Below are 46,574 nucleotides of genomic sequence, written 5' to 3' on the forward strand. Positions count from 1 at the left end.
CGCGGTGCATTGACGGTGTATCTCGCGTCGGGCTGGCCGATCGGCATGTTGCTGGCTTTGGGCGCCACGGTGTGGCTACTGCCGCAAGGTTGGCGCGCCATAATCTTCTTGAGTTCGCTCGGCGGGTTATGGGCGATTGCCGTAGCACGCTGGGTACCGGAATCGCCTTATTGGCTGACGTCGGTGGGTCGTCAGGAAGACGCCAGGGCAACAATCGATACATTGAGTCGAGGCACGGTGAACATACCAGCAGAATGTGAGCTGCGGGTTGATCGTACGAGTTCTGGTCGCCAGCGAGACTTGTTCCGTGGCGCCCTGCTCAAAGTCAGTTTGCTGCAAATCGCCGTCAACTTCACGTTTTCGTGGGGCTACTGGGGCTTGCAAACGTGGCTACCGACGTTGCTGCAACAGCGCGGCCTGAGCCTGCCCCAAAGCTATGGTTTTATTGCGTTATCGGCGCTATGCATGATCCCAGGGTACATGGCCGCGTCTTATTTGACGGGGCGCCTGGGGCGGAAAAAAACCATTGTGATGTTCATTGGCGCATCGGTGCTTGCCGGTTACAGCTTCGCCAACGCCCAGAGCCTGGAGATGCTCTATCTGAGCAACTTCGCCCTGGCCTTTTTCAGCCTTGGGGCATGGGGAGTATGGGGGGCCTGGATCGGCGAGCTGTACCCCACGGCCCTGCGCACAGTGGGCTACGGTTGGGCCATCTTCGCGCAACGCGTGGCGAACGTGCTGGCGCCCTCACTGATCGGTGCGCTGATCGCCTATGGCTCCTCGTTCAACCTGACCACCACCATCATCAACGGTTTTTTATTGGTCACTGTGGTGCTCGCCATATTCATCCCCGAAACGGAAGGTGAGGTGTTGCGTTGAAGCCTTCTTGTTTCACCGTCGAATCCGACTAGCCCGAAGGCACGCTGCTGGCATTCGCCGGCAGCGAACCCGGATTGAATACCTTCCAAGCCCCCTCCCGACATCAGTCGGGAGGCCTACATTCCCCTTGGAAACGGAGTTCCCATGAACCATCCCCCCTCGCCAAGCCACGTAGTTTTCCCCATGCAGCGCGGCCCCTTTCAAAACAACGGCGCGTCGCCCTGGTATTGCACGATCCTACTCGGCACGCCGGCGCAATCGCTGAAGTTTGCCATCGACTCAGGCACTAATATCAACTGGATCACGTCGACGCTCTGCCGTGACGATCAGTGTGTGCATTATGCGGGTGGCCGTTTTGACGTAGAAGCTTCCAGCACCTTCAGTTTCACCGATTGCCTGCAGCGGCCCTACAGCTTTGGCCCATGGGGCACCATGCAAGTTGAGTCTGCCTCAGACGTATTGACTACTCCTGCAGGCGCTCACCTGGACACTCAGCTGTTTTTGGCCGCTGCCTATGAAGGCGAGCAATTCAAACAGCTCGACTGGGACGGCGCACTTGGCTTGCCTTGCAGCAGTGCGTATGTGGAAGGTCGCAGTTCGTTTGTGCTCCAGACGTTGATGCGTGAGGGGCAGTTGGACCCTGCTTACCCTTTTGTGACGTTTGACTACAACAGCCGCGAGCGCAATGGCAGCTGCCAAATGGGGGCCGTCGACCCATCGAAAACCCAAGGCCCACACCTGTTTTTGCCCTGGTCCGTCTACACTTCCTTGCCTGGAGTGGAATACATCTGGTCAGCCGAACTGAAGTCTTATTCAGTCGGCTCAGAGCAACTGGCGTCCAATATAAAGTTTGCTATCGATTCCGGCTCTTCGCGGTTCAAGGGCGATGACACACTGATGCGCCAAACCCTTGCCCGTATTGCCGTGGGCGACCATCCCAAGGTTGTGCTGGGATTTGCAGACGGGGAAATCACCCTGGGTGCCGACCTGTACAACTGCCTGATCGAAGAAGGCCCGCAAAAAGGCCAAGTGCTGCCTCAGTTCAATGCTCTGGGGCTTCGCGACCTGGTACTGGTGGGGTCGGTGGTGATGGAACACTGCTATACGGTGTATGAATACCAAGTGGTGAAATGCTCTAACACGGTTTATTCCCTGGCCCCGGTGGGCATCTGGTTGTTTAATCGCCCTGACGGGCCTCAGATCATTACGCAATCGTCTTCGAAGCGCTTCATAGCCGGCGAGCGAACGGTGCTCAACGGCAGGACCACCCTGCCGAACTCTGCTGACGCAACTGTCTCAGTCGCGGGGACGTGGCAGAACGACTATGGCTCCTTGATGTCCCTGCAGGTCTCGGGCCAGCAAGTCTTCGGCACTTATCAATCTTCAACAGGTTCAACTGGGCATTACGCAATCAGCGGTTTTTCATCGAAAACAGGCGCCACGCACGCTGAAAACCAGCCGCTGTCGCTGGCTATCGAGTGGCACGACCTTGACGAAAAAACCAGCGATCCAAGTTGGAATTGGGTCTCGGGGTTAAGCGGGCAGCTGAGTACCGGCGACAAAGGCGATGTGCTAACACTCTCGCACCTGTTGATCGCGTCCAGTGATTTTCCAGACTTGGCGGGCCGTGGAACCTACATCGACAAACTGGTTTATCGTCGAGTGGCAAATCCATCACTTGCCAACCCCGGTCACACTATCGAATCAATACCTGTCGACAACGATTTGGCGGGGCGCTGGATCGCCCATGATGGAACAACCCTGACGCTGACGGTCGAGTCTGAACGTCAGTATCGCTTTGGGGTGGTTCGGGGGTATCTGACATCCAGCGCTAGCGATGCTGTCGTCGACGTATGCGGTTTTACCGATATCAATGCAGTAGCGAGCAAGCTTGCGTTTCAATCCGTGAGTTTGACCGTCAGCAATACCCCGGACGCAACGCTTGCGACACTGAGTGGCACATTGGACCTGGCACAGAGCACCTTGAGTCTACTTGTGCTAACAAGTGTTCCTGGCGTGCCGGCACAGGCGTACCTGGCAACGAAAATTTCGCCATTGAGTTTCATCCGCGCTACTTGACCAACCTTTTTTCCTTCGAGGGCCTGTAACCGAAATACGCGCTGTAGCACTTACTGAAATGGCTCGGCGAGACAAACCCGCAAGCCACCAGCACATCCACCTGGGACAGCTCGGTATGCTGCAACAGGCGCCGCGCTTCAGTCACACGCAATTCCATGTAGTAGCGTTGCGGCGTAGTTCCCAGTTGCTCCTTGAACAGGCGCTCCAGTTGGCGGCGGGAGCGACCGGCATAGACGGCGAGTTGGTCGAGTTCCAGAGGTTCTTCGAGGTTGGCGTCCATCAACTTCACCACTTCACGCAGCGGTGCGCTGACACAGACGTTTTCGGTGGGTTTGATACGGCGATAGCGCGACTCTTCGAACGCCAGGATATCTTCGATACCTTCGACCAATGCTTTGCCATGCAGGCTCTTGATCCAATCCAGCGCCATGTGGAAAGCACCGGAGGGGCTGGACGCAGTGAGGCGATCACGGTCGATCACGTAGGGCTCGCTGGTGACCTGGGCGCCTTTGGACACTTCCGCCAGCGCCGGACGGTGCTCGGGGTGAATGGCGCAGCGATAGCCCTGCAACAGGCCGGCACGACCGAGAAACCACGAGCCGTTCCACAAACCCGCCAGGCTGACACCCGCCTCGGCCGCGCTGCGTAACAGCTGGATAAACGGCTCGCTGGCCTTGAGTTCGGTGCGGAACCCCCCGCAGATAACCAGCAGATCCAGGTCCGGCAATGCCGACAGTTCCAGGCTCGCATCGGACCGGATGACCAGGCCCAGGTCACTGATGACTTCGCCTTCGCCCCAACCGAAGGTGCGTGAAGCAAACAGCTCGGGGCGCAGCAGGTTGGCGGTCACCAGTGTGTCCAGGGTCTGGGTGAAAGCGGGCAGAGAGAAGTGTTCAAGCAGCAGGAAACCGACGCGGGTGACCGGCGCCGATTGCCGGGAGGTGTCATTGAGGTAGCGCAGGTTCTTGCCTTGCATGCCACCGCTGAATTGGCGTCTTTCCATTGAGGGTGGGCCCACTCTTTTTGTTGATGCAGTGGGCGCTATCTTAGGTGCAAATGCGGTGGCTGTCTCAGGGGATGGCGCTGATCTTTATAAAAACTGTTGGCGTGAAAAGCCGCGGCTTAGGCGCTCGGGCTTAATCTGATACGGTTTTTTCTTTTCTATCTGCGCCTGTATTGAAAACGCCTACAGGCGGACAATACCCTCATCCCGACATTCCTGTCGTCCCCTTCCCTTCGGAGGCCTTATGACCAAGATGGCAATTTTCCTGTTCGGCTTTTTGGTGCTGACCATTGGTATTGGCATGCTGGCGACTATCTCGCCGGTCTAGGCGCATTTCGATTCAGGAGCGCGTTTCACAAAGCTTTCACAGACGATCGCCTATGGTGCTTACAGCTCCTGAAAACATCCCTTTTAGCCCGCCCCCCATCGCGGGCTTTTCTTTGCCTGGGATTTTTCCCTGCGCACTGGTATGACTACCCTGTCAAAAGGGTTGCACGCTTAATCGCCGGGCGTGTGGGCGCAGGTCAGAATCGAATGGATACCGACCTGCCGTGAGTGTCCTTTACTTCCCTGCCCCGGAAGCGTCCTGCTCGACCACCATATCCAGTACATAGACCTTCGAAGGCGCGTCTGCGGGAGGATTCTTCCATTGGTATTGCTTGACCCGCAGTACAGTGCGCACGCCGTCATGATGCTCGAAGCCTTCGATAGGCTGATACAGCGGATGCCATGCGTCCTGGGTCGCAAGTTGCAGGCCGGCGTCATCGTAGCGCCGCTCGCGCACCTGCAGACACTGATAATCAGGGATCATCGGGTGACTGCATTTGACGGTCTTGGCAGCTACCTCCAGGAACTTGACCTCTCCCTCGCTCCCGTAACGCGTCTGTGGCGTAGCCTCGCCCTGCAGCTTGAGCACCGAGCCGTCGGCTGTAGTCAGTTGCAGCATCGGCGCCGTGTTATCGCCGGTGATGACAGCGCGCAGATCGCCCTTGAACAGTCGGGCGACCTCTGCGTCAAGGTCCATCAGGTTCTTGTCGCAGGCCATAAGCGTTGAAGCCAGTGACTGCACCTTCAATACCCCGTCCTGATACTGATAGCCACCGAATTGACCGTTGCAGCCGCCGCTGATGCTCAGATTCCTGTCGCCGAAGGAAACGCGCAGCTTGCGCTCGATGCCTTTATTCAGAACGGCGAGCGGTTTACCCGCGGCATCATTGGCCGAGACCAGGTCCCAGTAGTAAGCGGGTAAAGCGGGCTGGGCGACAGCAGCCGAGGTAGTCGTGAGCATGGAGGGCGAGTCCTCATGGCTTGGGGAGGTGGAGGCACAGCCCTGGATCAGTGCAGCACAAACGGCTGCAAGAAGAATGTTTTGTTTCATGGTTCTCTCGCTTAGCTTTGATAAGTACGGACATAGTCCTGCGCTTGCCAACATACGCACTGAATAAGGGCGCTGGAAGCGTTGCCAAATCACAGACAATAAAAAACCCCGTAGACGTTAATCTACGGGGTTTCCAAGAGTGGAGGCCGAGGTCGGAATCGAACCGGCGTAGGCGGATTTGCAATCCCCAATAAAAGGGTTATTTTTCAATTGCTTATAGATTTTCCCATTCCGCATAATAGTATTTCCACGGGCGGCGCAGACCAATGTTCACGGGCCGAACACATTTGATTGCGGAATGGATTTACTACGCTTCGTCGGCTGAAATCGCATCACTTCTGAACCTCGATTACTGTACACGCATACAGTATACGAGGTTCACGCTATGAACGTAGACATGGACACCGATGATTGGCTCGGCTGCCCCACTCCCCTTGAGATGTACCAGCACCAATGCTCAATCTTAGTCGATGAGCTGGTGGAGACCGAGCGCATGCTGCGTCGAGCGCGGGCGAATATCGCCGGCCTGGTGCAGATGAATGACCTGCTCATGACAGGTAAGGCCGAGGCCGAAGGAAAGCTCGCCGAGGCGCTGGAAAAGATCAGTACGCTGGAACAACAGTACTCGTTTGCCTCAGTGCAAAGCGTGAAGATCATCACCGGGCAGCGCGACCATCTGCTCAGGGAAAATCAGCGACTGCTGCTCGAGCTTAGCGTTTACAAGCAGCCATTAGCCTAACTCGTCGGCATAGGCCGCGACCGCCTCCTCATTCAGCTCGCGCCACTCACCTTCGTTAATCAGCCCCTGTTGCTTGAGGTCGTCAGCCAGGGCCAGTCGCGTTTCGTAGCGCTCTTCAGGCGTGGCCGATATGAAGGCTGGATCGTTAAGCAGCGCAAACCACGCCTCCATTGCGTTCACCTGATCAACGTTGATCGCCATGACGAATACCTCGGGCCAGTGTCTACAGTGTAGAGATTGGCCGAGGACCGGCTGTTCATCGGCGCCGACGAGCGGAGATGCTTATGTGCGGAAGACTTTCACAGTATCGGGGAATTCATGACTTCGTTGCAGCGCTGAGTATGCCCAATGCGCTGGCGAACTCCGTGGGGGATCAGCCGATAGAGCGCTACAACGTGGCGCCATCAACTGCGGTTGCACTGCTGCACCTGCAGGGTGACCTGCTCCACGCCGATCCAGTGCGCTGGGGATGGCGGCCGCACTGGGCGAAAGACCGCGCAGCGCCGATCAATGCGCGGGTGGAGAAAGTGGCGCATGGTCCGTTCTTCAGGGCGATCTGGCCGCACCGGGCAATTACGCCCCTCGACAACTGGTTTGAGTGGGTGGATGAAGGCGGACCCAAGAAGCAGCCGTACCTGATCCGCAGGCGCGATGGTGCACCGATATTCTGCGCCGCCATTGGCCAGCTACCAGATGCTGACGAAGGTCCAGGCGAGCACGACGGATTCGTGATCATCACCGCCGACAGTGCCGGGGGCATGGTGGATATTCACGACCGACGGCCCGTGGTGCTGACCCCGGCCCTAGCCCGGGAATGGTTGGATCCGGCCACGCCCAAGGAGCGCGCCGAACAGATGGTGCTGCACCAGGGCGAACCGTCCGAAGTATTCGAGTGGTTCAAGGTAGACACAGCCGTGGGCAACGTGCGAAACAAAGGGCCTGAATTAATACGCGTTAAACCTTTATAGATTCACTAAAAACAGGCGTTGCTTGTAGCGACAGTGGATGATTTTCATCGTAGGAAGCACGCCTGATTTCGATAAGATGAGCGATTTCCGATTCATGCAATCTCTCTATTTCCAAGTTGCCATCGAGAATGCTCTGTCCACCTTGGAAAACCATTTCCAAATTTTCTGGTATTACGGACCTTGGATATCCTGCAAAATCACATAGATTGTCGTAAAAATCTTTGGTAAACCTTATTGCAGCAAGAACATCCAAAGTGCTCGTACCTAAAGTTATAAAATCATACTTTGGAGGTGCACACCCTTCACTCCTAACTAACACCCCTCGAGAAACAAATCCTCTAGTAACCTGTGTAAGGTGAAGACTATTAGCAGCAAGGCAGATACTCTTACACGCTTGCAAATAAGCGTCCAGTGTAGAAAATGAACTTACGCCACCTGGCACCAATACAGACTTAAGAAATTTAGCACCTGATATTATCTGCGCATTGACTGCCTCAAAAGAATCAACCTCAATCTTTGGAAGCCCATTTTCAGGCGCGCCTGAAAAGAATCGGACGTGTAATACGGGGTGCAAATGATATTTGAATATCTCGACCCCCAGATAATCTACGTCTTGGATAGCAGAGAAATAGGCCAGCATTTCCTTCCTGTGAGTATAGAAAGCATCTAAATTATTTTTGAAACTAACTACCTCAATTTGTTTAGCCGTTTGCTGCGTTGAATGAAATCGTGAAACTAATCCAGACAGAGGCAACGACAACGACATAACAGCCAATGGCAAAATACTAATATCGATAAAATTCTTAAAACCTGCTGGTGACAGTTCGAAACTATATTTAGGCCAAACCCAGAGCCCCAAAGAAATCGCCACTGCGAGGGGAGTAAAAATAGACAGCCATAACAAGCCCTGATGAATCAGACCTTTACTCGTATCAAGCTTCAAAATTGAAGTAACTCTAAAACTCCTCAAAGTCCCCTTCCCAACAAAGCACGCAACCAAAATTAAAGATATAAATACAGCCAGCACAACTGAAAACATCAAGAATATTCCGTCTATCATGACAATGCTCCAAGCCTTATTCTTAATTTCTGACGATTGATCCCATCATCGCCTAAATTCAGCCTTAGATGAAGTAATTTAAAGACCAATCAGGCCTTGGTAAGTGAGCGGGAGACTTTCATGAGATACGCTCGGCAGCCCTTGACGCTGACAATCGCCAGGGGCGTGTAGCGTGCTATCAATTCATAATTTCCTTGACGTGAGCTTGGCATGCACGCAATGCAATTATGGCGTTATCCCCTTCATCGGTAATGGCGACAATTCTTTGAGCATGCGCTGGGTCAAGTTGGGCTCGACGGGCTGCATGAACCACGCCGACGGCGCTGGGGGTGGCAGGCACGTTGCAACCACTGGCTGAATCCTCGACGAGGACTGACAGCCGGACATCAGAAGTAGCAAGCTGGTCACGCAGGCGAGCCTGGTTGCGCTGGGCATCGAATAATTCCTTTCTGTGTTGTTGGTCCTGGAGCGCGAGCTGTTGCTCCGCGGCCAGTCGCTTTTGCTGCTCGGCGCGAGCTTGGCCAGCGGCGGCGTTACTGATCGCGGCCAAATCATCCTTGTGTAGGCCGGCCTGCTCGACGAGTTTTTTGCCCATGCGCCAGTCCTGCACCTGCCAAGTAACGCCAGCGGCACAGGCCATCAGCAGCACAATCAGCGCCACCATCCCGGCCAGCTTCTGAACCGGCGTCATGCCAGAGCCCGCCGCACGCCTTCTGCGACTATCCGATCCGGATATACGTACCCTGCGTTCTCGTGGTGAATGATCGCTTTGACGAAGCCGGCCATCACCGCCGGCTGATCCAGTTCAATTTCGGCGCCAGGGCGGGTGCCGGTGCTAGATTCGATGGCACGCACGTAGGCGGCGGTGTCATTCTCTACCGATGGTGCCCACCGGCTGATGATCGCCTTCACGGTCTTCAGACCATGCTTACGCTGGTACGACAGCAGGACTCTAGCCAACGCCCGAATACCATTTTCAGGTGTATCAAAACGGGCAAATCTCTTCTCAATTGAAAAATCTGGTTTCAGCTGGCCCTGCCAGTGGTTATTTGGAGCGTATTCAATATTGCCTGGGTTGCGATTGCGAACCCCACGGGACTCTTTTACTGACATAATCACCTCTCTCAAAAATTGGAAAAACTCGAGAAACCTCAGCTAGCCATATATAGTCACAACAGAAAACCAGAACTACGGAGCGATCATGGAACAAGACTTAGAAAGAACATATTTAGAGCAAGCGCTACAAGACTGTAAGTTATGCATGATCTCCACGGTACGCTTTAACTATGCAATGGCCCACCAAGACGATTGCGACCCTTTCGACCATATAACGGCGCTTATAAATCACTCAGCCGCCGTTTCCAGAATGTTTTGGCCGCCCGGATCCCCAAACAAACTATCAAAAGCCCGTTCCAAGGCACGCGGAGACTATCTAAGAAATTCCGTAGGGGTGGAAGATGATCACAGCGTTAGGCAACGTAAGCTGAGAGACCATTTCGAACATTATGACGAAAGGTTAGATGAATGGGCCGAATCATCCTTTAACAGAAGTATCATATTGAAAATGATAGGCTCCCGCGAACTCATACAAGGCCCGTACATTGGAGATGGAGATATAATTCATCACTTCAACCCAGAAAATAGAACTTACTACTTCCGTGGTGAAGCATTTAATATACAACAGATAGTTGACGGGGTAGAAGACATAGGTCGGAAGATAGTCGATAGGTTATGTCAAATATCACCCGCGAATGAGGAGATTATTAGGAGACGAGCCTTTGACCTCAAATCAAAGGACTAGCACTGCATACCGACGGGTTACTTCACAATCGACACAGACATTGCCGAAATAAACAAGCCCGACAGTTTTGCCGGGCTTGTTGCATTGTTTACTCTACTTGAACAGCCTTGTAGAGCCTAAAGAGTCTAGCTGCGTACATGGCATGACCAAGGTCATTTGGGTGCCACCTTACGCCTTCAGACTTGCCCCAGCCGTGCGCCTCAGGGATTGCAGCGAGATCCATCACCGACATGTATTGAAGGCTCTCCTCAATGGCGACGCCGTACATTTCGCGCTGCACCGCAGCGGTCTCGTCGCTGTATTCACCATTTGCGTTCAGTGGCGCGAGAGACCATGGACCTAGTGCAATTACCTTTGGCTTGCTAGGCATGGCTCGCACCTGGCGCACCAGAGTCGCGTATTGTCGGTGAAACAAAACCGGATCTGCAGTGGCATTGTCATGCTCGCCAAGCTGCAGGACAACCAGATCTGGATTGGTATCCGATACCATCGGCAACCCGGATATACGCTCAGCTACAGACCCACTACCGCCGTAGGTGTGGTAACACTTGACAACGTATTGGTTTCGATCTTTAGCGATCATAGACACCAACTGATTCACATAGTCAGTCTTTGCGCTGGACGCGCCCATTCCTGAGGTATGAGACCAACCTAGATCGCGGATCGTATCTTTGTTGAAGCCATGTCGAGTTATGCTGTCACCGACGAAAAGAACCCGGTACGTTTTGCCCGAAGACACTGGGCATTTTACGTGCTGGTCGAGTTGAGATTGGTCGGCCAAAGCGCAGCCGGAAAGCAACAGCGCAGATAGAAAAAGCTTGCCTTGCATTGAAATAGCTCCGATTAGAAAGCGGATGATATCAGAACGCCTCCCTCGTGGACGTGTCAGAATCTCAAAACAGACTCAACGAGCTGGATTTTACCCGTCCAGTAGAACTGGATCAGTACAATCTGATCTGCGGCAATTGAGGTAACAGCGGTGGCCGCCCCCCAATTGACACCATCCCAGTTGAATACTGAATAGGCAGAAGACTTTGCCACAAGTCTCAACGTTGACCGTGTACCAGGTATAAATCCTCCGCGAACTACCAACGTATTAATGTTCCCCGTCATTTCTACATACGCAGCCTTTGATCGCCAAGACAAATCAAGATTCATGGCATATTCAAACGGAACCTCTGAATCCGGAAAAGTGCTAGGAGCCGCAATCACCCGCCACGTACCGAGTTCACCATTCCACTCCGCAGATATCGCTGAGCCTTTTCCGAAGATCGCTCTTGCACCAATCGTCAAAGTAGTCAGATCATCATCAAGTATAATATTTATCTTCTGGAAGCTATTACCTGTTACAAGCAACGAGATAGCCGTAGGCTCAGTATTCCGAACAACCAAGACATCTCGAACCATGCTGACGTTTATTGCGTTTGCGTTGCTCGACTCTACAATTTCGTAGGACAAGATTCCGGGATTAATCGCACCAAAACGAGTAACACTATAATCCACGTAAAGATCCACAACATTCGACCCAATCACGATTGGATTGACGCAACCCGAGAAGTGACCAGCCAAAACCCTAGGACGACCAGCCCAATCAAAGCGCCAACCAAACAATGGCGAGTTCTGGAAGTTTCCTCCACCAACTGTTACCTCGTTATTGAAAATCGGAACAAAGTTATAAGGGCTGCCGGGCTGCTCTGGATAATCACCGACGTGGCCTTGGCAGTTGGTCACATTGGTGTGGGAACCCGACCAATAAGTACCCGTCGATGGACTCACTGTAACTACGTGACTGGCGGGTGGAACACCATGGTAGAAATCGTGAGAATAAATGGAACAGCCAATATGACAACCATCGCCGCCACACTCTATAAACTTAGTATTTTGAGCACGACTAAAAATACCCGGGCCGTTGATATTATCGGATACAGCCACATGGGCTTGAACCGTGACGTCATAAGCGAAGCAGCGTAAGAATGTAACGTTGAGCATTTTGGAGACGAACCCATTCGGTCCATCGTAGGCATCACAGTCGACACAGAAAATATTGCCGCCGTAACGGCCAGCACTATCTGAGCCATTTTGCTCAAACAAAAAGTTATGGTCACTGGCGCGAGCAGCCACACGCTCAATCCAATGCCACTCAGTAGAATCAGACAATCCCACGATGGCATTACCTGCTGCGTATCCATCGCAATTGAAGTCATAAAGCCGGCAACCGGTCTTGCCTGTAAGATTAATTGAACCTATTAGAGTGGTTCCGCCAGACAACCACTGTTTCGTTGACCGATTAAGTCTAGTTTTTCCATAGCCAATCAAAGATGTTCCAGAAGGAGGTGCAAGCTCTCCAATATTGACTTTCCCGGCCGGGATTCTTACTCGCTTATATTTGAGCAAATACGCTATAATTTTTGCCTGTTCATTGACAACGCCAGACAAATCAAGATCATTTGGCTGGAAGTAACCAGCGTCCAGGAACGGTTGTACTTGTTGGCGGAGCGCCTGATCGCCGATAGCTGTCAACTTCAGGCGATCTGCATTCCAATTGCCTGAAAGCGTAAGTGGCAAGTCTGATTGATTCGTAACTTTATACAGCTCACCATCACGCTGCACTGCTTGTGTAGGACGCTCCACGACAACTCCAACACCATAAGGCAAGAACACTGTTTCGAAACCAGACCGCTCGAGAAGCTCATCAAATTGAGTTCTCATCACCTCTAGCGAACCATCGATCTTATTTATCGCCTTATCAATATTATCCTGAACCTGCTCTACAGCAGTCGCCGCGTCCAATGTAGAGATATCGACCAGCAGCGGCGCGACATATCCATATCGACTTATACGCATATCAATACGAGGAGCCGTTGTATAGAAAAACACCCGTGCGTTTGCATCAGAACGAACGGGATTTCCTAAAGGTGTAACACCCGGAGAGTCTGAAAACAAAACGGCTCTTTCTTGCGTGCCGTGAACAAACACGTCCACGGTCGCATCAGGCAATAGAGCGCCGTCTTCGGCTCTTGCAGCGAAGAACTGAATAGGTTGCATAATTATCTCTTTCAGGTCTGAAGGGTAATTGGTGGTGCAAAGTTAAGCTGTGAGCGAACGTTGCTCCAAGTATCAAACGCAGCAATACGTAGGTAATAAGTGGTTCCCAATGATAAGCCTTGAACCTGCCCAGATGCAGACGCACCTTCGTAACCAACGGTTCCAGAAACCGTTGGATCGAATCCTAATTGCGTTGAGTACACGAAAATGTACCCTGCGGCATCGGCCGCTTGGCTTGGATTGCAACTTACAAGGGCCGTAGCCCCGCCGACAATAGCGGTACTTCCTGTCACGGCTGGAGGAGCGGTGTTCGTCACTGTCAGGGCGGTAACAGGGGCATTACCGACTGCGTTCCGCTCGACGATTTCCACCCGGTAAGCGCGCACCAACGCCCCATCCACCAGCGCATCTGCTCGCTGATAGGTGTAAGCCGTGCTGGTTGTAGGTACTTCCCTTAGCAAGGCGTTGGTAGCGCCGTTGCGCACCCTTACCAGGCGGTCCTCTGCATGACTACCTGCAGCCCAGCTCACAGTGAAATATGGCGCTTCAAAAGTGCCGACCAACTGCAAATTAAGCGCCGGGCTTGGCGCGACTTTAACTGGTGATAGCATCACGCTATAAGCAGTGACATCTGCCAGATCCTCCAATGCTCGCCCAAACACGTTAAAGGAGCGAAATTTGACCCAGGCCCGCTTGCCGATTTGATCAACGGCGAAACTGTATTTCCAGATGGCATCATCAAGCCTTACAAAAGGGGCATCCACGGCGTGAGCAGAAACCTTAGAACTTAACCGGCCTCGACGCAGATAGCTCAGATTGTATGATCCCGGCCCCGTGAGCAAAGCATCTCGGTAGCTGATCAACTCACCGTTAACCCAACAAAGTGTTGCACCGCTATCAGCCTCACCCGTGGTGGCCGCCGTGAGTTCAGAAGGAACCGCCAATTGGACCGATAAAGCATTCTGCAGGTCAGGATCACTACCAACCTCCAAAGGCGCAGTAAGGCGTCCTATCCGAGATCGGCCATAGATACTCTCGACCATCCGATAGCTGTCACCGTCCGCACTGATCCAGACCTCACAACCGCCCCAGGAGTCGCCAGCTCCGGCGACGGCACCCCAAACCTGAAGTTCGCCCGGGAGTAGTAGACTCTCAGGAGGATTAAAAATTATTGGCGGTAGCACTGGGCCGGGCGTTGCGTTCTGATTTCCCTGATAACCGCTCTTGCTCTGCACGGGGTAATTTGACGCGCTACCAGTGCCGAGCAATGCGTCCTCTGCAACGATGGCAATTTTCCCATCCTCATCTTCCTCGACGGAGATCAGACGCACCAATCGCCGATCAAGCTTCAACCCCGGCTCGGTGACAGTAACCAGATCCATCGGCTCCAGTAGCACATGTTGCCAACCCAGGGAAAAGCGATACTCATTGCGTATATAAAGCTTGCGTTGAACCAGCAACTGGGCCGAGTGCGACGCAATGACGGGATTGCAGATTTCATACGCCTTGATTGTGTCCATAGGTCTAGAGCCGAATTGCTCAATAGCAGCTTGGTCCACTCCACGCACCACATCCGTGTTGTACTCATGATCACGATCAAGAATTTCTAACGACACTTCGTTGTAACTATCGGCCTGGCTTTTTATCTTCAGCTGTACCGGTGGCTCACCCTCTTCTGCCAAAAAATCATCATCGGTCAGATGCGCTACTGGGGAAACATTCGGATACCAGGTAACCCCATTACCGGTAACTATTTGGTCACCAAAAGGAACCACCTTCATCTTTCCTGCAGACCACACCACTTCACTGTTGGTCAGCTGTAGCCATCGCGCGATAGCTTCACTAGCGGGCGCCTGCTCGTCCAGAACCGGGCTCAGCAACAAGTTTTCTGCCAAGCAGTAGTCGCGGTAATTAGACATGTCATCAATCCACCGAGGATCGAAACCCACGCCATCCAGCGGATCCATTAATAGGCCAGGCAGAAATTCGCCGGGGTTAGCGTCCGGCAAGCCCGGCACCTGGTAGGGTCCGTCAACTTCAAAGGTGTGATTCTGAACGCCGGCGTTATCATTCAGCAGATAATGTGCCGAGTACACATAAGCAGTATCGGAGTATGCGATAGCTTCGGTCGGGTGTTTGGTTTCGAGGTAACCCCATACTGGCTGATCCGGTTGTCCAGGCATAAAGCTAAACCCGATTTGCGCGAGAGCAGACTGCGGCACGCCGTCGACCAACTTCTCATCGAATACTTCTTTATCCCGAAAAATACGCCGTACCGCGCTGAGCGGCCCGCGGCCAATCGCAAGGATGATGGCCGCGTAATAGGTATAGGTAGTGTCTTTTTGTGTAGCGCCACCGCCACCTTTGCCACCGGTCTTTGTTTTAGTTGTTTTGGCAACTGCCTCAAAGTCGGCGTAGTAGATAAGGTTGGGACTTATACGGTTTCGGCCTGCTATCCAGGCTATTGGCTTTCCACTTGCGCTACTTTGGATTTGCAAGGCGTTTATGCGTGTTGCGCTATTCGAGATACTGCTGCCACCGCCTCCCATTATCCACCCCCATATCGATTAAGCGTGTAATACCGCACCGGCCTGCTGGCTAGGCGCTCTTCGCGCATATCGGCGACTTCTACGCCTACATCGCGATACGAATGAATAACCCGGTGCTCGTCGACAACAACCGCACCATGGCTGTAAGTGCGCCCGAACTTCCAAATCGCGACGTCCCCAGGCTGAGGCGTTTCTATTTCATGACCGTACTCATCCAACCAGCCCAAATACAGTTCGCGACTGCGATGTAGGTGCCAATCTTGGGCATAAGCGCCCGGGTCGATCCAAGGCATAAGCCCAGCCGAGTGGAAAACCTCAATCAATAACCAGGCACAATCCACCCCAACACCCACCAAATGCTGCCGGTGAGCATAAGGAGTCTTTAACCACCGCCGAGCCTCCGCCAACACTGCATCACGCTGCAGCAATTCCACCCCGGTCATACAGACGTCTCCGCGACAGGAATGAACGGCATCCCGCGGTAGCGACTCCGGTTACCGAACTTATTAGTGCAGGCGTCCAGCGTGCGCGGGCATCCTGGGTAAATAAGGAACTGATCGCCGGGCTGAGGTACTGCGGGCAAGCCGAGTATCAAACTAATAACACCGCTACCCGACTGGCGACGAACCGTACGTGATACGCCGGCGTTACCCCCATTTACAAATCGAATTACACCCTGATCAAACCAGCCCTGCTCTGCAGCGACATCGGTTTGTATATTCAGGCCCGCCGACACCGATAGCACATGCCCTGCTGTTTCAAACAAAGCCCGATTCACGCCACAGTCAGCGCTATATACGGTACGTAGACACCCTGGCTGGAAAACTCCCTTAGGTACTTTTGTGTCAAGTAGCTCCATTGGCGACTTGACCGAAACAGTCGCCTGCTCTCTATTAGCAGGATCTACTTCGGCAACACGACCAATAAAACGCATTACAGTCCCAACCACCGGAGCGCCCCAGTCCGACATGAAGGCCCGGGCGAGAGTTAGTGAAGCTCCGTCGAACCCACCACGGGCTATAAAGGCCAGCACGGGCTCCCCCAGGAGAGTGTCTTGAACGCCGGCATAGAACGTGACACTCAGTGTGTCGACCTCTATGCCTCGTACCATCCGGACACCCGTACGCTTGATTAACGGACCGGACGCCGAGTAGTTCACCCCTTCAACATAGAGTTGAATACCCGCATCGGTGTAACGAAGAACCTGACCGCTTGCCAAGGCGATGGTGTAGAGATCGGCCATAACAAAGCTGCGTGCCGAGGACAGAAATTGCTTTAGTTCGGGAGTAGCCTCGATCATGGCTTGATACTCGTAAAAGAGACGTTTTTGATTTCCCAGATTCTCCCGAATGGCTGCGCGCTATTCAGCGAGTCAGATTCGTAGGCACAACGGAAGAAAAAGGCCCCTGTCCACTCCAACACAGCCCCACCAGCGGGAGGCTGGGCAAATGTGATTAGGCCCAACTCATCCACGGTGTACGCGCTCGAGGGAACTCCATTTACTGTCAGCAGTTCAATGTTGACTACGCCGTACACCGGCTCCACCCAGTCCCCAATGGATCTGGAAAGTTGAAATACCCGGGTGGCCCCGTCACCGAACCCGAAACGATGCTTCGATACCTGGTGATCGGTACGGTCAAAATATAAGAACTCACCGAACTGTCCCTTGCGTGCGTTGAAAAACTGCAACAGCCGCGTCCACTCGTCCAGCCCCGGACGCTTACGAACAGCGTTGTAATTGATCTGGAACGACCAGACAGGCGCAGCGTAATAGGCCGTGGTTCGACGTCGCCCACTTACCGACTTCTGAACGCCGGTACTCCATTCCGGTGCCTTCTTGTCGAGCAGTGTTTGCCCCGGCATATGGGGCAAAACGTCTTCGGCCATTACCCCTCGATCTGGTAAACCAGCAATCCATCTCGCTGGAAAAAACGGCCCTATAATCATGATTCGCCCCTTATGCCTTAATGGCACCATTACGCCGCAACTTCTGCACTTCCTCTGCAAACACCCGCGCATTACGTCGAATGTCAGCCGGGGTAAGGCGTCCGCTGTTGTCGTGATAGTGATAACCACCGCCGCCGCCACCCAGTTGCCCTTCGCCGCTCGCTGCCTGACGAATGACGTTCGCGTACTGCTTTGGCAGCACCATCTCCTGTTCGTGAAGTTGGGTCATGGGGTTCACACCTGCGGGGATGTCGTAACCGCCCTCAGCTGACGCCACGTTCTTGACCAAGCCGAAAACAAACGCACCGGCCGCAACAGCAGCCGCAACCCCCAGTACAGGTCCGATAAAAGGAATAGCTGACATAGCGGCGAATGCACCGGCCATCGCCTGCCATGCGCTGGCGATGATGTTGGAGATGGTCGCCGCGCCCCAGATCGCGACCGACATAGCCGCGCCGCCCGCTTCTGCAGCAGTCCGCACACCGACACCCGTGACGGTCGCACCGGTTTTCGCCGTCTCGCCAAAGATCCACGCCATCAATGGCTTGGTGACCATGTTTTCAATGAACGCGGTACCTATGCTTCCAAAGATACCTTTCAGCAACCCCTGGGTGCCCATCGTGCCGGTAAGGATTCCGTTCAACCCGCTGGACCAACTGGCCTGTAAGCTCCCTACCATTCCAGTCCAATTACTCTGTGACTCCATAGTTTGCTGCCGGCCGATTACAGCCATGCTGTTGCGATGGGTTTGTTCCAGAGCGAGAATTTGCTGCTGGACTTGCTGGAGAGCTACCGGGTTTCGATCAGGATCCTGATCCAGTAGCACCTTTCGCTGTGCAAGCGATTCAGCCTCAATTGCATACCGCTGCTTTTCAAACTCAGCTTGGGCCTGCAGCAACTGCGCCTGGGTAATCAAGTTGGCCTGCAGGTCCAACTGCGCCATCTGCTCCGCATGGGCAACATCGGTAAGCCGTGCCTGCTTATCAGCGGCATATTCCTGTTGCTTCATGTTGGTGATTTGCTGCTGCTTTTCCCTCTCAACAGCGACCACTTCCGCAGCCGCCTTGCGATACTCCTGGCTGTCCTGACCATAAAGTTGCCGGCTCCGCTCCAGCACTTGCTGCGCGATATTCAAACGCGCATCCATATTGTTGCGGTACTGCTGGGCCTGAGCCTGCACGTCGGCAAACGCTTTCCCTTCGTCCTCGCGCCGTAGTGAGTTCAAAGAGGTCAAATAATTGCGCTGCACGCTCAAGCGTTCCTTGGCTGTAAGGTCAGTACGTTTGAGAATTCCTTGCCAGTACTCTGCTTCCTGTTGCTGAGAAAACTGGAGAAAAGTGCCCTGCTCTGTCTGCTGTTGAGCGTGTGCAACCTTTTGCGCATCCAGCGCCTCAGACCACTGGCTGACTCGCGATGTTGCTTTACCTGATGGAGCGATGACGTCTTCAGTCTTTTTCGTAGGAGGCGTTGTTGACGCCTTCACTTTTTCCCGGTGCTCAATCGCTGCGGCATAACCGGCCTCAAGCTTCGTCAAGCGGGCAACCTCGATACCGTAGGCTGTTGGTGCCGTCCTGCCCTGCTGTGGGGCCTTAGTCATCGCGGTATCGCCCGTTGCTGCCATGTCAGCCACCTTTCGGCGCTGCTCTTCAATGCGCGCAACACGGGAACGCATACCAGCGTCCACCTCGTCTACCTTGTTGGAGACAAGTTGCATGTTCTCCAGCAGCAGACGCTCCTCCACCAATGCCGCTTCGAGGGGCGCCTTACTACCATTGCCACGGGGGCCTGGCTTGAAGTCCTTGAGGATTGTTTCGTAGCGAGCAACGTTCGCCGCCACTTCGTCGACTGTTGCCCCAACGCCTGTCATTCCTTTCAACAGGCTATTGAACCAGCTGGCCGTCTCAGCAAGTCGCTTGTTCAGGCTGACAAAAACAGGCTCCAAAATCGTGCCGATAGTGACCTGCAGCTCGTTGCTTTTTGAGTCGAGTTCAGCCTGGCTACCTGTCAAGCCATCAGCCGCTTTCGCGGCGTTGCCAACCTGGGCTTCAGTCTCTTTCATCACCCCGTTGTACTCAGCGGTGATCTTCTGCGAATCGGTCAACTTGTCGCGGGTGGTGCCAATGCTCTTGGCATATTCCTCCCACATTTTCGCCACGTTTTTCGTGACACCTGCGTTGTCGACCAATACCGAGTTTTCGTTCTTCAAACCTTCGGTAGCCGACACTACAGCTTCCGACAGGCTAAGATTCGCCTGCCGGTTAAAGGCAGCAGCATCTTTCAAGCGAGTGATGACACTCACCGCCTGGTCGACGTTGTAGCCCCGGCTCAACAGGTTTTGGAGCGCTTTTGCCGAATCTCCGACACTGATCAGGCCATCAGCAGCAAGCTTGTTCGCTTCATCCATGGCGCGACCAATACCGACGCCAGCGTGATTGGCAACTGCCTCCAACCCCCTATATGCCGCCTGCTGTTGAATTGCCGCATCCTTACTGTCAACAACCAGCTGCTTGACCTTAAATGCCCCAAGTGCAAAAACACCAATCAGCCCGGCCGCAACGCTGGAAAGCCCAGAGCGCATGATGGTGCTGACGCCACCCAACGCATCATTGACCGCGGGGCCAAAGCGGCTTAGTTGAGTTTGGCTACCCACCATTTCGGTATTGATCGCCCGCAGTTCGCGACTGAAAGTCGTTCGAGCGTCACGCATATTCCGCTCAATGCTTTCGATTGCGCGGTCAAAGCCTTGGGTGCCGGCAGTGAATTGGTACGCGATATTTCTATCCATGCCGAAACCTCACATTGCAGACGTAAAAACACCGCCGAAGCGGAGTCACTGGGTGATGGCGAAAAATGCCAGATAGGGGTCATGCGAGCGGAACGAATGCATCCAACGCCCCACGCAGGTGCTCAGGCAGATCCGCGCGCATATCTGCCGCCATTGCCGCCAAGTTGCTAGCCAAGTCAGGCGCATCCGTAACGCCATCAGTCGGCTTGTATCCCATGTAACCAGCCACAAGCACGTGCACGGGTGGATGATGCCGCCAGTAGTCCGTCATATGGCCCACCATCACCATGTCCCAGTCACGCCGCAGCGTGACCGGGCTTTGACCTGTACTGGCGATCAAGTGAGCGTAGAGCTGGCCCCAGTCGAAGGGGCCTGGTCTTCCCCCGGCGCAGGCTCCGTCACTTCCAACCCAGAAGCGCCCATCACGGCTTCGAGTGCGGCGCGGAAGTTGCGCAGATCAAGCAGCCCTGATACTTCCTGACGATCCATGTCAGGGTAGTTTCGACGGAGCGCGGCGTGAGTGGCATCGATCACCGTGGCAATCGCGTCCTTATCCATGTTTCCGGCCATGACACGGTTGATCCGCTCCAGCAACTGCTCCAGATCGCCCAACGCCAATGGCGGAATAATCAGCGTCTTACCAGGGAACTGGAAGTCCACACCGGGGATATTGACGGTCATTCGCTAGAACTCCAGTAAGCGACTTCGCCGAACTCATCCGCGTAGCCGGTGAATTCAAAGTCAGGGATGGTGTAGTCGTCCTGTTTAGTTGAAAGACTCAACTTGTTGCTGACGAAGTTGGGCACGCGGACGTAGATCGACTTGCCTTTGTATTTCAAGTACAGCTCACCTTGGAACACCGGCATATCACCCATCGGCAGGTTGCGCACCGAAAGGCTCTTGCCGGTGGCAACTGAATAGCGGTAGTCGATAAACACCGAGACGCCTTCGTCAGCAACAGCAAAGGCATATTCACCGGTACCGGAGTTGAAGGTGTATTCCCCCTTCGCCGGCGCCGTCAGCACACGGGCAAAGGGCACTGCACCTCCCCCACGAACGCCAAGATCACCCGCAAGAAGGCCTGCACCAGGTGCAGTGACGATAATCTTGCCACCCACGGGGATTTCCTGCGGTGTGGTTGCATGGTGCACCAGCACCTGGCCGGGCTGCAGTGTCTGACCAAACACAAGGGCATTCATCTGCGACAAACTGATCTGGGCGGCCTTGGCCTTGCCCGACAGCTTGCCTTGACCACGCGCCGCATCCACGGCGAACTGCTCGCTACCGAACAACTCCTTTGAGTCGTAGGACAGATCAACCGATGCCTCCTGCATGATGCCCAGTAGGATCGGGGTGGGTGACGCCAGGGCGTTGCCATAGGCGTCCATCAGCGGGGTGGCGTAAAACAACCCACTGCCGAATGCAATTTGCATAATTTATTCCTCAGTAAAAGGTGGGGCTGGTGGTCAAGTCGTCGGTGTTGCACAGGTAGGTAAAGCGGTAGCGGACCAGGCAGTTGCCGGCTGTGTTGTCGCCCTCGTCCTCGATCCAGTCGATGTAAAAGCGCTGTACCCGGTCCGCTTCAGGAAAGGCATCCTCGGTGGTCAGCACAGCGTGCACGGCGACCTTTACGAGGTCAGCCACCTGGTCCCAGGCGTCTCCAGTGACAGTGTCTTCCCGGGCGATGATTTCCACCGTCAGTTCGAATTGGTTGCGGTCCACGGCAAAGCTTTCTCGCTCAGTGGTTTCGAGGCTGGGCCGCAGTACGAGCGCCGGTGTCATGTCACGTGTGATCGCCTCGGTACGGCTGCGAAACACACGGTCAGCCACCGGCGTATCGGCAGCCAGGATTAGCGCCTGCGCCTTTGCGACGATGCGTTCTTGGATCGAAGGCATGGGTTAAACCTTGGTGAGTGAGGCCAGGCTGAAGGCGCCGTCATCGATCATCCGGCAGTCACGCACCCGGTAGGACACGCCACCTACGGTGATCAGCTTGGGATTTTTGATACCGAGGCGTTCAGCGTCCGAGGTAATAACAAGGATCTCGTAGCCGGTGGACTGGCTGTTGGTGCCGCCCATGCCATGGATCTCATCAGGCATGTCGCGGGCCGCTAAAAACGGCTCACCATCAACCACCCCGCCGACGTCGAAGTCCTCAAGGAAGCCCCTGAGGTCTTCGTCAAGCATCGGGGCTCACCTTCGACTTGCGTCCACCATCACCAGCCGGTGCCGGCGATGGACCGTGCACCACGACTTCCAGCTGGTGACGAAAGCGATCTGCGACATCGTCCGGCAACTCGACTACGCCACCTTGACCCACCAGGCTGTTGTCTGACCGGCGGAACGACCCTGACAGGACCGTATAGGTTTTATTCGGCATCGCTGGCCCCTCCTGCCTTGTCCACTTTCACAAGCCGCTGCTCCAGCGCCTTGTCCGGCTCACCAGGGATAACGATCACCTCCCCGACTTTGAACTGGACAGGCTCCAGAATGGTGTAGCGCCCCTTTTTCTTTTCGTCCGGCTCCAGGCAGTGCTGTCGTGCGCTGGCCTGGGCGGCTGTCAAGATCAACTCCCCGCCGTAAAGGGTGATGGTCTCTTTAACGCGGTATTTCGGCATATCAGTGTCCTCGGTGAGGTGGCAGGCCGACCGGCTTATGCCACCAGCTGGTTAAGGACGGCGTACTGCCAGCGACCAAAACCGGCGTTGCGCCAGGTGTCGACACCGTACTGGTGAGCGTCGTTGTCAAACTCGTATTCCGAGCCTTCCGCTTTCGCCTTCATGGCAACGTCGGTTTCCTGCTGACGGATGAATGCCTTTAGGCGGCCATCTGTACGCAGGGTCACGAACTTGTCCTGCCAGGCATTGAGTCGCACGTTGCCCACCACCCGAACCACAACGTTGTCGGGCATGACAATCTCGTTGATGTTGGTGCCGCGCGGAACGCTCAACGCTGACTGAGCAACGCTCAACAGGTTGAACGGCACCATCACCAGGAATTCGCGGGCCAGTTCGTTGATGGGTTCGCCCTGATCATCCTTGAGACTGGTCAATTGGGTAACGGACCGAGCAACTGCCTGCTGAAACTCCTCAACACTCGGACGAGTCGGCGTGCCATGAACAGTCGCGGCAAGTTCCGAAAGCTTGGTTGTGATTTTGTTCGACTGCACCCCGCTCTGACCTTCTTCGTGGTCGGTGTCGAAGAAATACTGGCCGTCGTAGCAGACCTGGGTTTCGCCATTGAGCAACAGTACCGAGAGTAGTCTGGCCCAGTGGGCATTCGTGCGGTCGGCCAATTCACCGAGGCGAATCCGCAGCTGCCCGGTTTTGTCTCGGCGCAGCTCCTTGACCAGAACCTCAATGGTTGCTTCAAAGTGCAGGTTTTCGATTTCGAGTTCAGCGCCGATGAAGCCCTTGGCATGACGGCCACCGATCCACTCACGCAGCGTTGGCACCATGCCAATCCACGGGTAGGTTTCTTTTGCCTGGTCAGAATCGAACAGGTTGGACACGGCGTCGATCCAGTTCGACCCCACATTCTGTTCGAGCATTTCGTAAAACATGCCGATGACGGCACGGCTGGAAAGTACTTCAGCACCCATGGGTGATTCTCCTGAAGAAGGATACGGTCAAAAAACGGGGGTGAGTGTTGCGTTAAGGCGCGACGGGTACTGGTTGGGCGGCGAACTTGACGATGCCGACGCCAGAGCGGACAAAACGGTGAACATGGCCAACCAGGCTATTCCCGGCTGCGGTCAGCAGGAACGCGCCGCTGTCGCTGGCGTAGACCTGCTTGCCGATATCGGCAAGTGCCAGGGCAGCCACAGGCAGTTCGATCTTGCCTTCTTCGCGAAGACGGACCCGCGCGGCCGCAGCGGCGCCAGTGCGGTTGTCGACGCCGCGATCAGCGAAACCGACAAACAGGTCACCCGCCGCCAAAGGGCGAGCAAGGCCACTAGCAGCGATGATGCCAACGGCCGAGCCTTCGAAGATCTGCACACCGGCGGCAACCGACAAGTCGTTGATGGTGCCGATCTCGTAAGCGCGGGGGGTATCGAGTGTAAGAGGCATGGGATTCTCCAGAGCCAGGGTTTAAGGGACGGACCAGGGGCTTACTTTTTCAGAACCTTGACCAAACCACGGTCGGTGGCCTTGCGGTAACCGTGATAGGCCTCGAAAGTGCCAAACTCGGCGCGCAGATCCTTGTCACCGTCCCAGGTCGCTTTGGCGCGCTCTTCCAGGGGCGCCTCCGGATCCTCTTCGGCGGCAACTGGTGCAACCGGTGGAGTGAGTGCGTTGGGTACCGGCGCAGGGGCCTGGCTGCGGATGTCGGCAAGAGCAGTGGCGCGCTTGGACTTTTCGGCGCCAATCACCTGTGCAGCCGCTTCAGCGCCGCTGGTTTTGCCATCAAACTTGAGACTGGCGATCAGCTCTTCATGCCCGGGCAACGCGGCCGCCTCGACTGCCTTGATGCGATCGCACTCGGCGCGAGCGCCAGCTGCATGTGCGTCATGCTCCAGGCTGGCAAGCAATTCCGCGTGATTCGCGGCCAGATATTCACGGGTGATGGCCGGCTTGTCGGTGGTTGGAGCTGATACGGTGCTGCTGTTTGGTGCGGACATGGATCGATCTCCAGAGGGACTGCCGTTGAATTCGGCGATAAGGTTTTCAAGGGTGGATTCACGGTCGGCCATGCCCAATGCCACGGCATCCGAGCCAATCCGCATGTCGCCCTGGCCGAAGTCCGCCAGGACGGTTTCAACACTGAGGCCGCGATAGTTGGCAACGTCCTCGACAAAGATGTCGGTCAATCGGTCAACGTGCGCCTGTGCAACAGCGCGGCCAGATTCGGTACCGAAGTCAGGCCGCTTTTTCGGACTCTGGCTGCTGACGATCTCGAAACTGCCGTCGTCTTCGCTTTTACGCACCGTCAACACCGTGCCAATGGAGCCAACGGCGCCGGTGCGGCCCATGACAATTTCATGTGCCGCTGCCGCCATCCAATAGCCTGCGCTGGCTGCGTTGCCGGATACGTAGGCCACCACCTGCTTGGGAGAAGCACGGATCATCTGAGCGAACTCAGCGATACCACTGGCAATGCCGCCCGGTGTATCCATCACTAGGATGATGGTGTCTGTTCGCGGATCATCGACGGCGGCGGTGAACTCTTTCGCCAGAACATCCAGTGAGGTCGCACCGGACAACGCCGTAAACAAGTTGGCATAGCGAAACACCGGGCCAGTGACGGGCAACAAGGCAACGTTGCCACGTTGAGTCACTGCACGGCTGTTCTGCAGGGGCTTGCCTTGCCGGGCTTCCAAGGCCTCGGGCCCTTCATGTTCCCGACGGGCAATGGCGGTGATGGTCTGGAGCATGTCCGGAGTGATGGCCCAGGGCTCGCGTGAGACCAGGTCGAACGCCGTCACCCGGTGCACGGGTGCATCGGTTGGGTTGTCGCTCATAGTTAGGTCCGTTCAGGTAGGTCGGGATTGGCCGGCAGCTCATTGTCCGGGCGGGCCGTCGGCGAAGCTGAAAGCCCGTCATCGCGCCGACGCTTCACTTCCAGGGCGCGCTGTTCGTGGTTTTCCTCCCAGTCACTGCCGTCGTAGAGCATGGATTCCTTCGCCAACGTACTGACACCGATATCGATCCGCTTCTCGGCGGCGTTGATATCCTTCAGCGGGTCTACGGTGCCAGGACCATCGCCTACCCACAGCGAACCGCAGTAGGCATAGCGCAGTAGCGGGTGATCGAAAAACCCGGGGGCCTCGATATCACCCTGCGCAATGGCCTCTTCAAGCCAATGCTCGTACACCGGCTGGCAGAAGTGTGAGCCCAGGAAGTCGCGGCAACCGCGAACGAATTGCCACGCCTCCATGACTGCCGCACGCGCGGCGGTGTAGCTGGCCGTGAAGTGCTTGATCAGCACCTCATAGGGCAACTCCAGGGCCATGCCGATCTGGCGCAGCATCGCCAACACGAACGGGTCAAACGCCATGTTCGGCCGACCTGGAGCCGCAGTATCAATTGACGCGCCGTCGTCCAGCTCGGCGACAATGCCGCCGCTGAGCGAACCGTCCCAGCCACCCTGCTCCCGTCCTGCTGGCCGGTCGCCGCCGACGGGCGTGTTGCCGGTAGCAGCAGATGCCAGTGGGCTTAGGCTCCCGCCTGTCCCCGGCTTGATGAATACAGCGAAGAACGCCGACACCACCGCAGCTTCCAACTCGGCATCGGTGTAGCGGTCCAATTGCTTGAGCTTTTCGATCACCGGCGCCAGGTACGGCACACCGCGTGGCTGGCCCACTCGCCGGCGGCGGTACACGTGCAACAGCACCCGACCGCCGCGCTCGTTGAAGAACGGACGCTCATCCCATTCCCGTTCTTTAACGCCCAGCGCACCAGGGTGGCTGCGCAGGATGTGAGCCTTGATCGGAGCGCCGTCGGCGTCACGTTCGATACCAGCGGTGAGGATTTCCGTATCGGCTCTGCCCGACGGGTTGCAGATTCGGTCGGCTTCAATGAGCTGGATACACGCCGAGTAGTGATGACCAGGGCGCTCCTTGTGGGTCAACAGCGGAAACACATCACCGCTACTCAGCACCGAACGCCACGTCAGATCCTGCAAACCATAGAAGTTTTGCTCGCGGGTAATGTCGCAGCAGGTCGTTTCCGCCCAGGACTTGAACAACGATTCAGTCTTGCGCTGCCACTCCCTGGCCTGATCTTCATCCCAGCCAAGGATTTGGCGGTTCACCACGGACTTAAGCGCCAAGCCAGTACCGACCGTTTTAGTCGTCACCGTGCTGATCGCGCCGCCACCGATGGGGTTGTTGCGCTCAAGGTCACGGCATCGCTCGCGAAGCGTGGGCAAGTCGGGTAGCAAGTCAGCCGCTGCACTGCCCGCGGCAGGGTTCCAGGCGCTCAACGAACGCTTGGCCTTCGATGCGCCACTGTAACCGCCCAGCGCGGTCATGGTGAGCCGGGCATGCATGCGCTTGGCACCGCGCTCAGGGCTCAACCAGGTGATGGCCTTGTCAAGCAGTGTGGGTTCTGGGGCTTTCGGTGCGCGGCTCATCGCGGCGTGATCCCACGCAGGACAATCCCCCGTGGCCGGCCGCTTTCCAGGCCATCAACTTGCTTCTGCCAGTAGTCGATCGTTTTGGTGATCTCGGCAAGGTCAGCGTACTCCAGCTGGCGGGTGCCGATCCGGTAGCTTTGCTTCTGGCTGACCTTCATGCTCGCATCGAGCCAGGCTTGGAGCTGGCCCTGCGCTTGTTCCAGGGTGATAGCCATGATTAATTCCTGCGTTGGGAGAGCACGCGCATTGCACTGCGGCGCCCAGAAACAACTCTCCCGCCAGCAGGCGGGAGATCGGGGGGTTCAACGTGTGGCGGTGGTTCCGGGGTCGCTCCCTCGGTATCGGTATCGGGATTGGGCTCGACCTCAGCCCTAACCGGGTCGGGCTGATCAAACAAACCACCCTGGCGGATCTGGGCATCGAGCGCCGCCCAGTCCTGCTCCTGCAGCAGATGAGTTTTCAGGGAGCGGGCGGCGTGCAGCGCGTAGGTTTCACAGTCGGTGCCTTCGTTCGGCTCGCCAGCCTTCTTCTGCCACACCTTGCGATAGTGGTGTCGACGGCTGGGAGCCTTCACTTCGGCGGTGATTTGTCGGAAGTAGTCCGGGCGCACCGTCTTGTAAAAGTGCATCCGACCAGGGCCATCACCCGTCAGCGGCAACCGGCCTTCAATCCACAGATCCTTGGCCCGCGACGTGCCGACGATGTAGGGACGAAGGCCGTACTTGGAGGCCTTCTGCTCTTTGTCGGTATCGACGCCCTGCCGAGGCGCGCTGAAGATCTCCCGACGCTCGTCGTCGCGGGTGTTGCCACGCTCGCTCGCGCCTTTGATCGCCATCACGCCACTACGCTGGTGCTTACGACAGAACGCATAAGCCGCGTCCTGGGTGATGGTGCCGTCAGATGTGTCGAGCGAAGTCGCCAGCACTTTCAACTTGGCGCCGCAGGCGTGAGGAATCGCCGCAAACAGCAGCTTTTCCAGATCCAACCAGACGCCCTGGTCTGGCAGCACCACTTCGCCGTAGATTTCGCCCCAGTAAAGCAACCAGGATTCCTCACCCCGGCCCCAGGCCCGCATCACCACCGCCAGGCGATCGTGCTGCACATCGACACCGGCGGTGACCACGATCCCGCCCATGGGCACGTACATCTCCGGGTAGTCCTCTGCGCGTTCGGCCAGCTTGTCAGCCTCGGGCAAATCAGATTTGTACTCGTAGGCTCGGCCTTGCTTCTGGTTGACGAACTTGATCAGCAGTGACAGGTCGCCCATCGATGCCCGGTGCTCGGCGTTGAGTTTCTCACGCACGATGTCGGCCAGGCTGGTGCCGGGCAAACAGGCATACAGTTCATTCAGCTCAATGAACCCGGCGCGCCCGGCGAAGGGCTTGGTCGGAACCCAACCGCAGTACGGGTCGCCGGCTTCGACCGCGTTGAATACCGTGTTGCGGATGTTCTCTTTGCGCTGGTAGTCGTCCCAGATCTCGCCGCAGTGCGGGCAGCCATAGCCGGCGGTATCAGGATCCGCGCGGCCGTAGATATCATGGGGGGTTGCTTCTTCCTCAATGTCGAGCCACTTGATATGAGCGAAGTCCAGCACATGCGCCTGGCCGCAGGAATGGCAGATAACCGGCAGTACCCGGCAATCGGTCTGTGCAAGGCGCGCCTCGGTCTTGCTCGCGCCCTTGATCGCCGGCGTCCCGCCTACCAGCATCTTGGAGCCGGGATAGCGCTTGCCACGCTCTTCCAGCAGGGCGATCGCATCGCCCTGCCCCTTCACGTCGTCGCTGGTATCGTCCGGTTCCTCTACCACCGACAAGCCCACGGAAGACGTGGATTTGACGTTGCCCGGGGAGTTGGACGCGACCAGTTTGAGGAACCCGCCTGGAAAGGTCTTATGGTCCCAGCGGTTGCCCGATGTGCGGCTGACGTCCACCGGCATGAGCTTCGCCACCTCGGTATTCGCGTTGACGCCGAACTTGAGCTTTTCGTCGTGGAAGTTCTTGCCGTCCTTTTCCTTGGCAAACAGGATCATGATCGGACGCGGCAGGTTGTGGATGAACTTGAACAGATAGCCGATCAGGAACCACGTCCAGCCGATCTGCGCCGCTTTCATCAGGTCAACTTCGCTCACCCGGGGGTCGTCCAAGGCGGCGGCGACACCGAGAAAGTAAGGCGTGTATTGGAAGTCGTAGAGCCCGTGCAGAACACCGCTCTCGGCGGGCAGGTAAAACTCTGTGCTCATGTAATGCGCGGTCGGGATATCACGGGGCGGGTTGAATTTCCCCGCTGCTGCCGACAAGCTCCGCGCCAAGTTTTCGCGCGTAGCCTGCAATTCGCTCGGTTGTAGGTCCAGCAACTTTGGCCACCACTGTTCGATCTACCGTGAGTTTCTGCACGTTCTCGATTTCCTGAATGATTCGTTCAAGGCCGCCCAGGTATTCCCGGTTTGCGAAGCTGGCCCAGTCGGACAGCACCCGCTCAGCCTCACTTGCCGGGATCAGTGATCTCAGTTTTTCGTGATACGCCAACCGTCCATTGGCCGACTTCTGCTGCAGGTCATCGATCCGCGCTCTGTTGAGCTGTTCAAGCTGGCTGCCCCCGCGCCCAGCGGCTTTTCCGCGCAGGTCGCGGATGTAGGCCGTCCGGATCTCATCCAGGCTTGCGGTCTGCCAGTCCAGGTCCAACGCCTTGAGCACATCGCGGGCATTTCGCTCGCTCATGTCCAGGTGATCAGCGACTTCACGTTGGGTTTGCATAATCTTGTCCTATTGCCGACATGGAAGCGGAACCCCCTATGTCAGGTTGAATCTGTGAAAAAGTCGGGGTTCGAATTACCCCGTTGGCCGCGTTGCCCGGAAGGACCCATTTATTTCGGGGCACACATGCCCCTGTCAAGCCGAAAACCTGCCAAATCATTGAAATGTCGCCACTTTTTGAGAAGAAATGCACAAATCGAGCGGGAGGTCAGCCCCTTTCCATCTCCCGAGCCAGGGCACGCCGGAACAGCGGTTCGAACTCGGCCTGGGCCACGCGGTTGGCGACCCCGTAGAAGTCAAAGCGCCGTCGATACGTTGGGCGCTTGACGAAGATCAGGATGGGCCTGGCACCACTGCCGACCCGCTGCCAGATACCGCGAGGGCCTGTGCCGTTACCAGGCCGACCCACGAAGTAGTCCGGTGCATTTCGGTTGCGCCGCTGGCTTCGTTTCGTGCGGTTAGCCATGAAGCCCGACACCCGCTCTGCTGCGCCGAGGGCGGAAAGGATCTGCACGATCTGGCCGCGACTGATGTTCCCATTGCCATCCATTCGCGCGCGCCGCCCTGGCACTGCGTACATGTCCGCTGGCATCAAGCCGTAATGGATCAGCGCTTTCTCGAATCGCTTGTGTGGACGGTTGCCACCATCCATGTGCACCGGCAAGTACTTGGATGCGGGCACACCTGAGCTGGCTTCGTCCTTGACCCATACCCGAGCATACAGCCGGGTGACCGTGGCGCTGCGCTTGAAAATGGAGTTCAGTGTCCAGCGTGTGGGGCGATCAAAAACCCGCGCTAATTCGGCCTTCTCGGCAGCCTGGACGCGCTCAGCCGTGAATGTCAGTGCCTTGGCTGCTGCCGTGGGCACCTTGGACCGGCTGATGCCGCGCATCTCTTTGACGATCTGATCGATGTTGTCACGCATCTCAAGCCGCATCATGGGAGCGATCTCCAACATACAAATTCAACCGACTCGCCACACACGAGCCAGGTTGCCCGAACTCTGACACACCGACCCAACGAACACCGCGAGCAGCACCACCAGCGGCCACGAATTACGCGGCATGATTAACTGGCCCTTGCCGATGTAAACAATCACCGCACCGGATGCCACCATCACCATCCAGGCAAGGCAGCTCATGTCGCGACGGAAGCGTGCGCCACGGCGCCGGAAGGTGAACAAGCGAACGAACAACGCCACGCACAACCAGAACGTGGCCTGGGTCAGTACTGCCTGAATCACGTGACTATCCATCCTGCCTCCCTTGCGGCTCGGCATCGAGACCGCGTCGCTTGATGATGGCGAGTGCAACCGTGACAACCAGTACCGACGCACCGAACGCAGCCGGGCCGGAGTGCTTGAACGGTCGAATGCCCCACAACTCCAGCTCGCCGAGGCTCGGGGCAAACAGATAACCCATGACAAAGGACACGAGCAGGAACACCACTCGCTTCCACACCGGCAACTCTTCAGTGGTGGTGAAGAACACCAGGGCACCAGCAAGCGCGCCTATCACGGCAAGTGCATCAATGCCGGTGAACAATCCCGTTACAGCAGCACCGGCTCCACCGGCCACGACAACTGTTGCAGCCGTGCTTGCTGGCTCGCCCATGCTGATACTCCATTGCAGACACCCATCGGGCAGAAAATAAAAACCCCGCACGAGGCGGGGTTGAGGAACCGGTCTAGGGGAACCGGGTGAAGCTGCACAGCACGTGCGAGGTCAGCGCCGAGGCGCAAATTCCATATCGTGGGGACTTTTTACCCCTTGAGTACGGAACCGAAAAGGGGGCAATTTCGGTTAATTCGCTCGACGCAACTTTGACGCAACTTTGAGAACACTTTGAGTCTGTCCGGCCCGACGAACGGCCAGTTGTTTTCGAACCTCTGCCCGACGGGTCAGCGCTTGAAGCAACCGCAGGTGCAAAGCGTGCACCTGATCGTAATACGTCTGACGGGCCGTCGATGAAAAGCCCGCCAAATGCATCTGCATAAGCCAGCTTGGTGTCGGATCACTCCCATACCGAACAACCGCCAGCCGGGCCAGCGCCTCGCCACGTTTGCCCTGCCGCTCAATTTCAGACAACCCAGCAGTGACCTCTTGAGCAATACCATCAGGGCCAGCACCAGCACCAAGGATAATGCGCGGACCAGGCGTGCCACGGGGAGCGCAGCCACCCCACTCCATGATCGTAGCCATGGGGCTTCCCATTCCACCGCCCATCCCGTTATTTAGCCATTGCTCGGCCCAGTGCTTCAACAGAGTTTCCATTTCTTCGATCATCGCCCCGCTCCCCCGCTCAAAACCCAACCGACACAAAAAACACCATACCCAACACAAACCCAACACAGCTAAAAGCCTTTAAATTCAACAGCTTTAAAACATCTGTGTTGAGTGTGTTGGGTGTGTTGGGTTTAACGGTCCTCGCATAAGAAAAAAATCGTGCTACCAGGGATTGAAATAATGTCACCCATGCGCGTGCGCGACGCCAAACCCAACACACCCAACACACAAGCCGGAAAGCCGCAAAATAGAAGGCTTGAAATTGTGTGGGGTATCGAAAACCAACCCAACACACACCCAACACACCCAACACACCCAACACACTTTTAGTCGGATTCATGCTGCCGCCGCCTTGATGTGGTCCCAGTTGTCGACGTTCCAGCCCGCCAGGCGTGCCGCTGCCCGCCAAGCAACCACCGCCTTGCCCAGGTCGGCCGACCTGAGTGATGGGGGCTGGGAAGCCTGGTCATCACGCGGGAAGAAGAACGCCCCGAACTTGCGATTGCTGCCGTCGGTCCAGGGGATGGCGCGGGTCTTATCCACCTCGGAGCTGATGAACAACGAGAACTTCGTCTGACTCATCACATGCTCTTTGTTGCGGTGGCACCACTCCAGGAACATCGCGTAAAGGTCTGTCGATAAGCAGGCGCCCCACATATCGCGCCCAAGTTCGCCGTATTGCCAGAGGAACAGGAAAGTCTGCCAACTGGCCCGACTCAACGCCACCAATCGCTCACGCGCATCAGTGCTGGGTGGCCTGGTGCGCTGGTCGAAATCGCCGAGGTCAATGGACAACAACCACGCATACAGAGCCGCTACACCGCCGTTCTCCAATTCCCGGCCTACCGCCTTTTGGCGATCTACTGGCAACGTTTCCATGGGCCAAAGTACCAGCATTCGGCGGTCGCTTGGCGCAATCGGCCACGGCATAATCTCGTTGCTCAGGAACGCGGCGTTCATGTGGTTGGCTTCTTCCCAACCGTTGATAAACTTCGATTCCATACGCACCGTCTTGCCGGTCACCAAGTGCTTGATCTTACCCACCTGGTTGTAACGTTGGTCTCGGCTGACCACTTCCTCAAACACCGCCCACAGCTTTCGGCTCTGCCAGGCGTTGAAGTTGCTTTCCAGCTGGGTCTGGCCGACCGTGGCAGCGTATTGCCCGTACAACAAGCCGAAGGCATCAGCGAACAGCAGGCTTTTACCTGAGCCCTCCATGGTGGAGTGAGCCAGCACCGCCGTATCCATTTTTGCACCAAGGTGCTGCAAGGGATACGCGAGCCACTTCACCAGCCAATCGTTCGACGACTTATCGTGGTTGCACAGGAAAGAGATCAACCACCGCAGGTTCTCGCACGCCGCGTCATCGCGGCTCGGTTCCATGGGCAGTCCGTCGAAGGTATTGATATAGACGTTCGGATCTTTGGTCATTGTCGGGTCGAACACAATGTTCTCCACGTCAACCACGCGGCGATCCGGGCTGTTCAACCACATGCCGTACATGTCGCCGAGAGCCATCTTGACCGCGCCCTCTGGAACACGGCGCTTCTTCTCTCGGTCCCAAACATCTTTGGTGCCGTCGATATAGACATAGCGCTCAATCGGCTCAAGGTTCAGCGCCCCACCCTTCTTGCCCGCCATCTTGCGGGCCTGCTCGATCTCTTTGACCTTATCGTCCGAGATCAGCTTTTTCTGGGTGTCATCCATCCACTGTTTCGCCAGGGGCTTACCGACACGGGCCTCAAACGCGGTTTTCTTCATCGCCCGCGCCTTATCGAGGTCCCACACCTGGGTGGTGCCCTCGACGAGCACGTATCGCCGGAGTACCTGCTCATATGTCAGCTCTTCCCCCGCGCCCCCGTCAGCAGCCGGAGCGGCCTCGCCATTCGGCAAGCCAGAGTCCTGCCCGACTGCATCCGCAGATGGGCCCGGGGGAAGATCGTGCGGATCTGGCCGCGTTGAATGCTGCATGCCCAACATCCGGGCGGCGTCCTTCACTGCCTTCGACTGGTCACCATCGTGGTCCAACAGACAAAACACTTCAAAAGCATCGTTTTGGTGACCGTTGGCAAGCGGATCGGCACCGTGGTGGGAGTAGACCTTGCGGTCAGTGACAGTCACACCTGGTAGCCCGGTGCTGCTGTGTGGATACAGCCATTTGTTACCGCGCTTGATGTAGTCGTGGGCGCGCAACAGCTCTTCCACATCGTGGCACCGGTTGAACTCATCAATTACCGAGGGTTTGCCATCGGCAGCTGGAGCGCGCTTGACAGGTGTCGCGGCGGGCTTCTTTGGCTTTGGCGCCCATGGACACGCCGCTTCGGCGTTGCGCTTGAAGACGTCCCAATTCTGCCAAATGTTCAGCAGCTCATTGGTTAGGACCGGCAGGCCATCCGCTGCATTCGGCGGCGTGCGCCAGGTGTACGGCTTACCGGTGCCAGGATGGATTGATGGAGGGAATACGTCCTGCACCAGGCCCGCCCGTAGCTCAAACACAGTGAACCGCTTGTATTCGTCGGCCTCGGCTTTTGCAGCCGCCTCACCAGCGGTGTCCCCCTGCTCTTTCGCCGCCTTCGCCCGAGCCAGCAGCCCCTTGTGAATCGACCCATCGGGGTCGTTCTCATTGGGCCAGGAAAGCGAGTGGCGCGTCAGCTCCATGTCATCCGGCATTTTAAACAGCACGCGGAACCGCAATGGGTTACCCACGATGGTCGGATAGACCAGCGCCATTGCATCTAAATCGAGGCCCATCTGGTCGAACAGCACAAACCGCGTCCACTGCACATCGTCAACGTCCAACGAGCAAACGCGACTTGGCCCGAGCACTACGCCCAGGTTGTGGTTGGGATTACGTTGCCAGAATGCTTCGGCGGCGGCCGGGTCGGTGATGTAACCGCCTGGCTTGTTCCACCCCATGCCCTTGGGCGCCTTTTCGCCTGGGTCAATCGGGACCAGTGCAAGGTTAAAGGTTTCGATGTAGCGGCGCGCCCAGGACGATATCGCTGTGCTGGTAGGTTGCTCACTCATCGCCGCCGCTCCCGCAACCCCTGACAACTGACGCAGGTCGCACAACCCTGGATCGTCTGCTGACGAAGTAACGGGATAGGCTCGTCGCAGTCCTCACAGAACTGGGCGCTGACGGCGCTTGTTGGGCGCTGACGGCGATCAAGGGCGACCTGTAGAAAGTACTCGGCCTGATCGTTGGCAATATCAATGATGTCAGTCATTCTGGCGGGCCTCCATTGCTTGCCTGGCCCCAGCCATAATGCCCAGCACCGCGCGGATCACATCGGCGCCGTGCTTCTCCAGGCATTCAACTTCATGCGGTTCCCAGATGTTGTCGGCAGCACCTTCATGCATGCTGGAAACAAACAGGCCCGTCCGGTGCAAAACCTTGCTGACGGCCAGCAAGGCTTCCTTGGTAGGCGCCGCGGCTTCCGGCTTGTACCAGACCATACCGGCAGGTCGCATCAGAGCATCGAGTAACAAGGGATTTGCCGTCAGCCGTATCAGCTCTTCCAGCTCATCAGGATCAAGCCAGCGCTGTTCAAAGTCATGTTTGACCTTCTTTTGTAAGCTGTCGTATTCCATCACCATATCGAGCGCCAGGGCGGTGACACCGCCGCGGTAATCATGCGCCGCACGATAGATTGCCTTGCGAAGTGAAAGAACCGGCGCAATGGCCGGTGACTGTTCTGTTCGACTCATAACCGTAAATACTCCGTTTACGGTCTAGCCATAGAAACAGGCACGCCCTATCCTACGACCACGACCGATGTGCATGTGCTGTGTATCGTCGTAGCCGGGCTAGGGGATCTTTGGTGAGAGGCCCTAGCCCGGCGCCTTTTATGCGCGTTTCAGTCGTGCAAGCTCGACTTCTTGCGTATAAAAATTCTCAATTGCCTTACCCAATTCGTATCGAACGTCCGCGCCATTGACAGCCCGGAATATGGTTGGCTGCGTGGTGCCTATCTGGACAGCAATACCTCGCTGGGTATGACCTCGACTCAGAAGCTCTTTCAGCATTTCTTGGATATTCATCGTGGCTGCCAATGCGTTTATTCGTTTCGAATCATACGCACACGTATACACCCATGCAATAGAATACGGTCGTGTATTTTTAACCAGGGTTCACACATGCTTCGCAAACGAATAGCCGACCGAATGACCGAGCTTGGCCTATCGCAAACGGAACTCGGGCGCCTTTCTGGCGTGCCACAACCGACCATTCATCGCATAATGTCGGGCGAGTCGCAGAGCCCTCGACAGCAGAACATCGAGAAGATCGCCAGAGCATTATCCGTCACCGCAACTTGGCTGTGGACCGGCAGGCAAGACTCTGCACCTGTGCCGAAAGAGGCGATTAACGTTAGCGATAATTTTCCAGCCATCGCCGCCAAACGCACGCCCAGCAAGCCCGCCAAGGTACGAACCAAGCTAGAAATAAAAGTTGTTGACGATGCAGGTACAAAAACTTTCACATCGCTTGAGCAAGAAAAGCAGCTAGCCCAAGCTATACAAGGATTCATCCAGCAATACGTTTGCGAGATCTACGACGATCAGCCAGATCTCATTGAGACGCTGAGTACCTATCGCCTCTCCGAACTGAAACTGCTGTTCATCGGCCCCCCAAAATAAGTCTTACACAATCTTTTCACCACTGGATATTAGGGTCTATCAAGGCTCCCCCCACCTTATCCGCAAAGCGCACCACCTCCCTCCTATCGAAAGAAACAACGTCCAGCCATCCCGAAACGTATATTTTATTCGCCAACGTATTGACCCAACCAAAACGTATGTATAGTCTCGCTCGTACTCCTCTCACCAAAGAGTACGACCCATGCACACAACACAGCACAGCAACACCCGCTGCCCGGTCTACCTTCACCCGGCAGTAGCAACCAGCCCCGACGCTGTAGAACGCATCCAGCGCCGCACTGGCCTTCTGGTCATTGTCAATCTGGGGCGCGCTACCATCGCTCCAGCCCCCGCAGCCGTCGCCAGCGATGACCAAGGACCATGGGGAGGCGACGCAGCATGAAGCCTCTTCTGATTGGCCTCACTGGCCGCGCCCGCTCCGGCAAGTCGACCGCCGCCGAGCACCTGGTAGGCACTTACCTGCTGGAGCACTACGCGTTCGCTGATCCGCTCCGCGATGGCCTTATGGCGATCTTCAACCTCGACCCTACCGACTTCGAAGGAGACCGCAAGGAGCAACCACTAGCTTGGCTAGACCGCTCACCGCGCCAACTGATGCAGTCGATGGGCACTGAGTGGGCACGCAACACTGTGCACCCAGATGTCTGGGTGAAGCTCGGCGAACAAAACCTCGACTACATGAACAAGGCATTGGGCGCGGTGCTGGGATTCGTCATCAGCGATGTGCGCTTCGAAAACGAAGCAGAGTTGATTCGACGCCGCGGCGGCACAGTCATCCATATATCCCGGTCCGACGCCAAAGCCGTGAACCCACACATCAGCGAGGCCGGTGTAGCCGTTCGCCAGGACGATCTGATCCTGCGTAACAACGGCACGGTGGACGAGTTCCTGCGTTCGCTGGACGCAGCGTTCCTGATGATCCGCGAGCGCCACCAACGCGCCGAACAGCTCTTAGCCTGAGGCCGCAGCCATGAACCGCACCCTGGATCAAACCGCCGCTTTGCTCGGGCTCAAGCCTCGCGCCTTCCGCACCAGGTTGCGGGAACTCGGCGTGTTGAATACATCCGGCGGCCTTGCCAGCGCCCACCGTGAGCGTGGCTACCTGTTTTCCGACCCACGCAGCCGCTGGAATCCGGCACTCCGTAACTACACCCATTATTGCGTGGTGATGGTCAAGGAAGCGGGTATTGAGTGGATCGCCAAAAAACTGGAAATCACCATCACCAAGAAGGACGCCGCAGCATGAAGCCCACCGCCATCAACTCCGCTGTAGGTGCCCTGAAATTGGTGCCGATGTACCTCAACCACCCAACAGTGATCAGCCGGTCCACGCTGATTGGCGCCTCTGCCGAAGCTGTCGCACTGCTGGAGGCATTGCCCTGCGTGTCGGTGGAACTTGCCGAAGTGTTCCGCTGCGTTGACGCCGTGATCGCCGACGGCCAAGTCGCCTACGTGACGCCGGTCAAGTGTCCGGAATACCCCTACGGCGCTGTAGTGGCCGACGCCAAGGGCAATGTTCTGGCAGCGGCCAAGGGCAAGAGCAAAGAAGGTCTTGCCGAACTGATCCGGCTCAAGCTGGTGCCCCGAAAGGAGGGGCATGGGGAGGAATCCGCGTGACCACCACCGTGGAACAACTCCGGCGCCAGTTCGCCACGCCTTGTCCAAGTTTGACCGCCGTGCGTGAGCAGTACTTCACGCACATCCGCACCGACCGCCACCTGCTGAACGAAATCAAGGCAGGCCGGATCGCGCTGGTGGTCAAGCGCCTGCACTGCTCAGTACGCGCCAAGCCTGTCGTTTATCTGCACGACCTGGCCGACTACCTCGACGCCCAAGCGACGAAGCAAGCGGCCTGATTCAAACGGTAGCCCCTGCCGCCCAGGGGCAAACAGCAACTCACCAATGAGGCACAGCACATGAAACCCACTGATACCGCAGAGTTTATTAGCGAATTGAATGCCGGCATCTTCGCCAACCAAATCGGCCACGCACTCTCAGAAGTCGCGGCGGGCGTGGTCGACAACAAGAAGGTCGGCACTGTCACGCTCACCTTCACCTTGAAACAGATCGCCGACAGCAGTCAGGTGACCGTCAATCACAAGCTCGCCTACAAGGTACCGACCAAGCGCGGCAGTCGCAGCGAAGACACCACCCTCGACACGCCTATGCACGTCGGATCTGGCGGCTGCCTCACGCTGTTCCCTGAGACACCTCACTCCGATCAATTGTTCTCCCGCGACGATGCACCGATTCACGCCAAGTCGTAACGCCTCACCATTCCATACCTCTCACCAAAACAGGAAATAGATCCAATGGAAGCCAAAGCAATTCAGATGATCCAAGACACCGCCCTGCTGGCCCACGCCAAAACGCTGGACACCTTCACGCCGGTGCTGGCCCTGCCGTCCGACGTCAAACTGCATAGCATCGAGAAGTTCCAGTCACACCGCAGCCGTTTCCGTGGCGCACTGAACACTCATTCGCTCAAAGACTTCGCCGACTACGTAGTCGCTGCAAAAGGCCCAGCTGCTGTGGGCTTTGTAGATGGCGAAGCCATGGCCTGCACGGTGTACTTCAACCTCGGTGACGCTGAAAACCCTGGGCACGGCGACTACAACGCGACACTGGGCCTGAAAAAGACTGCTGCGTTTCTCGCACTTGAACATGCCGCACAACGCCAGCACGCCCAGAAGGATCTCAGTGACTGGATCGAAGACTGGGCACCGAACCTTAAAGCCCTGGACGCCGACGACAAAGAAATCGACCTGCGCAAAGCAGCCGGAGCGATTCGCTCCATCAGCATCGAGCAAGCGCGCAAGAGCGAGCACGTAGTCGGCGACATGAGCGCGTCCCGTTCAGCTATGGATCAGATCGAGGCCAAGTCGTCCGAAGGTCTGCCGGCTGAATTCCTGTTCACCATAGCCCCTTACGAAGGGCTGATCGCACGCACCATCCGCTTGCGTGTAGCCGTGCTGACTGGAGGCGATAAGCCCGCGCTGCGCCTGCGCTGGATCGGTGAAGCCCAGCTGCGCGAAGACCTGGCGCAAGAGTTCAAAAACGTCGTTCAACAGGAAGTCGGCGGGTCCGCAACCTTGACCATCGGCTCTTTCAACCTGGGTTAACCACCTGCAACACCCCGTCGCCGTCCTCTCACCAAAACTGTCCGGCGGCGGGCTCTAACGAGGCACACAGCACATGCAAACCGAAACCACCATCATCGTCATTGGCTTGTTAATCGGCTGGCTCGCAACTGCGCTCTACCTGATCAAGGCCAGCCAGAAAGCTTATGCCCGCGGCCTTGCAAATGGCTTAAATGGCTTAAATGGCTTAAATGGCTTAAATGGCCAAAATGAACTGCATGATCAAGAGGTTCAAGCCTTGAGGCATGACCTCCGGAACCAAATCAAACTCCGCCACGCCGCTCAAGCTCGAGCTCAATCAGTCTGCACTTTTGCAGATCATGAACTGCTGACCAACGTAGGCACGACGCTGCGTCTCGCAGTGGAAACATGGCAAGCATTCCCCGGCACCGAAACAATGGTCAGCAAAGCAACCAAACAGCAGCGGGACCTCATTGCCTTCGCCGCGAAAATGTGGGTGTCAGCCTACCCAACTCAAGCAGTGGCGGAGGACGCAGCATGAAAACAATGTGCATCTACCACGGCAATTGCGCTGACGGCTTCGGCGCTGCATGGGTTGTTCGAAAGGCGCTCGGCAGCAATGTCGAATTTGTGCCAGGCGTTTACGGTCAAGAGCCACCAGACGTTACCGGGAAAGACGTTGTCATCGTCGATTTCAGTTACAAGTACGACGTGCTATCGACGCTTGCCCGCTCGGCCAACACCATCATCGTGCTCGACCACCACAAAAGCGCTGCCGATGACCTGGTGCGCTTTGAGCAATTCCACGCTGGCATTGAAGAGGATGCCTACCAGGATGGCGGCCCCCAACTGCTCGGCTGGAAAACAGCACACGAGTTTGCCCGCACGCATAATTGCCCGGCAATTGCTTGCTGTTTTGATATGAACCGCAGCGGCGCGATGCTCGCTTGGGACCACCACTTCCCCGACCAAGAGCCGCCACAACTACTGCGCCATATCGAGGACCGGGACTTGTGGCTCTTCAAGCTGGATGGTACCCGAGAGATTCAAGCAAACCTCTTTAGCTACCCGTACGACTTCGAAGTCTGGGACCAACTGATGGCTGCCGACGTCCAGTCCCTTCGCTCAGATGGCGCGGCAATCGAACGCAAACATCATAAGGATGTGGCCGAGCTGCTGGCCGTCACGAAACGTCGCCTGATGATCGCTGGTTACGACGTGCCAGCCGCAAGCTTGCCATACACACTAACAAGTGATGCCGGCGCCCTGATGGCGCAGGGCGAGCCGTTCGCCGCCTGTTATTGGGATACACCGACTGGTCGCTCGTTTAGTCTTCGTAGCACAGATGAAGGCATGGACGTATCGAAGATTGCCGGCCAGTACGGCGGCGGCGGACACCGCAATGCAGCAGGTTTTCGCGTTCCGTTTGACCATGAGCTTGCCGGAGCAAATCCCAGTGAACTGCGCGGTCAATCGGGAGGCGCACAATGACCTGGATACTCACCCACAGCGGCCAACAGTTCGACCTGCTGCGGCCAACCGCTGCGATGATCAAGCCGGCGGATATTGCCCATGCCCTGTCGCGTCTCTGCCGATTCAACGGCCACACCCGCGCGCACTACAGCGTGGCCCAGCACAGTCTGATCGTTGCAAGCTTGGTGCCGACCGAGCACCAGCTGGTGGCGCTGCTGCATGACGCGACCGAGGCATACATCGGCGACATGACACGACCACTCAAGGCAGTGATGCCTGAATATCAATACGTCGAACATGAGATCTGGCTCGCAGTGTGCGAGCGGTTCGACATCCAGCCAGATCGGCCTGGCTGCGTAAAACAGGCCGATATGGTTGCCCTTGCTACCGAGCGCCGCGACCTGATGCCAGCGCACTCCGGCGAGTGGGAGTGCCTGCGCGGCGTCCAACCGATGAAGGAGACCATCGTCCCTTTTTCAGCGGAATCCGCATCAATGATGTTCTTCTCGCAGCTAATGGCCCTGATGCAGAGCAATCACCGCCGGAGGTTATCGGCATGACCGCCTTCCAGTCGCAACTATCGCCAGATTGTGCGGGCACTACCCACCTACGCTCACGTAGATTCAAGCGAGCCATCAAGGCCGAAAGCGAAGTTTTCAACCCCACCCCGATCACCAGCGCAATCCACACTCAGTTCGGGCTCAACTTGGTGGGCGGAATTCGCGTTGATTTATTCGCCGGCGGCGGCGGCGCAACCATGGGCCAAGAGATGGCAACCGGCATGCCGGTAGATATCGCTATCAACCATGACCCCGATGCCATCAGCATGCACAAGCGCAATCACCCGAGCGCCGAGCACTACATCACCGATGTCTATGAGGTGTGCCCGCACAAGGCGACGCGGGGTCGACCTGTGCTGCACCTGCACGCCAGTCCCGAATGTACCCACCACAGTCTTGCTGCCGGCGGCCAACCTCGCAGTACTACCAGCCGCTCGCTGTCCTGGGTGGTCATCAAATGGGCGGGCCAGGTGCGACCGCAAATGATCACCATGGAGAACGTGATGCAGGTACTCCAGTGGGGGCCGCTGATCGCCAAGCGCTGCCCGACAACAGGTCGGGTCATATGCCGTGACCTGCGCGTTGCCGATGTCGGCGAACGGGTACCAGTGCAAGACCAGTACCTGGTCCCGGATCCTAAACGCAAAGGCCAAACATGGCGCCGGTTCGAATCGATACTGCGCAGCATGGGCTATGACCTGCGTCACGGAAAGTTGAAAGCCAGTGACTTCGGCGCCGGCACTCTACGCGAGCGCCTCTACCTAGTGGCTCGCTGCGACGGCAAGCCACTTCAATGGCCAGAGCCAACCCACACGAAAGCACCAGCAAAGGGTCAGAAGCCGCAGCTTACCGCCGCCAGTAGCATTGACTGGTCCATCCCCTGCCCCAGCATCTTTCTCGACAAGGAAGAAGGCCGGGCCGCGGGTGTCCGGCGGCCGCTAGTTAACAAGACCATGGAGCGCCTGCGCAAGGGTGCGAAGCGCTATGTCATTGATCACGCAGATCCGTTTATCGTGAGCGTCAACCACTCAGGCAGCGATGACTCACGCGTTCACTCGGTCGACCTTCCAACGAAAACCATCACCGGCTCCCACGGTTTCGCACTAGTCACCCCAAGGCTTGCTCCCTTCATCACCGAGCACGCAAACGGCAGCAGCCTACGCAACATGCCGGGCGACTCACCGCTGCGCGCCATATGCGCCAATGTCAAAGGCGGACACTTCGCGTTGACCGTAGCCTACCTGGCTCAACACAACGGCGGCTACAACGTCACGCCAGGGCACCACCCAACCGAGCCCATGACAGCGATCACTACCAGCGGCAGTCAACAGAATGTCGTCACCGCCCACTTATGCACGCTGCGCAAAAACTGCGTCGGCCAGCCGATGGATGGACTGGTGCCGACGATCACCGCCGGCGCAGAACATCACGCCCTCGTCGAATACACCCTCGCACCGGAATACCAGGCGGAGGCAATGCGCGTCGCAGCATTCCTGATGGGCTATTACGGCACCGACAACATCTACGATCTGCGCGATCCAACGGCGACCATCACAACCCGGGATCGCCTGGCACTCGTAACCGTCACGATCAAGGGCACCCCTTATGTGATCGTCGATATCGGCATGCGCATGCTCACCCCACGCGAGTTGTATCGCGCCCAAGGTTTCCCCGACAACTACGTCATCGACGTGGGACACGACGGTCGCAAGTTCACTAAACGCGCCCAGGTGCGCATGGTTGGTAACTCAGTGTCGCCTCAACCTATGGCCGCGCTGATTCGGGCAAACATGAGCGAGACCGTCACCGAACAATTGGAGGCAGCATGAGCAACCCGCTGAAGTCCGCCGCACTCGCCGCCGGCGGAATTGAATGGAGCTGGTGGACCAGTAACTCGATGCTGCGCCTGACCAGCAATCTAGGCCGTGGACTACGTGACGGTGACGTGCTGAGCGCCGTAAAGAGCATAGATGGCACGCCATTGCTGTCTATCGCTAAGCCCTACCGCGACTTCATTGAGGCCGCTACGCCTGCCGCCATCTTGGCCCTGATCGCCGATAACGAACGCCTACAGGGGCTAAAGCCAGATTTCCCGCCGCGCCCGCCTGAAGGTGTAGGACTTCCTCGATACGGGCTGCGGTGGAACGGCCCAGCAACACCGCTCGCCGTTCGAATGGAGGATGGCTACTGGACGCCCTGGCATCTGGCTGAACAGATCATAAATGCATCAGGATCGGAGGCATGATGATGGAATTTCAAAGCGAAACCCTGGCCGACGAAGAGTTAGCCACCATCACCGGCTATCAGATGCCCTACAAGCAAATCCAATGGTTAATCGAGAACCATTGGGAGCATGTTCTCACCGGCGCCCGGCGACCAATCGTCGGCCGGGTGTACGCCCGAATGAAGTTGGCGGGTGTCACCCCCTCCGCTGTAAATCCCGCGGCTGAGACCTGGACGCTAGACCTGGCGAATGTGAGCTGATCAATGCGCCAGAAAACCACATCAAACCGTGACTTGCCTCCGCGCATGCTCCGACGAAGCCACAAGCGTAAGAGTGGAAAAACTTGGATCAGTTACTACTACAACGGCAGGGATGCCGAGGGTAAGCGCAAGGAAATCCCACTGGGAAGTGATCTTGACCAGGCTAAATTGGAATGGGCAAGGCTGGAGCGTCGAGCGGCACCGAAGCCCAGCCACTTGCTGGGCTATTTGTTTGACAGATATGTGAAAGAGATCATCCCGACCAAGGGTTTACGCACCCAGGACGACAACATGAAGGAACTCAAACAGCTCAGGAAGGCATTTGAGCAAGCCCCCATTGATTCAATCACGCCCCAGGTAGTCGCGCAGTATCGGGACGCCAGGACCGCAAAGGTCAGGGCCAACCGGGAAATCGCGCTGCTGTCGCACATGTTCACAATTGCCCGCGAGTGGGGCCTGACCAACAACGCAAACCCTTGCTTCGGTGTGCGCCGCAACAAGGAGACCCCACGGGATTATTACGCGGGCGATATCGTATGGAATGCCGTGTACGACTCAGCCGTTCAGGAACTCAAGGACGCTATGAAACTGGCCTACTTGACGGGACAGCGCCCCGCCGACGTCTTGAAAGTGGCAACCACTGATTTGGTCGACGGGTTCCTGATGGTCAAACAGGGGAAGACAGCCAAGAAGCTACGCCTGCGGCTGGAAGACGAAGGTGTTCAATCGGGGTTGTGCGCGTTTATCAATGACCTACAGGAACGCCGGGCCCTCAACGGCATCAAAACATCGAGGCTGATCACCAACACATCCGGCCTTCGGATGAGCCAACAGATGCTGCGCAATCGCTGGGATGAAGCCCGCGAGAAAGCGGCCATCAAGGCCGGCGCTGACGGCGACTCGGCATTGGCAGTGCTGATCCGCCAGTTTCAGTTCAAGGACATTCGCCCCAAAGCGGCCAGCGAGATCGAGCTGGCACACGCTAGCCGGTTGCTTGGACACTCCACCGAAGAGATGACCAAAAGAGTCTATCGACGTGTGGGCGAGATTGTAAAACCCACGAAATAACCCGCCATTACCCCACGCCATCAGACGAAATCCGCCCCCCCAAACACGCGCCAAAACGCCGGGGGTTGCGGAACGCATGTCAAAAGTTGCGGAACGGTTACTAAATCGCAGGCATTAAAAAACCCCGTAGACCATTGATCTACGGGGCTTTAAGAGTGGAGGCCGAGGTCGGAATCGAACCGGCGTAGGCGGATTTGCAATCCGCTGCATAACCATTTTGCTACTCGGCCTCAAACGATCAATGCCCTTGCCGCTGACATTCACCGCATACAAACTTGAGTGGGCTACGTTAAGCCGCCTCTACTCTAACTCATTGAATACATTGAAGTTTTTAATGCTTCATTGCGTTCGATGGGCGCCATTATGTACTCATTTGCCTATGCCTGCAACCCCTTGATTTCAAAAAATATTCTGCCCTGGCATCAAGGGGTGCGGGCCTGCCCTATTCCTTGAGAGTGTGGAGCTGGTAGTTCGGATCGGCCTTGATCTGGGCGTCGGTGAATGGCAACGGGCGTAGTTTTTTCTCGGAGAAGGCTTGGGTCTGGTCCTTTGAGTGCTCGGACGCCGGGTTAGTGGATTCGGAAAACGCCAGTAAGCCGACGGCGTTGGGGCCGTTGTTGTCGAAGGTGACGATTTGCAGGTAGCTGGTGCCGCTGACGACCTCGCGCTTGCCATCGGCACGGGGCACGGTTTGCATGGCGTTGTAGATACCCAGTTCTTGCGGGCCGCCGTGGATGGGGGTCTGGCCGCTGACCTGGATGTCCCCCCAACGACTCACGCCGAGTTTGTTGACGTCTGCGCTGGAGGCCACCATGGCTTCACGCAGGGCGGCGGCCACCGGCGCGCGATCGATGGCGAGGCCGCGGGGGGTGGTCAGGGGG

General features: G+C 56.8%; 52 protein-coding genes and 1 tRNA gene (1 of these 53 running past the window's edge). 18 read left to right on the forward strand and 35 right to left on the reverse strand.

The genetic code is table 11. The features are described 5' to 3' along the window. A protein-coding gene (locus JFT63_RS12070; RefSeq protein WP_198844020.1) for an MFS transporter crosses the window boundary here: on the forward strand, positions 1–879 show its 3' portion. It extends 480 nt beyond the left edge of the window; only the last 879 of its 1,359 coding nucleotides appear in the window; its start codon lies off the left edge, out of view; the stop codon is at positions 877–879. 144 nt (positions 880–1,023) lie between these two features. Next, positions 1,024–2,958: a pepsin-like aspartic protease gene (locus JFT63_RS12075; RefSeq protein ID WP_198844021.1), complete on the forward strand. Its 1,935-nt coding sequence runs from the start codon at positions 1,024–1,026 to the stop codon at positions 2,956–2,958. Here the strand turns inward: JFT63_RS12075 and JFT63_RS12080 are convergent. Both JFT63_RS12080 and JFT63_RS12085 read right to left on the reverse strand, forming a co-directional pair. Next, complete coding sequence (locus tag JFT63_RS12080; protein WP_198844059.1) at positions 2,951–3,934, reverse strand: GlxA family transcriptional regulator; 984 nt, start codon at positions 3,932–3,934, stop codon at positions 2,951–2,953. The genes JFT63_RS12075 and JFT63_RS12080 overlap by 8 nt on opposite strands. 589 nt (positions 3,935–4,523) lie before the next feature. Further along, on the reverse strand, positions 4,524–5,249 hold the full coding sequence (locus JFT63_RS12085) for a DUF4377 domain-containing protein (RefSeq protein WP_233102290.1): 726 nt from the start codon (positions 5,247–5,249) through the stop codon (positions 4,524–4,526). Between the two features lie 475 nt (positions 5,250–5,724). On the opposite strand from JFT63_RS12085, the gene JFT63_RS12090 reads away from it, so the two are divergent. Beyond that, complete coding sequence (locus JFT63_RS12090; protein WP_198844023.1) at positions 5,725–6,078, forward strand: hypothetical protein; 354 nt, start codon at positions 5,725–5,727, stop codon at positions 6,076–6,078. Here JFT63_RS12090 and JFT63_RS12095 read toward each other — a convergent pair. Beyond that, a complete protein-coding gene (locus JFT63_RS12095; protein WP_198844024.1) occupies positions 6,070–6,279 on the reverse strand; it encodes a hypothetical protein in 210 nt (69 codons plus the stop codon). The genes JFT63_RS12090 and JFT63_RS12095 overlap by 9 nt on opposite strands. Before the next feature lie 83 nt (positions 6,280–6,362). On the opposite strand from JFT63_RS12095, the gene JFT63_RS12100 reads away from it, so the two are divergent. Next, the gene (locus JFT63_RS12100) at positions 6,363–7,046 is read left to right on the forward strand and encodes an SOS response-associated peptidase family protein (RefSeq protein ID WP_198844025.1); all 684 of its coding nucleotides are present in this window, start codon (positions 6,363–6,365) and stop codon (positions 7,044–7,046) included. Here the strand turns inward: JFT63_RS12100 and JFT63_RS12105 are convergent. From JFT63_RS12105 to JFT63_RS12250, 30 genes are all read right to left on the reverse strand, one after another. After that, on the reverse strand, positions 7,033–8,106 hold the full coding sequence (locus JFT63_RS12105; protein ID WP_198844026.1) for a hypothetical protein: 1,074 nt from the start codon (positions 8,104–8,106) through the stop codon (positions 7,033–7,035). The two genes, JFT63_RS12100 and JFT63_RS12105, sit on opposite strands and share 14 nt — an antisense overlap. A 178-nt stretch (positions 8,107–8,284) precedes the next feature. Beyond that, positions 8,285–8,797 carry a lysis system i-spanin subunit Rz gene (locus tag JFT63_RS12110; protein ID WP_198844027.1) on the reverse strand — a complete coding sequence of 171 codons (513 nt, stop codon included), beginning with the start codon at positions 8,795–8,797 and terminating at the stop codon, positions 8,285–8,287. Further along, positions 8,794–9,219 carry a structural protein gene (locus JFT63_RS12115; RefSeq protein WP_198844028.1) on the reverse strand — a complete coding sequence of 142 codons (426 nt, stop codon included), beginning with the start codon at positions 9,217–9,219 and terminating at the stop codon, positions 8,794–8,796. Before JFT63_RS12115 ends, JFT63_RS12110 begins: the two co-directional genes overlap by 4 nt. A 776-nt stretch (positions 9,220–9,995) precedes the next feature. Beyond that, a complete protein-coding gene (locus JFT63_RS12120) occupies positions 9,996–10,736 on the reverse strand; it encodes an SGNH/GDSL hydrolase family protein (protein WP_198844029.1) in 741 nt (246 codons plus the stop codon). A gap of 56 nt (positions 10,737–10,792) precedes the next feature. After that, entirely contained in the window at positions 10,793–12,952 is a 2,160-nt protein-coding gene (locus tag JFT63_RS12125; protein WP_198844030.1) for a hypothetical protein, read from the reverse strand. Between the two features lie 11 nt (positions 12,953–12,963). Beyond that, complete coding sequence (locus JFT63_RS12130; protein WP_198844031.1) at positions 12,964–15,450, reverse strand: phage tail protein; 2,487 nt, start codon at positions 15,448–15,450, stop codon at positions 12,964–12,966. A 50-nt stretch (positions 15,451–15,500) separates the two neighbouring features. Continuing rightward, a complete protein-coding gene (locus tag JFT63_RS12135; RefSeq protein WP_057023982.1) occupies positions 15,501–15,944 on the reverse strand; it encodes a CHAP domain-containing protein in 444 nt (147 codons plus the stop codon). Beyond that, positions 15,941–16,801, reverse strand: a complete 861-nt coding sequence (locus JFT63_RS12140; RefSeq protein WP_198844032.1) for a DUF2163 domain-containing protein — start codon at positions 16,799–16,801, stop codon at positions 15,941–15,943. The genes JFT63_RS12135 and JFT63_RS12140 overlap by 4 nt, the downstream gene beginning before the upstream one ends. Then, positions 16,798–17,388: a DUF2460 domain-containing protein gene (locus JFT63_RS12145; RefSeq protein WP_198844033.1), complete on the reverse strand. Its 591-nt coding sequence runs from the start codon at positions 17,386–17,388 to the stop codon at positions 16,798–16,800. Before JFT63_RS12145 ends, JFT63_RS12140 begins: the two co-directional genes overlap by 4 nt. 70 nt (positions 17,389–17,458) lie before the next feature. Continuing rightward, positions 17,459–20,233: a hypothetical protein gene (locus tag JFT63_RS12150; protein WP_198844034.1), complete on the reverse strand. Its 2,775-nt coding sequence runs from the start codon at positions 20,231–20,233 to the stop codon at positions 17,459–17,461. Between the two features lie 336 nt (positions 20,234–20,569). Further along, positions 20,570–20,914, reverse strand: coding sequence for a hypothetical protein (locus tag JFT63_RS12155; protein WP_198844035.1), 345 nt, complete (start codon positions 20,912–20,914; stop codon positions 20,570–20,572). Next, positions 20,911–21,666: a hypothetical protein gene (locus tag JFT63_RS12160; protein WP_060767210.1), complete on the reverse strand. Its 756-nt coding sequence runs from the start codon at positions 21,664–21,666 to the stop codon at positions 20,911–20,913. The genes JFT63_RS12155 and JFT63_RS12160 overlap by 4 nt, the downstream gene beginning before the upstream one ends. A gap of 10 nt (positions 21,667–21,676) precedes the next feature. Further along, the gene (locus JFT63_RS12165) at positions 21,677–22,129 is read right to left on the reverse strand and encodes a hypothetical protein (RefSeq protein WP_198844036.1); all 453 of its coding nucleotides are present in this window, start codon (positions 22,127–22,129) and stop codon (positions 21,677–21,679) included. Between the two features lie 3 nt (positions 22,130–22,132). Continuing rightward, complete coding sequence (locus JFT63_RS12170; protein WP_060767208.1) at positions 22,133–22,420, reverse strand: hypothetical protein; 288 nt, start codon at positions 22,418–22,420, stop codon at positions 22,133–22,135. After that, a complete protein-coding gene (locus tag JFT63_RS12175; RefSeq protein WP_198844037.1) occupies positions 22,413–22,613 on the reverse strand; it encodes a hypothetical protein in 201 nt (66 codons plus the stop codon). The genes JFT63_RS12170 and JFT63_RS12175 overlap by 8 nt, the downstream gene beginning before the upstream one ends. Continuing rightward, positions 22,603–22,851: a hypothetical protein gene (locus tag JFT63_RS12180; protein WP_057012590.1), complete on the reverse strand. Its 249-nt coding sequence runs from the start codon at positions 22,849–22,851 to the stop codon at positions 22,603–22,605. Before JFT63_RS12180 ends, JFT63_RS12175 begins: the two co-directional genes overlap by 11 nt. A gap of 35 nt (positions 22,852–22,886) precedes the next feature. Then, positions 22,887–23,834: a Mu-like prophage major head subunit gpT family protein gene (locus JFT63_RS12185; RefSeq protein WP_057012591.1), complete on the reverse strand. Its 948-nt coding sequence runs from the start codon at positions 23,832–23,834 to the stop codon at positions 22,887–22,889. A gap of 52 nt (positions 23,835–23,886) precedes the next feature. Next, positions 23,887–24,303: a hypothetical protein gene (locus JFT63_RS12190; protein ID WP_060767204.1), complete on the reverse strand. Its 417-nt coding sequence runs from the start codon at positions 24,301–24,303 to the stop codon at positions 23,887–23,889. 41 nt (positions 24,304–24,344) lie between these two features. Next, a complete protein-coding gene (locus tag JFT63_RS12195; protein ID WP_198844038.1) occupies positions 24,345–25,694 on the reverse strand; it encodes a S49 family peptidase in 1,350 nt (449 codons plus the stop codon). Positions 25,695–25,696: 2 nt separating this feature from the next. After that, positions 25,697–27,307 carry a phage portal protein gene (locus tag JFT63_RS12200; protein ID WP_198844039.1) on the reverse strand — a complete coding sequence of 537 codons (1,611 nt, stop codon included), beginning with the start codon at positions 27,305–27,307 and terminating at the stop codon, positions 25,697–25,699. Beyond that, positions 27,304–27,525: a DUF6148 family protein gene (locus tag JFT63_RS12205; protein ID WP_032892955.1), complete on the reverse strand. Its 222-nt coding sequence runs from the start codon at positions 27,523–27,525 to the stop codon at positions 27,304–27,306. Before JFT63_RS12205 ends, JFT63_RS12200 begins: the two co-directional genes overlap by 4 nt. A gap of 2 nt (positions 27,526–27,527) precedes the next feature. Next, positions 27,528–29,549, reverse strand: a complete 2,022-nt coding sequence (locus tag JFT63_RS12210) for a phage terminase large subunit family protein (protein WP_198844040.1) — start codon at positions 29,547–29,549, stop codon at positions 27,528–27,530. Between the two features lie 19 nt (positions 29,550–29,568). Beyond that, the gene (locus tag JFT63_RS12215; RefSeq protein ID WP_032892956.1) at positions 29,569–30,063 is read right to left on the reverse strand and encodes a hypothetical protein; all 495 of its coding nucleotides are present in this window, start codon (positions 30,061–30,063) and stop codon (positions 29,569–29,571) included. A gap of 208 nt (positions 30,064–30,271) precedes the next feature. Beyond that, positions 30,272–31,003: a hypothetical protein gene (locus JFT63_RS12220; protein ID WP_198844041.1), complete on the reverse strand. Its 732-nt coding sequence runs from the start codon at positions 31,001–31,003 to the stop codon at positions 30,272–30,274. 24 nt (positions 31,004–31,027) lie between these two features. After that, complete coding sequence (locus JFT63_RS12225; RefSeq protein WP_106118200.1) at positions 31,028–31,318, reverse strand: phage holin family protein; 291 nt, start codon at positions 31,316–31,318, stop codon at positions 31,028–31,030. Further along, positions 31,311–31,676 carry a putative holin gene (locus JFT63_RS12230; RefSeq protein ID WP_057023995.1) on the reverse strand — a complete coding sequence of 122 codons (366 nt, stop codon included), beginning with the start codon at positions 31,674–31,676 and terminating at the stop codon, positions 31,311–31,313. Before JFT63_RS12230 ends, JFT63_RS12225 begins: the two co-directional genes overlap by 8 nt. Before the next feature lie 189 nt (positions 31,677–31,865). Then, positions 31,866–32,348 (reverse strand): hypothetical protein, encoded by a 483-nt coding sequence (locus JFT63_RS12235; protein WP_198844042.1) that lies wholly within the window; start codon positions 32,346–32,348, stop codon positions 31,866–31,868. Between the two features lie 336 nt (positions 32,349–32,684). Further along, positions 32,685–35,375, reverse strand: coding sequence for a bifunctional DNA primase/polymerase (locus JFT63_RS12240; RefSeq protein ID WP_198844043.1), 2,691 nt, complete (start codon positions 35,373–35,375; stop codon positions 32,685–32,687). Next, the gene (locus tag JFT63_RS12245; protein WP_057012601.1) at positions 35,372–35,575 is read right to left on the reverse strand and encodes a TraR/DksA C4-type zinc finger protein; all 204 of its coding nucleotides are present in this window, start codon (positions 35,573–35,575) and stop codon (positions 35,372–35,374) included. Before JFT63_RS12245 ends, JFT63_RS12240 begins: the two co-directional genes overlap by 4 nt. Beyond that, positions 35,568–36,056, reverse strand: a complete 489-nt coding sequence (locus tag JFT63_RS12250) for a phage regulatory CII family protein (RefSeq protein ID WP_057023999.1) — start codon at positions 36,054–36,056, stop codon at positions 35,568–35,570. Before JFT63_RS12250 ends, JFT63_RS12245 begins: the two co-directional genes overlap by 8 nt. Before the next feature lie 429 nt (positions 36,057–36,485). On the opposite strand from JFT63_RS12250, the gene JFT63_RS12255 reads away from it, so the two are divergent. From JFT63_RS12255 to JFT63_RS12320, 14 genes are all read left to right on the forward strand, one after another. Continuing rightward, positions 36,486–36,986, forward strand: coding sequence for a helix-turn-helix domain-containing protein (locus JFT63_RS12255; RefSeq protein ID WP_198844044.1), 501 nt, complete (start codon positions 36,486–36,488; stop codon positions 36,984–36,986). Positions 36,987–37,385: 399 nt separating this feature from the next. Beyond that, entirely contained in the window at positions 37,386–37,967 is a 582-nt protein-coding gene (locus JFT63_RS12260) for a deoxynucleotide monophosphate kinase family protein (RefSeq protein WP_198844045.1), read from the forward strand. A 10-nt stretch (positions 37,968–37,977) separates the two neighbouring features. Further along, the gene (locus tag JFT63_RS12265; RefSeq protein ID WP_198844046.1) at positions 37,978–38,253 is read left to right on the forward strand and encodes a hypothetical protein; all 276 of its coding nucleotides are present in this window, start codon (positions 37,978–37,980) and stop codon (positions 38,251–38,253) included. Continuing rightward, positions 38,250–38,624 carry a hypothetical protein gene (locus tag JFT63_RS12270; protein WP_057012608.1) on the forward strand — a complete coding sequence of 125 codons (375 nt, stop codon included), beginning with the start codon at positions 38,250–38,252 and terminating at the stop codon, positions 38,622–38,624. The genes JFT63_RS12265 and JFT63_RS12270 overlap by 4 nt, the downstream gene beginning before the upstream one ends. After that, positions 38,621–38,863 (forward strand): pyocin activator PrtN family protein, encoded by a 243-nt coding sequence (locus JFT63_RS12275; protein ID WP_198844047.1) that lies wholly within the window; start codon positions 38,621–38,623, stop codon positions 38,861–38,863. The genes JFT63_RS12270 and JFT63_RS12275 overlap by 4 nt, the downstream gene beginning before the upstream one ends. A gap of 60 nt (positions 38,864–38,923) precedes the next feature. Further along, entirely contained in the window at positions 38,924–39,274 is a 351-nt protein-coding gene (locus tag JFT63_RS12280) for a hypothetical protein (RefSeq protein ID WP_198844048.1), read from the forward strand. 45 nt (positions 39,275–39,319) lie between these two features. Then, positions 39,320–40,129, forward strand: a complete 810-nt coding sequence (locus tag JFT63_RS12285) for a DUF2303 family protein (RefSeq protein WP_198844049.1) — start codon at positions 39,320–39,322, stop codon at positions 40,127–40,129. A 73-nt stretch (positions 40,130–40,202) separates the two neighbouring features. Continuing rightward, positions 40,203–40,649, forward strand: a complete 447-nt coding sequence (locus JFT63_RS12290; protein WP_198844050.1) for a hypothetical protein — start codon at positions 40,203–40,205, stop codon at positions 40,647–40,649. Beyond that, positions 40,646–41,599 carry a phosphohydrolase gene (locus JFT63_RS12295; RefSeq protein WP_233102291.1) on the forward strand — a complete coding sequence of 318 codons (954 nt, stop codon included), beginning with the start codon at positions 40,646–40,648 and terminating at the stop codon, positions 41,597–41,599. The genes JFT63_RS12290 and JFT63_RS12295 overlap by 4 nt, the downstream gene beginning before the upstream one ends. Next, complete coding sequence (locus tag JFT63_RS12300; RefSeq protein ID WP_198844051.1) at positions 41,596–42,141, forward strand: phosphohydrolase; 546 nt, start codon at positions 41,596–41,598, stop codon at positions 42,139–42,141. Before JFT63_RS12295 ends, JFT63_RS12300 begins: the two co-directional genes overlap by 4 nt. Next, on the forward strand, positions 42,138–43,970 hold the full coding sequence (locus JFT63_RS12305; protein WP_198844052.1) for a DNA cytosine methyltransferase: 1,833 nt from the start codon (positions 42,138–42,140) through the stop codon (positions 43,968–43,970). Before JFT63_RS12300 ends, JFT63_RS12305 begins: the two co-directional genes overlap by 4 nt. After that, positions 43,967–44,386, forward strand: a complete 420-nt coding sequence (locus JFT63_RS12310) for a hypothetical protein (RefSeq protein WP_198844053.1) — start codon at positions 43,967–43,969, stop codon at positions 44,384–44,386. The genes JFT63_RS12305 and JFT63_RS12310 overlap by 4 nt, the downstream gene beginning before the upstream one ends. A gap of 2 nt (positions 44,387–44,388) precedes the next feature. After that, the gene (locus tag JFT63_RS12315; RefSeq protein ID WP_198844061.1) at positions 44,389–44,625 is read left to right on the forward strand and encodes a DUF4224 domain-containing protein; all 237 of its coding nucleotides are present in this window, start codon (positions 44,389–44,391) and stop codon (positions 44,623–44,625) included. Positions 44,626–44,628: 3 nt separating this feature from the next. After that, positions 44,629–45,693, forward strand: a complete 1,065-nt coding sequence (locus JFT63_RS12320) for a tyrosine-type recombinase/integrase (RefSeq protein WP_198844054.1) — start codon at positions 44,629–44,631, stop codon at positions 45,691–45,693. Between the two features lie 156 nt (positions 45,694–45,849). On the opposite strand, the gene JFT63_RS12325 is transcribed toward JFT63_RS12320, so the two are convergent. Further along, positions 45,850–45,923 (reverse strand) — tRNA-Cys (locus JFT63_RS12325). Positions 45,924–46,135: 212 nt separating this feature from the next. Then, positions 46,136–46,574 (reverse strand): penicillin acylase family protein (locus JFT63_RS12330; RefSeq protein ID WP_198844055.1); only part of this gene is annotated, 439 nt, incomplete at its 5' end.

Origin of the sequence: Pseudomonas sp. MF7453 (assembly GCF_016405455.1) — a bacterium.
Lineage (GTDB): Bacteria > Pseudomonadota > Gammaproteobacteria > Pseudomonadales > Pseudomonadaceae > Aquipseudomonas > Aquipseudomonas paralactis.

What these genes read in the sequence shown, in the direction of transcription:
- JFT63_RS12075 (WP_198844021.1), top strand. Translation starts at nt 1,024, where the DNA reads ATGAACCATCCCCCCTCGCCAAGCCACGTAGTTTTCCCCATGCAGCGC.
- JFT63_RS12080 (WP_198844059.1), bottom strand. Translation starts at nt 3,934, where the DNA reads ATGCAAGGCAAGAACCTGCGCTACCTCAATGACACCTCCCGGCAATCG.
- JFT63_RS12085 (WP_233102290.1), bottom strand. Translation starts at nt 5,249, where the DNA reads ATGCTCACGACTACCTCGGCTGCTGTCGCCCAGCCCGCTTTACCCGCT.
- JFT63_RS12090 (WP_198844023.1), top strand. Translation starts at nt 5,725, where the DNA reads ATGAACGTAGACATGGACACCGATGATTGGCTCGGCTGCCCCACTCCC.
- JFT63_RS12095 (WP_198844024.1), bottom strand. Translation starts at nt 6,279, where the DNA reads ATGGCGATCAACGTTGATCAGGTGAACGCAATGGAGGCGTGGTTTGCG.
- JFT63_RS12100 (WP_198844025.1), top strand. Translation starts at nt 6,363, where the DNA reads ATGTGCGGAAGACTTTCACAGTATCGGGGAATTCATGACTTCGTTGCA.
- JFT63_RS12105 (WP_198844026.1), bottom strand. Translation starts at nt 8,106, where the DNA reads ATGATAGACGGAATATTCTTGATGTTTTCAGTTGTGCTGGCTGTATTT.
- JFT63_RS12110 (WP_198844027.1), bottom strand. Translation starts at nt 8,797, where the DNA reads ATGACGCCGGTTCAGAAGCTGGCCGGGATGGTGGCGCTGATTGTGCTG.
- JFT63_RS12115 (WP_198844028.1), bottom strand. Translation starts at nt 9,219, where the DNA reads ATGTCAGTAAAAGAGTCCCGTGGGGTTCGCAATCGCAACCCAGGCAAT.
- JFT63_RS12120 (WP_198844029.1), bottom strand. Translation starts at nt 10,736, where the DNA reads ATGCAAGGCAAGCTTTTTCTATCTGCGCTGTTGCTTTCCGGCTGCGCT.
- JFT63_RS12125 (WP_198844030.1), bottom strand. Translation starts at nt 12,952, where the DNA reads ATGCAACCTATTCAGTTCTTCGCTGCAAGAGCCGAAGACGGCGCTCTA.
- JFT63_RS12135 (WP_057023982.1), bottom strand. Translation starts at nt 15,944, where the DNA reads ATGACCGGGGTGGAATTGCTGCAGCGTGATGCAGTGTTGGCGGAGGCT.
- JFT63_RS12140 (WP_198844032.1), bottom strand. Translation starts at nt 16,801, where the DNA reads ATGATCGAGGCTACTCCCGAACTAAAGCAATTTCTGTCCTCGGCACGC.
- JFT63_RS12145 (WP_198844033.1), bottom strand. Translation starts at nt 17,388, where the DNA reads ATGGCCGAAGACGTTTTGCCCCATATGCCGGGGCAAACACTGCTCGAC.
- JFT63_RS12150 (WP_198844034.1), bottom strand. Translation starts at nt 20,233, where the DNA reads ATGGATAGAAATATCGCGTACCAATTCACTGCCGGCACCCAAGGCTTT.
- JFT63_RS12155 (WP_198844035.1), bottom strand. Translation starts at nt 20,914, where the DNA reads ATGACCGTCAATATCCCCGGTGTGGACTTCCAGTTCCCTGGTAAGACG.
- JFT63_RS12160 (WP_060767210.1), bottom strand. Translation starts at nt 21,666, where the DNA reads ATGCAAATTGCATTCGGCAGTGGGTTGTTTTACGCCACCCCGCTGATG.
- JFT63_RS12165 (WP_198844036.1), bottom strand. Translation starts at nt 22,129, where the DNA reads ATGCCTTCGATCCAAGAACGCATCGTCGCAAAGGCGCAGGCGCTAATC.
- JFT63_RS12170 (WP_060767208.1), bottom strand. Translation starts at nt 22,420, where the DNA reads ATGCTTGACGAAGACCTCAGGGGCTTCCTTGAGGACTTCGACGTCGGC.
- JFT63_RS12175 (WP_198844037.1), bottom strand. Translation starts at nt 22,613, where the DNA reads ATGCCGAATAAAACCTATACGGTCCTGTCAGGGTCGTTCCGCCGGTCA.
- JFT63_RS12180 (WP_057012590.1), bottom strand. Translation starts at nt 22,851, where the DNA reads ATGCCGAAATACCGCGTTAAAGAGACCATCACCCTTTACGGCGGGGAG.
- JFT63_RS12185 (WP_057012591.1), bottom strand. Translation starts at nt 23,834, where the DNA reads ATGGGTGCTGAAGTACTTTCCAGCCGTGCCGTCATCGGCATGTTTTAC.
- JFT63_RS12190 (WP_060767204.1), bottom strand. Translation starts at nt 24,303, where the DNA reads ATGCCTCTTACACTCGATACCCCCCGCGCTTACGAGATCGGCACCATC.
- JFT63_RS12195 (WP_198844038.1), bottom strand. Translation starts at nt 25,694, where the DNA reads ATGAGCGACAACCCAACCGATGCACCCGTGCACCGGGTGACGGCGTTC.
- JFT63_RS12200 (WP_198844039.1), bottom strand. Translation starts at nt 27,307, where the DNA reads ATGAGCCGCGCACCGAAAGCCCCAGAACCCACACTGCTTGACAAGGCC.
- JFT63_RS12205 (WP_032892955.1), bottom strand. Translation starts at nt 27,525, where the DNA reads ATGGCTATCACCCTGGAACAAGCGCAGGGCCAGCTCCAAGCCTGGCTC.
- JFT63_RS12210 (WP_198844040.1), bottom strand. Translation starts at nt 29,549, where the DNA reads ATGAGCACAGAGTTTTACCTGCCCGCCGAGAGCGGTGTTCTGCACGGG.
- JFT63_RS12215 (WP_032892956.1), bottom strand. Translation starts at nt 30,063, where the DNA reads ATGCAAACCCAACGTGAAGTCGCTGATCACCTGGACATGAGCGAGCGA.
- JFT63_RS12220 (WP_198844041.1), bottom strand. Translation starts at nt 31,003, where the DNA reads ATGATGCGGCTTGAGATGCGTGACAACATCGATCAGATCGTCAAAGAG.
- JFT63_RS12225 (WP_106118200.1), bottom strand. Translation starts at nt 31,318, where the DNA reads ATGGATAGTCACGTGATTCAGGCAGTACTGACCCAGGCCACGTTCTGG.
- JFT63_RS12230 (WP_057023995.1), bottom strand. Translation starts at nt 31,676, where the DNA reads ATGGGCGAGCCAGCAAGCACGGCTGCAACAGTTGTCGTGGCCGGTGGA.
- JFT63_RS12235 (WP_198844042.1), bottom strand. Translation starts at nt 32,348, where the DNA reads ATGATCGAAGAAATGGAAACTCTGTTGAAGCACTGGGCCGAGCAATGG.
- JFT63_RS12240 (WP_198844043.1), bottom strand. Translation starts at nt 35,375, where the DNA reads ATGAGTGAGCAACCTACCAGCACAGCGATATCGTCCTGGGCGCGCCGC.
- JFT63_RS12245 (WP_057012601.1), bottom strand. Translation starts at nt 35,575, where the DNA reads ATGACTGACATCATTGATATTGCCAACGATCAGGCCGAGTACTTTCTA.
- JFT63_RS12250 (WP_057023999.1), bottom strand. Translation starts at nt 36,056, where the DNA reads ATGAGTCGAACAGAACAGTCACCGGCCATTGCGCCGGTTCTTTCACTT.
- JFT63_RS12255 (WP_198844044.1), top strand. Translation starts at nt 36,486, where the DNA reads ATGCTTCGCAAACGAATAGCCGACCGAATGACCGAGCTTGGCCTATCG.
- JFT63_RS12260 (WP_198844045.1), top strand. Translation starts at nt 37,386, where the DNA reads ATGAAGCCTCTTCTGATTGGCCTCACTGGCCGCGCCCGCTCCGGCAAG.
- JFT63_RS12265 (WP_198844046.1), top strand. Translation starts at nt 37,978, where the DNA reads ATGAACCGCACCCTGGATCAAACCGCCGCTTTGCTCGGGCTCAAGCCT.
- JFT63_RS12270 (WP_057012608.1), top strand. Translation starts at nt 38,250, where the DNA reads ATGAAGCCCACCGCCATCAACTCCGCTGTAGGTGCCCTGAAATTGGTG.
- JFT63_RS12280 (WP_198844048.1), top strand. Translation starts at nt 38,924, where the DNA reads ATGAAACCCACTGATACCGCAGAGTTTATTAGCGAATTGAATGCCGGC.
- JFT63_RS12285 (WP_198844049.1), top strand. Translation starts at nt 39,320, where the DNA reads ATGGAAGCCAAAGCAATTCAGATGATCCAAGACACCGCCCTGCTGGCC.
- JFT63_RS12290 (WP_198844050.1), top strand. Translation starts at nt 40,203, where the DNA reads ATGCAAACCGAAACCACCATCATCGTCATTGGCTTGTTAATCGGCTGG.
- JFT63_RS12295 (WP_233102291.1), top strand. Translation starts at nt 40,646, where the DNA reads ATGAAAACAATGTGCATCTACCACGGCAATTGCGCTGACGGCTTCGGC.
- JFT63_RS12300 (WP_198844051.1), top strand. Translation starts at nt 41,596, where the DNA reads ATGACCTGGATACTCACCCACAGCGGCCAACAGTTCGACCTGCTGCGG.
- JFT63_RS12305 (WP_198844052.1), top strand. Translation starts at nt 42,138, where the DNA reads ATGACCGCCTTCCAGTCGCAACTATCGCCAGATTGTGCGGGCACTACC.
- JFT63_RS12310 (WP_198844053.1), top strand. Translation starts at nt 43,967, where the DNA reads ATGAGCAACCCGCTGAAGTCCGCCGCACTCGCCGCCGGCGGAATTGAA.
- JFT63_RS12315 (WP_198844061.1), top strand. Translation starts at nt 44,389, where the DNA reads ATGGAATTTCAAAGCGAAACCCTGGCCGACGAAGAGTTAGCCACCATC.
- JFT63_RS12320 (WP_198844054.1), top strand. Translation starts at nt 44,629, where the DNA reads ATGCGCCAGAAAACCACATCAAACCGTGACTTGCCTCCGCGCATGCTC.